Below are 43,751 nucleotides of genomic sequence, written 5' to 3' on the forward strand. Positions count from 1 at the left end.
GCCCGGGACTGTGTCCCGGGCCACCCTCGTGCCGTTCCCCTCCTGCGTACAGCGCGGTCGCTGTACCGTGGAGGACATGTCGAGACACGTCACCATCCGCCTGGACGAAGAGTTCCACGAGCGCCTCAAGGCGCGCGCGGCGGCACTGGGTACGACGGTCACCGCGCTGATCACCGAGGTCACCGAACGCGAACTGGACGAGGACCGCAAGTCGTTCCTGTCCGGCATAGACGAGTTCGCCGACCACTGGGGCTACTTCCAGGAGCGGTTCGGCCATTGAAGATCACCATGGAGTGGGCCTGGACCGCCCTGGCCCACCATCTGCCCTCGGATCCCGCCGTATGGGACCCCTCCGGGGTGGCCGCCGCGGTCGCCCGGCACCAGAACGACCTCGTCCTGGTACCCGAACAGCCCGCCCCGGACACCGCGTGGCGGGCCGCCGCGTTTCTGCACACCCTCGCGGTGTGCCCGGCGCTGGAATCCCCGATGAACGAGTTCTACGCCGCCGCCGCGACCCGCTCGTACCTGCGCGTCGCGGGGGCGAAGCAGCTGCCCTCGCCGGAGGAGCTCGGCGATCTGGTGGAGGCGGCCAAGGGCGGCCGCGCGGACGTCGCGACGGTCGCCGAGGAGCTGCGCGCCCTGATCAGGGAGCCGCTCCCGGCCTCGCTGCGGGCCCGTGGCGAGGACGCGTAGCGGAGCCGGTGCGGCCCTGTGCCGTTCCCCCGCGCCGGGTCAGAAGGTGATCCGCCAGCTGTTGATGTAGCCGGTGTCCTGCGCGGCCACGTCCTTGACCTGGAGCTTCCACACGCCGTTGGCGACCTCGCTCGACGCGTTCACCGTGTACGAGGCGACGACGTTGTCGGCCGAGTCCGAGTCGGAGTTCTTGAGCCGGTACGCCGTACCGTCCGGGGCGATCAGGTCGATCACCAGGTCACCGCGGTAGGTGTGGACGATGTTCACGTCGACCTTGGTGGTCGCGGGTGCGTTGCCCACGACGCCCGAGACCGTGATCGGCGAGGTCACCGCCGGGGCGGGGGAGTCCGGGACGGCCACGTCCGCGGTGTTCTCGAACGACGGGCCCGGCGGCACCGTGGCGGCCGCGCCGAGGGTCCACACCGCGTAGGCGATGGCGTCGGAATTGCGGTCCAGCGCGGTGTCGTTGATGTTCGCGGAGGTGTCGCAGGAGGCGTGGTAGCAGCGGTCGAAGGCCTGACCGGAGGTGCCGCCCCACTTCTGCGCCTGGGCGGCCGTCTTCGTGTAGTCGGCGCCGGAGAACAGGCCGCCGACCGGTATGCCCGCGTTCTTGAACGGCGCGTGGTCGGAGCGGCCGTCGCCCTCGGTCTCTATCTCCGTGGGGATGTTCTGGCCCGCGAAGTAGGTCTTGAAGGTCTGCTCGATCGTCGGGTCGTCGTCGTAGACGAAGTAACCCGGGTTCGGCGAGCCGATCATGTCGAAGTTCAGGTAGCCGGAGATCTTCGACCGCTCGGCGGCCGGCAGGCTGTTGACGTAGTACTGCGAGCCGACCATGCCGAGCTCCTCGGCACCCCACCAGCCGAACCGCAGGTGCTTGGTGGGCTGCAGCTGGGCCCGCGAGACGGCGAGGGCGGTCTCCAGGATGGCGGCGCTGCCCGAGCCGTTGTCGTTGATGCCGGGACCGGCGTTCACCGAGTCCAGGTGGGAGCCGGCCATCAGGACCGAGTTGGGGTCGCCGCCCGGCCAGTCGGCGATCAGGTTGTAGCCGGTGGCGCCGCTTGAGGTGAAGCTCTGCAAGGTCGTGGTGAACCCGGCCGCGTCCAGCTTGGCCTTCACGTAGTCGATCGACGCCTTGTAGCCGGACTTGCCGTGGGCGCGGTTGCCGCCGTTGTTGGTGGCGATGGTCTGGAGCTGGGCCAGGTGCGCCTTCACGTTGGCCACCGGGATGTCGGGCGGGGTCGGCGCCGCTGTGACCGCCGTGACCGCCGTGGGGGACGCGGCCGGTGTGGCGAGGGCGGCGGGGGTCGTGGCCGCGTACAGTCCCGCGGCCGTGACCGCGAGGGCGGTCGCGGCGGCAAGGCGCCGGGAGACGGACAAGCTCATGTGGGGGCTCCGGATTCCGTTGGGGATGAGACGGAACGTGTGGGGATCGAGCAGGTGAGCGTGCGTGCGTCAGTGCGAGCCCGATGTTCAGCGAGTACATGACATTCCGTCAAGAGCGCAATCCGGTCAGCGGCGTTCGGTAAACGGACGATCCCCGGCACGGTGGTCCGTGCCGGGGATCGGTGGTGAGGTGCGGGAGCCGGGGGTTACGCGGGCTCGCGGGTCGGCGCCACGGCCGCGGGCGGCGAGCCAGCGGCGGCCGTGGCGGCGGCGGCCGCGGCGGGGGCTTCCGTGGTTGCGCCGGCGGCCGTCGGCGCGGGGATGTCCGTGATCGCAGCGGCCTCCGGCACCGCGGCCGCGTCCAGCCGGGCCCGGTTCCGCCGCGCGGTCCGCAGTGCCTCCCAGGTCAGGATCACCAGCGCGACCCAGACCAGGGAGAAGCCGGCCCAGCGCTCGGGCGGCATCGCCTCGTGGAAGTACACGACCCCGAGCCCGAACTGGAACACCGGCGCCAGGTACTGGAGCAACCCCAGGGTGGAGAGCGGCACGCGGATCGCGGCGGCCCCGAAGCAGATCAGCGGCAGCGCCGTCACCAGGCCCGTCGAAGCGAGCAGCGCGGAGTGTCCGAGGTCCTGCGGGCTGAAGGTCGACTCGCCCCGCACCGCCAGCCACACCAGATACGCCAGCGCGGGCGGGAACAGCAGCGCGGTCTCGGCGGTCAGCGACTCCAGGCCGCCCATGTTGAGCTTCTTCTTGATCAGCCCGTACGTGGCGAAGGAGAAGGCCAGCACCAGCGAGATCCACGGCGGCCGCCCGTACCCCACGGCGAGGACCACCACGGCGGCGAAGCCGATGCCGACCGCCGCCCACTGCGTCCGGCGCAGCCGCTCGCCCAGGACCAGGACGCCGAGAGCGATGGTGACGAGCGGATTGATGAAGTAGCCGAGGCTGGCCTCGACCACCTGGCCGTGGTTGACCGCCCAGATGTACAGGCCCCAGTTCACGCTGATCACGGACGCGGCCAGGCCCGTGAGCGCGAGCTTGCGCGGCCGGCGCACCAGCTCGGCGATCCAGCCCCAGCGGCGCAGCGCGATGAGCGCGACTCCGACCACGGCCAGGGACCACACCATGCGGTGGGCGAGGATCTCGATCGCCCCGGAGGGCTTGAGGAGCGGCCAGAAGAGGGGGACCAGCCCCCACATTCCGTATGCGCCGAATCCGTAGAGCAAACCCGTGCGCTGCTCGTTCTCCGCCTTCACGGGCCCTCCAGTGCGACTTCCGGCCAATCTCACAACCTCACGACCGTAGCGCCGCAACGCTCCGATGTCATGCCCGTTAGCCGGAGATACTCATGACACGGTCGAGTGCTTGTGCGGCCGGAGCCGAACGGACTCAGGCCAGGGCCGAGGCGATCGCCTGTGCCACGGGGGTCGTCGGCCGCCCGATCAGCCGGGCCAGGTCGCCGTTCGCCCCGGCCAGCCGGCCGCGCGAGATCGCCGCGTCCACGTCGACCAGGAGCGCCGCGAACCCCTCGGGGACCCCGGCGCCGGTGAGCACGTCCAGGTGCGCGTCGGCCGCGAGCGCCGCGTACGAGACCTCCCGGCCGGACTGCTTCGCCACCTCGGCCGCGTACTCGTCCAGGCTCCAGGCGGTGTCGCCCGAGAGTTCGTAGACCCGGTTCAGGTGTCCTTCGCCGGTCAGCACCGCCGCGGCGGCGGCCGCGTAGTCGGCGCGCGCGGCGGAGGCGATCCGGCCCTCGCCGGCGCTGCCCACGACCGCACCGTGCTCCAGGACCACGGGGAGCTGGGCGGTGTAGTTCTCGTGGTACCAGCCGTTGCGGAGGAAGGTGTAGGGCAGCCCGGAGTCCAGGATCGCCTGCTCGGTGGCCTTGTGCTCGGCCGCCAGGTCGAAGTCCGCCTCGGGGCCGCCGAGGATACCGGTGTAGGCGAGCTGTGCGACGCCAGCCGCCTTCGTCGCCTCGATCACGGCGGTGTGCTGCGAAACGCGGCGCCCGACCTCGCTGCCGGAGATCAGCAGGACCCGGTCGCCCGCGGTGAACGCGCCCGTGAGGCTCGCCGGGTCGTCGTAGTCGGCGACGCGTACGGCGATGCCCCGCGCGGCGAGGTCGGCGGCCTTCTCCTCGCTCCGGACGACGACGGTGATCCGGTCGGCGGGGACCTGCGTCAGCAGTTCCGCCACGACCAGGCGGCCGAGGGCTCCGGTGGCTCCGGTGACGACGATGCGGTTCATGGTGGCTCTCCTTCGTGCGGCGTTGGCTCTTGCCACTACCGTAAGGAAAGCGCTAACCGTTGGGAAGTGCCCACTTCAAAGTAAGGTACTGGTATGGAAGTAAGCTCACAGCTCGCACGCCCTGACGGCGACGAGAAGGCCGGGGCCGTGCGGCCCGTCAGCGTGAAGGCCCCGATGTGCCCCTCGCGAGGGGTACTGGAACACGTCACCAGCAGGTGGGGCGTCCTCGTCCTGGCGGCCCTCGTGGAGCGGCCCTACCGCTTCGCCGAACTGCGCCGGGAGGTGGGCGGCGTCAGCGAGAAGATGCTCGCCCAGACCTTGCGGACCCTGGAGCGCGACGGCTTCCTGCTGCGCCACGCCCATCCGGTGATCCCGCCGCGCGTCGACTACTCGCTCACCGGCCTCGGCCGCGAGGCGGCCGAGCAGGTGTGGGCGCTCGCGCGCTGGACCGAGCGGCGGACCGCGGCCGTCCAGGCGGCCCGTGCCCGCTACGACGAAGCCCGGACTCCCTGACGGGATCCGGGCCTCTCGCAGGGGGCGGGGGTTCAGCCCACGACGGTCCAGGTGTCGTTGCCGGTGAGCAGGGCGCCGAGATCGCCCTTGCCGCGCTGGTCGACGGCGGTGTCGAGCTGGTCGGCCATGAGCGTGTCGTAGACCGGCCGGTCGATGTCGCGGAAGACGCCGACGGGCGTCCGGTGGAGCGTGTCGGGATCGGCGAGGCGGGACAGCGCGAAGGCCGTCGTGGGGCTCGCCGCGTGCGCGTCGTGGACCACGATCCGCGCCTCGTTCTCCGGCGTGACGGTGACGACCTCCAGGTCACCGGTGGTCTGGTTGCGGACCACTCCCTTGTGGCCGTCGGCGCCGAACCGGATCGGCTGCCCGTGTTCGAGGCGGATGACGGCCTCCTGCGCCTGCTGTTGGTCCTTGAGGACCTCGAAGGCGCCGTCGTTGAAGATGTTGCAGTTCTGGTAGATCTCGATGAGGGCGGTCCCCTGGTGGCCGGCCGCCTGGCGCAGCACCTCGGTGAGGTGCTTGCGGTCGGAGTCGACGGTGCGGGCGACGAAGGAGGCCTCGGCTCCGAGGGCGAGGGAGACCGGGTTGAAGGGGGCGTCGAGGGAGCCCATCGGGGTGGACTTGGTGATCTTGCCGACCTCTGAGGTGGGCGAGTACTGCCCCTTGGTCAGGCCGTAGATCCGGTTGTTGAAGAGCAGGATCTTCAGATTGACGTTCCGGCGCAGGGCGTGGATCAGGTGGTTGCCGCCGATGGACAGGGCGTCCCCGTCGCCGGTGACGACCCACACCGACAGGTCGCGGCGGGAGGTGGCCAGGCCGGTGGCGATGGCGGGCGCACGGCCGTGGATGGAGTGCATCCCGTACGTGTTCATGTAATAGGGGAAGCGGGAGGAGCAGCCGATGCCGGAGACGAAGACGATGTTCTCCTTCGCCAGCCCCAGCTCGGGCATGAAGCCCTGCACGGCGGCGAGGACGGCGTAGTCACCGCAGCCCGGACACCAGCGGACCTCCTGGTCCGACTTGAAGTCCTTCATCGACTGCTTGGCCTGGGCTTTCGGCACCAGCGACAGCAGCGACGGGCTCGGCGCGCCGGTCAGGTCAGTCATTGATGGCCTCCTTGAGGACCTTCGCGAGCTGTTCCGCCTTGAACGGCATTCCGTTGACCTGGTTGTACGACTGGGCGTCCACCAGGTACTTCGCCCGGATCAAGGTGGCCAGCTGCCCGAGGTTCATCTCCGGCACCACGACCTTCTCGTAGCGCTTGACGACCTCGCCGAGATTGGCCGGGAAGGGGTTGAGGTGGCGCAGATGGGTCTGGGCGACGGGCAGCCCCTCGGCGCGCAGCCGGCGGACGGCGGCGGTGATGGGGCCGTACGTGGAGCCCCAGCCCAGGACGAGCGTGCGGGCCCCGTCCGGGTCGTCGACCTCCAGGTCGGGGACGCTGATCCCGTCGATCTTCGCTTGGCGGGTGCGGACCATGAAGTCGTGGTTGGCCGGGTCGTAGGAGATGTTGCCCGAGCCGTCCTGCTTCTCGATGCCGCCGATCCGGTGTTCGAGGCCGGGGGTGCCGGGCAGGGCCCAGGGCCGGGCGAGGGTTTCCGGGTCACGCTTGTAGGGCCAGAACACCTCGGTGCCGTCGGCGAGGGTGTGGTTGGGTCCGGTGGCGAACCGGGTGCTCAGGTCGGGCAGGTCCTCGACCTCCGGGATCCGCCAGGGCTCCGAGCCGTTGGCGAGGTAGCCGTCCGAGAGCAGGAAAACCGGCGTGCGGTAGGTCAGCGCGATGCGTGCCGCGTCCAGCGCCGCGTCGAAACAGTCGGCCGGGGTCCGGGGCGCGACGATCGGCACCGGGGCCTCGCCGTTGCGCCCGTACATCGCCTGGAGCAGGTCGGCCTGCTCCGTCTTGGTCGGCAGCCCGGTGGACGGGCCGCCGCGCTGGATGTCCACGATCAGCAGCGGCAGCTCCAGGGAGACCGCGAGGCCGATCGTCTCGGACTTCAGCGCGACACCGGGGCCGGAGGTGGTGGTCACCGCCAGGGCGCCGCCGAACGCGGCGCCGAGGGCCGCGCCGATCCCGGCGATCTCGTCCTCCGCCTGGAAGGTCCGCACTCCGAAGTTCTTGTGCTTGCTCAGCTCGTGCAGGATGTCCGAGGCCGGCGTGATCGGGTAGGAGCCCAGGTAGAGCGGCAGATCGGCCTGCCGGCCTGCGGCGATCAGGCCGTAGGCGAGGGCCAGGTTCCCGGAGATGTTGCGGTAGGTGCCGGCCGGGAACGCCCGGGTGGCCGGGGCCACCTCGTAGGAGACGGCGAAGTCCTCGGTCGTCTCGCCGAAGTTCCAGCCCGCCCGGAACGCCGTCACGTTCGCCTCGGCGATGTCCGGGTTCTTCGCGAACTTCTGCCGCAGGAAGTTCTCCGTACCCTCCGTCGGCCGGTGGTACATCCACGACAGCAGGCCCAGCGCGAACATGTTCTTGCTGCGCTCGGCCTCCTTCCGCGAGAGCCCGAAGTCCTTGAGCGCCTCCACCGTCAGGGTCGTGAGCGGCACCGGGTGGATGCTGTAGCCCGAGAGGGAACCGTCCTCCAGCGGGGAGGTCTCGTAGCCCACCTTCGCCATCGGACGCTTGGTGAACTCATCCGTATTGATGATGATCTCCGCGCCGCGCGGCACATCCGCGATGTTCGCCTTCAGCGCCGCCGGATTCATCGCCACCAGCACGTTCGGCGCGTCCCCGGGCGTCAGGATGTCGTGGTCCGCGAAATGCAGCTGGAACGACGAGACGCCCGGGAGAGTGCCGGCAGGCGCCCTGATCTCGGCCGGGAAGTTCGGCAGCGTGGAGAGGTCGTTCCCGAACGACGCCGTCTCCGAGGTGAAGCGGTCACCGGTGAGCTGCATACCGTCACCCGAGTCACCCGCGAACCGGATGATCACCCGGTCGAGACGGCGGACCTCCTTGCCGCCGGCACCTGGTCGGGGCAGCGTGCGCTGCTCGCCGACCACGGTCTCTCCGGCCCCGTCGGCCTGCTCGGCTGGGCTACTGACCTGGCTGGTCACTGAACTGGACCTCCTTCGAGGCGGGCGTTCGCTCCCAGGGTCAACCCTACGTCCGTCAGGTCTTCCGTCCCTGGGTCGCCCGTATTCTGGACCGTCGTTTCGCAGACGGTCTGTCCGACAGACGCCGTGCTCTACGCGAATATGCCAAAACGTCGGCAGTGCTGCCCTGGAGACCGGCTGGTGCGTCAGTGGCGGCGCGCCGGCCCGCCCTGACTGACAGGGTGTCAGTCGATCAGGACTTCAGGTAGGTGAGAACCGCCAGTACGCGCCGGTGATCCCCGTCACTGGGGGACAGGCCGAGCTTCATGAAGATGTTGCCGACGTGCTTCTCCACCGCCCCGTCGCTCACCACGAGCTGCCTGGCCACCGCCGAATTGGTGCGCCCCTCGGCCATCAGCCCCAGCACCTCGCGCTCGCGCGGCGTCAGGCCCGCGAGCACGTCCTGCTTCCGGCTGCGGCCGAGCAGCTGGGCGACCACCTCGGGGTCCAGGGCCGTGCCGCCCCGGGCCACCCGCACCACGGCGTCCAGGAACTCCCGCACCTCGGCCACCCGGTCCTTCAGCAGGTACCCGACCCCGGTACTGGAACCGGCCAGCAGTTCGGTGGCGTACTGCTCCTCCACGTACTGCGACAGCACCAGCACGCCTATCCCCGGGTGGTCGCGGCGCAGCCGTACGGCGGCCCGGATCCCCTCGTCGGTGTGCGTCGGAGGCATCCGTACGTCGGCCACCACCACATCGGGCAACGCGCCCTCGGCGTCCAGCTCCGCAACCGTCTTGATCAGGGCTTCCGCGTCCCCGACGCCCGCAACGACGTCATGCCCCCGGTCGGTCAGCAGCCGGGTCAGGCCCTCACGCAGCAGCACTGAATCCTCGGCGATGACCACCCGCACCCTGTCTTCCACGACTCAGCAGCTCCCGCGTCACTCGTAAGCCGGAACCCCGCTGATCCACGGCTGAGCCAAGCATCCCAGCCCGATGGCCCGGAACAGGGCAGTCCGGGCCAAGTGGGTGCAGCGAGGAGCGCGGCGTCGCGGCCGGTCTTCCGGGGCGGACGGCCTACCCGCGCCAGGGCAGCTCGGCGGTCACGGTGGTGCCGCCGCCGACGGGGGAGTCCACGACCAGCACCCCGTCCACCGCGTCCAGCCGCCCGGCGAGCCCCGCGAGCCCCGACCCGGACCGCGCGTCCGCGCCGCCATGGCCGTCGTCGCACACCTGGAGCAGCAGCCGGTCCCCCGACCGCCACACGTCGACGCTCGCGGTACGGGCCCGCGCGTGCTTGCTCACGTTCTGCAGCAGCTCGGAGACCGTGAAGTACGCGATCCCCTCGACCGAGGCCGAAGGCCGCTCCGGCAGCTCCACGGCCACCTGCACCGGTACCGCGCACCGCGCGGCCACCGAGGACAGCGCCGCGTCCAGCCCCCGGTCGGTGAGGACGGCCGGATGGATCCCGCGCGCGAGGTCCCGCAGCTCCTGGAGGGCGACCTTCACCTCGCCGTGCGCCTCGTCCACCATCCGGGCCGCGCTGCGCGGGTCCTCGGCCAGCTTCTCCTTGGCCAGCCCCAGGTCCATGGCCAGCGCCACCAGCCGGGCCTGCGCCCCGTCGTGCAGGTCGCGCTCGATGCGGCGCAGGTCGGCGGCGGCCGTGTCGACGACCGCGCCGCGGTCGGACTCCAGCTCGCTGACGCGGCTGTCCAGCCGGGACGGGCCGAGGAGGGCGGCCACGAGGACCCGGTCGACGGTGGTCAGGGCGCGGATCACCCACGGCGTGGCGAGGGTGAGGGCGAGGCCGCACACGGCGGCGGCGGCGATGGCCGCGGGCGTGTCCAGGGTGAAGGCGTAGCTGTCGTTCTGGAAGACGACCAGTCCGGACCGGTCGGTGAAGGCCGGGAAGACCCAGAACCACAGCGGGTAGAGCAGCATGGACCACCCGCACACCCAGAACACCAGTGCCAGGGTGAACCCGAACACCGCCCAGGGGAAGTGGAGCACCGGGTACAGGACGTGCCGCCAGGCGCTCCCGCTCTTGAGCACGGCCCCCATCGCGGGGAACACCCCGGGCTTGCGGGCCCGGACCGGCGCCGGCTCCCCGACCTCCGCGCCCAGCAGCCCGCGCACCCGGGCCCGCTCCACCCGGCCGAACCCCCGGCCCATCGCGAGCACCCCGGCCAGCACGGGCACTCCGAGGAAGGTGACCAGCAGCCCCGCGCCGACGCTGAGCCCGGTGACGGTGAGCCCGAAGTACAGCAGGCTCAGCGGGAACCCGGTGATCAGGTACCCGAACTCCCGCCAGGTCCGCCCCGCCACGGGCCCCCGCACCACTCGCCAGACCCCACTGCCCTGCCCCATGTCCCCGCCCTCCGTGTCTCCCGAATACCCCTCCACCCTGCCGCGGCCCCCACCCCGCAACCATCCGGCCCGTAGGCCTCCCGCCCGGGGGGCTAACCCCACCCCCCCACCAAGCCCCGCCGGCGTTTGAGGCGCGGGGTCAGGGGCGGAGCCCCGGAAAGCCCGGCGCAGCCGGGGCCGCTCCGCGCAACGGCGCCGCACCCACCGCCCCCGGCCCCGCCGAAGAGACGGCCCCTACACCGTGCGGTCGCGCCACGGCAGCTCCGCCGTCACCACCGTCCCCCCGCCCTCCGGCGAGTCCACCAAGAACACCCCGTCCACCGCCCCCACCCGCTCCGCGAGCCCCGCCATCCCCGACCCGCCGCCGGCCATGAGACCGGCTCCGCCCCGCCCGTCGTCCGACACCCGGATCAGCAGCCGTCCCGGCCCCCGTCCCGGCCCCCGTCCCGCACCCCGGCCCCGCGTCCGGCCCCCCGTCCGCCACACCTCCACGCTCGCGCCGCGCGCCCGCGCGTGCTTGCTCACGTTCTGCAGCAGCTCCGACACCACGAAGTACGCGATCCCCTCGATCGCCGCCGCCGGCCGCCCCGGCAGGTCCACCGCCACCTTCACCGGCACCAGGCACCGCGACGCCAACGACGACAGCGCCGCGTCCAGCCCCCGGTCCGTCAGCACCGCCGGATGGATCCCCCGCGCGAGGTCCCGCAGCTCCTGGAGGGCGATCTTCACCTCCCCGTGCGCCTCGTCCACCATCGCCGCCGCCGCGTCCGGGTCCTCCGGCAGCTTCTCCTTCGCCAGGCCCAGCCCCATGGCCAGCGCCACCAGCCGCGCCTGCGCCCCGTCGTGCAGGTCCCGTTCGATGCGCCGCAGGTCCGCGGCCGCCGTGTCCACGACCACCCCCCGGCCCGACTCCAGCTCGGCGATGCGCCGCTCCAGCCCGTCGGACGGCGACAGCAGGCCCCGTACCATCGCCCGGTCCACATTGGCCAGGCCGCGCACCAGCCACGGCAGCACCGGCCACAGCACGAACAGCCCGGCCAGCGCGATAATGGAGGTCAGCAGTCCCCACGGCAGCCGGATCGTCGCGTACAGCACGGTCCGCCAGGCCACCGGATCCTTGATGCCAGTCCACAACCAGGGGAAGAACCCGCCGGAGCGCTCCGGCCCGGGCAGCGGCGTCGGTTCGTCCACGCGTACCCCCAGCAGCGCCCGGGCCCGCGCGCGTTCCGGCTTCCCGAGCTGCCGCGCTCCCCACAGGCCGCACGCGAGCAACGGCAGTCCGACGGCGGTCACGGACAGCGCACCCGTCGCCACAACCATGACAACCATGTAAACAAAACCGATCAACGCCACCGCCATATTGCTCAGCAGGTAAGCGATCTCCTTCCACGTCGAGACGTCGAAGACGCCCCGGACGCGGGGAGGGCGGTCGTCATCGGGGGTGCGGCTGCTCGCGGTCATGCGCCACAGCCTGCCAAGCGCGCACCCCGGAAGCCATGGGGTGGGCCGCCCGCAGTGAACGGGGGATAACCCCACCCGCTGTGGCCCAGGCTCTAGACTCCCGTGCGTACCAGATCATCCAGATCGTCGACAGTGGCCGAGGAGCGAGGAACGGACGTGCCCGACCCAACGGTAGCGACCGTAAACGTACTCGCGGCGGACTACTTCCGAAGCTATTCGGTCGTCGGACTGCTCGCCGTACTCGGCGTGCTCTTCGTCGCCGTGGCCTTCGGCGCCGGCCGCCTGCTGCGGCCCGTGGTCCCCACCCCCGAGAAGCTGCTGACGTACGAGTGCGGCGTGGACCCGGTGGGCGAGGGCTGGGCCCACACCCAGGTCCGCTACTACGTCTACGCCTTCCTCTACGTCATCTTCGCCGTCGACTCGATCTTCCTCTTCCCGTGGGCGACGGTCTTCGCCGCCGCCGGTTACGGCGCCACGACGCTCGTGGAGATGTTCGTCTTCCTGGGCTTCCTGGCCGTCGGCCTGCTCTACGCGTACAAGAAGGGCGTCCTCGAATGGACGTGACACCGGACGTGACACCGGACCTGAGCCCGGCCGCGACCACACCGGAGTTCCTCCCGGAGCCGAAGAGGCTGGGAGTGCTCTCCCGGCTGGCCCCCGAACCCATGAAGGTGGTCCTCAACTGGGGCCGCCGGTACAGCCTGTGGGTCTTCAACTTCGGCCTCGCCTGCTGCGCGATCGAGTTCATCGCCGCGTCGATGGCCCGGCACGACTTCATCCGGCTCGGCGTCATCCCGTTCGCGCCCGGCCCGCGTCAGGCCGACCTGATGATCGTCTCCGGGACCGTCACGGACAAGATGGCCCCGGCGGTCAAGCGGCTCTACGAGCAGATGCCGGAGCCGAAGTACGTCATCTCCTTCGGCGCCTGCTCCAACTGCGGGGGTCCGTACTGGGACTCGTACGCGGTCACGAAGGGCGTCGACCAGATCATCCCCGTCGACGTATACGTCCCCGGCTGCCCGCCGCGTCCCGAGGCGCTGCTGCAGGGCATCCTCAAGCTCCAGGAGAAGATCGCCCGGGAATCGCTCGCCGACCGCTACGCCACCGCCGGCTCGTCGGTCGCGCAGCTCACCAGCGGCCTGGTCGCGCCGCCCGCCGCCGGGGGGGTGGGCGAGTGAACCTCTACGACACCCTGCCCGACGCCGCCCCGACGGTCTTCGGGGCCGAGGCCGCGGGGTCGTTCGCGTACGACGTCCTCACGGTCGACGTGCCCGTCGGCTCCTGGATCCCCGCGCTGGAGATCGCCCGCGACAAGCTGGGCTGCACCTACTTCGACTGGCTGAGCGCGGTGGACGAGCCGGGCACCGGCTTCCGGATCTGCGCGCACGTCGTCGCGCTGGAGGGCCACCGCGTACGTCGCCTGCTGCTGCGTACGACGGTTCCGCACGCGGCGCCGTCCCTGCCCTCGGCGGTCGCGGTGTACGCGGGCGCGGAATGGCACGAGCGGGAGACGTTCGAGATGTTCGGGGTGACCTTCACCGATCACCCGCACCTCGTGCCGCTGCTGCTGCCCGAGAACTTCGAGGGACACCCGCTGCGCAAGGACTTCGTCCTGGCCGCGCGCGTGGCCAAGGCGTGGCCGGGTGCGAAGGAGCCGGGCGAGGCCCACGACCCGGACGCGCCGAAGCGGCGGCAGATGCTGCCGCCCGGCGTGCCCGACCCCAACGACTGGGGCCCGCTCAAGGGCCAGCTCCCGCCGGCCCCGGCCCGCCCGGCGCGCACCCCCCGCGCCGCCGCCGCCCGCGAGGGAGCGCCGGCCCGCCGCACCCGCTCGGTGGCCGAGGGCTCGGCGAGCCAGGCGCCCCCGCCCGCGGAGGCCGCGCCCCCGGAGGCCACGGCCCCGCGCCCGGCCCGCCGCACCCGCTCGGTGGCCGAGGGCTCGGCGAGCCAGACGCCCCCACCCGCGGAGGCCGCGCCCGAGGCCCCGGCTTTGACGACCCCGCCTGCCGAGGCCACCCCGGAGGCCCCGGCCCCGCGCCCGGCCCGCCGCACCCGCTCGGCGGCCGAGGGCTCGGCGAGCCAGACGCCCCCACCCGCGGAGGCCGCGCCCCCGGAGGCCCCGCCGGCGGAGGCCAAGCCCGAGGCCCCGGCTGCCAACGGCGCGCCGGGAGCGGCAACTCCCACCGCCAAACCGCCGGCCAGGCGAGACGCTCCGTGGCACGACCCGAAGCCCGCCTTCGACGACCCGGCCCCGCCGGAGCCCGCCGCAGGCGACCAGGCCGACGGCGGGACCGACGGCACCACCCCCGACCACCACGATGGAGGCGACGCGTGAACGACGTACTCGACGTCGCCCTGCGCCTGGTCCTCGTCTTCGCCGTCTTCCTCGTGCTCCCGCTCGTCGTCGGGCAGACCGAGCACAAGGTCATGGCCCACATGCAGGGCCGCCTCGGCCCCATGTACGCCGGCGGCTTCCACGGCTGGGCCCAGCTCGTCGCCGACGGCGTGAAGTTCGCGCAGAAGGAAGACATCGTCCCGGCCAACGCCGACCGGCGGATCTTCCAGCTCGCCCCCGCCGTCGCACTGCTCCCGTACCTCCTCGTCCTCGTCGTGATCCCGCTCGGCCCCGGCGAGGGCGCCGTCGGCCAGATCATCGACGCCGGACTCTTCTTCGCACTCGCCGTCATGGGCGTCGGCGTACTCGGCAGCCTGATGGCCGGCTGGGCGTCCGCCAACAAGTTCTCCCTGCTCGGCGGCCTGCGCACCGCCGCCCAGCTGCTCGCCTACGAGCTGCCCATGCTGCTCGCGGCCGCTTCGGTCGCCATGGCCGCCGGGACCGTGTCCCTGCCCGGCATCCTCGAAGCGTTCCAGTGGTGGTGGCTGCCCTGGCAGATCGTCGGCGCCGTCGTCTTCTTCACCGCCGGCCTCGCCGAACTCCAGCGGCCGCCCTTCGACATGCCCGTCGCCGACTCCGAGATCATCTTCGGCGCGTACACCGAGTACACCGGCCTGCGCTTCGCGCTGTTCCTGCTCGCCGAGTACGCCGGCATCGTCGTCCTCTGCGCCCTCACCACGGTCCTCTTCCTCGGCGGCTGGCACGGCCCCTTCGGGGCCGACGGCCTCGGCTGGGTCTGGACCCTCCTCAAGGTCGCGGTCCTCGCCTTCGCGGTGATCTGGCTCCGCGTGAGCTACCCGCGGCTGCGCGAGGACCAGCTCCAGAAGCTCGCCTGGACCGTACTCATCCCCCTCGCGCTCGCCCAGATCGCGCTCACCGGCATCGTGAAGGTGGCGATCCAGTAATGCCCCCCATCCCCGGTTCCGGCCTCGCCAAGGGGCTGGCCGTCACCCTGCGCACGATGACGAAGCGCTCGCACACCGCCCAGTACCCCGAAGTGCAGCCCGAGCTCCCGCCCCGCTCCCGCGGGGTCATCGGCCTGTTCGAGGAAAACTGCACGGTCTGCATGCTGTGCGCCCGCGAGTGCCCCGACTGGTGCATCTACATCGACTCCCACAAGGAGACGGTGCCGGCCGCGGCCCCCGGCGGCCGCGAGCGCAGCCGCAACGTCCTCGACCGCTTCGCCATCGACTTCTCCCTCTGCATGTACTGCGGCATCTGCATCGAGGTGTGTCCCTTCGACGCCCTGTTCTGGTCGCCGGAGTTCGAGTACGCGGAGACGGACATCCTGGAACTCACCCACGAGCGCGACAAGCTCCGCGAGTGGATGTGGACCGTGCCCGCCCCGCCCGCCCTCGACCCGGCCGCCGAGGAGCCGAAGGAGGCCGCCGCCGCCCGCAAGGCGGTGGAGAAGGCCGAGGCGGCCGCCGCGGCGGCAGCCGCCGCGCCGAGCACCACCGAGCCCGACACCGGGCCGGCCACCGACAGCACGCCGGAGGCAGACGCGTGAGCCCCGCCGCCCACACCCTGGCCGCGACGGCGGGACCGGGCTTCCTGTCCCCGGCCGGCGTCGAGATCGCCTTCGTCCTGGTCGGCCTCGCCACCCTCGGCGCGGCCGTCATCACCGTCACGACCAAGCAGCTCGTGCACGCCGCCCTGTGGCTGGTCGTCGCGCTCGGCGGGATCGCCGTCGAGTACCTGCTGCTGACCGCCGAGTTCATCGCCTGGGTGCAGGTGCTGATCTACCTCGGTTCCGTGGTCGTCCTCCTCCTCTTCGGGTTGATGCTCACCAAGGCCCCCATCGGCCCCTCTCCGGACGCCGATTCCCGCAACCGGCCGGTCGCCCTGGGCGTCGCCGCGGTCGCCGCCGCCGCACTCGTCTGGGTCGTCGTCGACGCCTTCCGCACCACCTGGATCGACCTCGACGGCCCCGTCCAGGGCTCCACCCAGGTCTCCGGCGAGGTCCTCTTCCGGCACTGGGTGCTGCCCTTCGAGGCGCTGTCCGTCCTCCTCCTCGCCGCCCTGATCGGTGCCATCGTGCTCTCCCGCAGGACCGACCCGGCCGACCCCGACCCCCTCGCCGCCCGCGCCACAGACCCCCGCCGTACGGACAAGGGGCAGCGCTGATGCACCTCGCCTATCCCGCCGTGCTCGCGGCGCTGCTGTTCTGCACGGGCCTGTACGGAGTGCTGGCCCGCCGCAACGCCATCCTGGTCCTGATGTCCGTCGAGCTGATGCTCAACGCCGTCAACCTCAACCTGGTCGCCTTCGACGTCTGGCTGCGCGACACCCTGCACGCCGGCCAGGCCCTCACCCTCTTCACCATCGCCATCGCCGCCGCCGAGATCGGCATCGGCCTCGCGATCGTGCTGATGGTGTACCGCAACCGGGGTACCTCCGACATCGACCGGCTGCGCGACACCGCCGAAGGCCACGAGCCGCCCCCGGCCGCCCCCGACTCCTCCACCGCCGCGAACCAGCAGAGCGAGGTCACCGCGTGAGCACCACGACCCTCGCGGTCCTCGTCCCCCTCCTTCCCTTCCTGGGCGCGGTCGCCGGACTCCTCTTCGGCCGCACTGCCCCCGGTTTCGTTCGGCCGCTGGCTGTCCTGCCGGCGCTCGCCGCCGCCGTACTGGCCGTGCTCGTCGCCGTCCGGCAGGGCGGCGGCAACGCCATCGTCACCGCGACCGAGCTGACCCCGACCGGCTCCGTGCCGATCGAGCTCTCCCTCGACATCGACGGCTTCGCCGCGCTGGTCGCCGTCCTCGTCGGAGTCGTCGCCACCTGCGTGCAGCTCTACTCGACGGCGTACCTGCGCGATGACCCGCGCTACCCGTCGTACGCCGCTCTGGTCTCCCTGTTCACCTCCGCCATGCTGCTCGTCGTCTACTCCGGCGACCTGATGGTGCTGCTGGTCGGCTGGGAGGTCATGGGCATCTGCTCGTACTTCCTGGTCGGCCACTACTGGGAGACCGAGGCGGCCCGTTCCGCCTCCCTCAAGGCCTTCCTCGTCACCAAGCTCGGTGACGTGCCCTTCCTCATCGGCCTGTTCGCGCTCGCCGCTGACGCCGGCTCCTTCCAGATCACCAAGATCCTGGGCACCGTCGCCTCGGGCGGCCTGAGCCACCCGACGCTGATCGCGCTGCTCCTGCTGGCCGGAGTCGCGGGCAAGTCCGCTCAGTTCCCGCTGCACTCCTGGCTCCCCGACGCCATGGCGGGCCCCACCCCGGTCTCTGCCCTGATCCACGCGGCCACGATGGTCGCCGCCGGCATCTACTTCGTCGCCCGCCTCCTCCCGGTCTTCGCGGCCTCCCGGGCCGCGCTGGTGGTGATGGCCGTCATGGCGGCCGTCACCATGGTCGGCTCGGGCCTCGCCGCCCTGGCGCAGGACGACATCAAGCGCGTCCTCGCCTACTCCACCATCGGCCAGCTCGGCTACATGACCGGCGCCCTGGCCGTCGGCGACCGTGGCGCCGCCGTCTTCCACCTCCTGTCCCACGGCGCCTTCAAGGCGCTCCTCTTCCTCGGTGCGGGCGTCATCATCCACGCCGCCGGCACGAACTCCCTGGCCGCCATGTCCCGGATGGCCGGCCTGGCCAAGCGCATCCCCGACGCCTTCTGGACCATGACGATCGCGCTCCTCGCGCTCGCCGCGATCCCGCCCTTCGCCGGCTTCTTCTCCAAGGAAGCCGTCCTCGTCGCCGCCGAACACACCGCCGGCGGCCACTCGGAGGTCGCGCCCAGCGCCGCCGGCTGGGTCGTACTGGTCGCCGGCGTGCTGACCGCCCTGCTCACCGCCGCCTACGCCACCCGCCTGTGGCTGATGGCCTTCCACGGCCGGGGAGCCGCCGCCCCCGACCACGGCAGGGAACCCTTCGCCATGACCGGCGTGCTGTGGCTGCTGGCCATCCCGTCGATCGGCTTCGGCCTCGCCGCCGGACCGATCGCCGACTGGTTCGACGGCCGCCGGCTCACCCCGACGCTGACGACCTCCGTACTCGGCACCGGCGCCGCGCTCATCGGAGCCCTGCTCACCTACGGCCTGTGGCAGCGCGCCACCGCCAAGGCCGCCGCCGGAGCGGGCCTGGCCGCGACCGGAGTGCCCGCCGCTGCCGCCGCCGCGGAGTCCGCCGCCGAGACCCCCGAGGTCGCCGAGGTCACCCACGACCACCCCGTCGTGCCCGCCGGTCCCGCCCCCGATCCCGGCAAGGGCCTCCTCGGCCCGCTGCACCGGCACGCCGCCGACGGCTTCCACCTCGACGCCGTGTACGACCGGCTCTTCGTCCGCCCCGTCCGCGGCGCCGCGAGCCTGGTCCGCTTCCTCGACCGCGAGGTGGTGGACACGTACGTCCGCGGCGCGGGCACCGGCCCCCGGCTGCTCGGCAGCCTCGTACGCCGGGCCCAGACCGGCAACGTGCAGAGCTACCTGAGCGCCCTGCTCGCCGGCGCCGTGGTCCTGGCCATCGCCACCGCCGTCATCGCCAACGTCAACGCCGGATCGTGAGCCGTGAGCCAGCCGTGATTGATATCAGCCCGTCCGTGATGCAGTTCCTTCTGGCGTTCATCGTGGCCGCACCGCTCCTCGGCGCCGTCGCGGCCCTGCTGCCCGCCCCGCCCGGGCTCCGGGGAAGGAGCCCCGAACAGGCCGTGCTGCGCCACGGCGTGACCGTCACCGGCGTGATCCTCGCCGCGGCGATCGCCCTCGCCGTGGGCTTCGACCAGGACACCCCGTCCCGCTTCCAGGCGACGACGGACATCAGCTGGATCCAGGCGCTGAACATCCGGATCCACCTCGGCGTCGACGGCATCTCGCTCCCCCTCCTCCTGATGACCGCGCTGCTGTTCTTCCTGTGCGCGCTCTACAGCTACTTCAAGCTGCCCGACGGCCCCTCCCCGAAGGCGTTCGTCGCACTGCTGCTGGTCCTCGAGTCCGGCACCCTCGCGACCTTCGCCGTCCTCGACCTGCTGCTGTTCTTCCTCGCCTTCGAGATGGTCCTCATCCCGATGTACTTCCTCATCGCCCGCTGGGGCGGTGCTCAGCGGCAGGCCGCCGCCTGGAAGTTCATCCTCTACACCCTCCTCGGGTCCGTGGTCATGCTGCTCGGTCTGCTGCTGATCGGACTGAACAGCGGCACTTTCGACATGGTGGCACTCGCCTCTGACAACGGCCGTGGACTGACCCACACCACCCAGTTGCTGGCCGTCCTCGCCATCGGCATCGGCCTCGCCGTGAAAACCCCGATGTGGCCGCTGCACAGCTGGCTGCCGGACGCCCACACCGCCGCGCCCACCGTCGGCTCCGTCCTCCTGGCGGGCGTGCTGCTGAAGATGGGCACGTACGGGTTCGTGCGGATCCTGCTGCCGGTCACCCCGGAGGGCATGCAGACCTTCGCCCCCTACCTCGGGGCGTTCGCCGCCGTCGGCATCGTCTACGGATCCCTCGCCTGCCTCGCGCTGACCCGCAAGGGCAACAAGGGCGACCTCAAGCGCCTCATCGCGTACTCCTCCGTCGGGCACATGGGCTTCGTGCTCCTCGGCATCGCGTCCATGACCCCCACCGGCGTCAACGGCGCGCTCTTCGCCAACATCGCCCACGGCCTGATCACCGGCCTGCTCTTCTTCCTGGTCGGCGCGCTCAAGGACCGCTACGGCACCGCCGATCTCGACACCCTCGCCGGAGCCACCGGCGCCGCCCTCTACGGCCGCGCCCCCCGCCTCGGCGCGCTGCTCGCCTTCGCCGCCGTCGCCTCCCTCGGGCTGCCCGGCCTGGCCGGCTTCTGGGGCGAGATGCTGGCCCTGTTCGGCGCGTTCGACCCGGCCGCTGGCCTGTCCCGGCCGGCCTTCCTCACCTACATGGCGGTCGGCGCCTTCGGCACCCTGCTCACCGCCGCATATCTTCTGATCGTCGTACGCCGGGTGTGCATGGGCGACCCGAAGGAGGGCCCCGAACTCTCCCTCGCCGACGTCCAGCGCTACGAATTCGCCGCCTGGACGCCGCTCGTCGCCCTCACCGTCCTCGCCGGCCTGTGGCCCGCCGTCCTCCTCGGCCTCACCGACCCGGCCGTCCAGCAGCTCCTCGCAGGAGGCAACTCATGACGGTCCTGTCCGTCGCGGCCGCCCCGGCCGGCCCCAGCCTCGTCCAGTCCGTCGACTGGCTCGCGATCACACCCGTCCTGATCCCCGCCGCCGTCGCGCTCGTCGTACTGGTCGCCGACCTCTTCGTGGCGCAGAAGCACAAGCCGCTCCTCGGCTGGCTCTCCGTGGCCGGGCTCGCCGCCGCGACCGCCTCCCTGCTGCCGCTGCGCGCCGGCGACCGCGCCACCTTCTGCCTCACCGGCGATCCCGGCGCGTGCAGCTACACGGCCGACCACTTCGCGCTCGTCGTCCAGTTCCTCGTCCTGGCCGGCGCCCTCGTCACGGCCCTGCTGTCGGTCACCGCCGTCCACGAGACGCGCATGCCCGCGGGCGAGTACTGGTTCCTGCTGCTGTCCTCCGCCGCCGGCGCCGCCCTGCTGCCCGCCGCCCGTGACCTCGCCACCCTGATCGTCGCCCTCGAAGTCGCCTCACTGCCCGCCTTCGCCCTCGTCGGCATGCGCCGTGGCGACCGGCTCTCCTCCGAGGCCGCCCTCAAGTTCTTCCTGTCCTCCGTCACCGCGACGGCCGTCTCGCTGCTGGGCGTCAGCTTCGTCTACGGCGCCACCGGCACCCTGCACCTCGCCCGGGTCGCCGACCGCCTCGAAGACGTCCCCGCGCAGCTCGACACCCTCGCGATGGCCGGCGTCGCCCTCACCCTCGTCGGCTTCGCCTTCAAGACGGCGGCCGTCCCCTTCCACTTCTGGGTCCCGGACACCTACGTCGGCGCGCCCCTGCCCATCGCGGGCTACCTCTCGGTGATCGGCAAGGCCGTCGGCTTCACCGGCCTGATCCTCGTCACGGTCATCGCCTTCCCCGCGTACTCCGACGTCTGGGGCCCCGCGCTGGCGGTCCTCGCCGCCCTCACCATGACCGTCGGCAACGTCGCCGCCCTGCGCCAGAGCGCCGAGCGGCCGAACAGCGCCGTACGGCTGCTCGCCTGGTCCTCCGTCGGACAGGCCGGCTACCTGCTGGTACCGATCGCCGCGGCCGCGTACGCCGATCGCGACCAGGTCGGCTCCACCGTCGCGTACGCGCTCATGTACGGCGCCGTGAACCTGGGCGCCTTCGCCGTGGCCGCGCTGGTGGCCCGTACGAAGCCGCTGCACCGGATCAGCGACTACCGCGGCCTGTACGCCGAGCGCCCCCTGGCCGCCCTGACGCTGGCGTTCTTCCTGCTCTGCCTCGCCGGCCTGCCGCCGGGCATCATCGGCCTGTTCGCCAAGGTCACCGTCTTCCGGTCGGCGGTGGACGCCGGCCTGGGATGGCTGGCCGTGGTCATGGCGGTCAACGTGGTCATCGCCCTCTACTACTACCTGCGGTGGACGGCCCTGCTCTTCCGCCCCCCGGCCACCGGGGAAGCCCCCGCCGCGGCTCCCGCGCCCTGGCCGGTGACCGTGGCGATCGTCCTCACCGGGGTCACCGCCCTGGTCCTCTCGGGAGCGCCGCAGCTGGTGCTGCGCTTCGCGTCGGGCAGCCTGTTCCCGCAGTAGCCCCCGCGGCTGGCCCCGCCGCGTCGCCCGGACGGCGCAACGCCCCGGGCCGCCCCCCCACCCGGGCGGGCCGCGGGGAGGCGACCCGGGAACCTGGCGCGCTCACCTCGCGTTGACCAGGAAGGGAGGGTCCACTGGACCGGAAGACCCTCCGTTCCACCGATCCTGGACGGGTTCCCCCTGCCGCACCATTTGGAGGGCGTACCGTGCACCGCCGGCACAACGGGCTGAAGACCGCCGTACTCCTCGGCGGGCTGTCGGCACTCATCATCGTCATCGGAAGCTTCTTCGGGCGGGGCGGCCTCATCGTCGCCGTCCTCATCGCGCTCGGGACGAACGCGTACGCGTACTGGAACAGCGACAAGCTGGCTCTACGCGCGATGCGCGCCCGCCCGGTCAGCGAGTTCGAGGCCCCCTCCCTCTACCGCATGGTGCGCGAACTCTCCACCTCCGCGCGCCAGCCGATGCCCCGGCTCTACATCTCGCCCACCGAAGCCCCCAACGCCTTCGCCACCGGCCGCAATCCACGCAACGCCGCCGTGTGCTGCACCGAGGGCATCCTGCGCATCCTCGACGAGCGCGAGCTGCGCGGCGTCATCGGGCACGAGCTGAGCCACGTCTACAACCGGGACATCCTCATCTCCTCGGTCGCCGGAGCCCTCGCCTCCGTGATCATGTTCCTGGTGAACTTCGCCTGGCTGATCCCGGTCGGCCGCTCCAGCGACGACGAGGGGCCCGGCATCCTCGGCATGCTGCTGATCATGATCCTGGGCCCGCTGGCCGCCTCCGTGATCCAGCTCGCCATCAGCCGCTCGCGCGAGTACGAGGCCGACGCCTCCGGCGCCCAGCTGACCGGGGACCCGCTGGCCCTGGCCAGCGCCCTGCGCAAGCTCGACGCGGGCACCAAGCAGCTCCCGCTGCCGCCCGAGCCCCGACTGGAGACGGCCAGCCACATGATGATCGCCAACCCCTTCCGCCCGGGCGAGGGACTGTCCAAGATGTTCTCGACGCACCCCCCGATGGCCGAGCGCATCGCCCGGCTCGAACAGATGGCAGGCCGGACCCAGTGAAGACCATCCTGAACGTCATTTGGCTCGTCCTCAGCGGCATCTGGCTGTTCCTGGGCTACTGCCTCGCGGGCCTGATCCTCTGCATCACCATCATCGGCATCCCCTTCGGGATCGCCGCCTTCCGCATCGCGCTGTACGCGCTCTGGCCCTTCGGCTACACCACGGTCGAACGTCACGACGCGGGCGCCGCGTCCTGCGTCGGCAACGTGCTCTGGCTCGTCCTGGCCGGCTGGTGGCTGGCCATCGGCCACATCGTCACGGGCCTCGCCCTGTGCGTCACGATCATCGGCATCCCCTTCGGCATCGCCAACTTCAAGATGGTCCCGCTCTCCCTGCTCCCGCTGGGCCGCGAGATCGTCCCGACGGACGCCCACTTCGCCTCCCGCTGACCGGTCCGCGCAGGTCAGGGGCGATTGTCAGTGGGGTGGTCCACCATGAACACATGACCGAGACCAAGCAGTTGCCGCAGCAAGTCCGCCGTCGACGGCCCAACTCCCCGCAGGCGTCCGGAAGGCCCTCAGCCGCCCCGCCGCGGACCGGGACGCGGTCCCATGGTGACCGCACGGGCGGCCGCTCCCGGCCGCGCCCGCCGCCCCCGCGCACCAGGAACCTGACCCGTCCTCAAACGGCCTTCCTGCGCAGCCTGCGCCCGGCATAGACCGCCGCGCCCAACGCCAGTACCGCCGCCCCGGTGACTGCCGACGCGGCGGGCAGCGCGCACGCGAGAACCACACAGCCGGCCAGCCCGACCACTGCCACGGCCCGGTCCTTGACACCTGAATCCAGAGTCCACGCCGAAGCGTTCGCGATCGCGTAGTAGACCAGCACTCCGAAGGAGGAGAAACCGATCGCACCCCGCAGATCCGTGGTGGCCGCGAGCAGCGCCACCACCGTGCCCACCGCGAGCTCCGCGTGGTGCGGCACCTGACGCCGGGGATGTACGGCGGCCAGCACCCGGGGCAGATGGCCGTCCCGGGCCATCGCCAAGCCGGTGCGCGACACCCCCAGCACGAGGGCCAGCAGCGAGCCCAACGCGGCCAGAGCCGCACCCGCCCGGACGACGGGGGCCAGTCCGGGCCACCCGGCCGCCCGCACCGCGTCGGCCAGCGGGGCCGTGGACCCCGCCAGCGCCGCGCCGCCGAGCACCGCCAGGACCGCCACGGCCACGGCGGCGTACACCAGGAGGGCGATGCCCAGCGCGATCGGCACGGCGCGCGGGATCGTCCGCTCCGGGTCACGCACCTCCTCGCCCAAGGTGGTGATCCGGGCGTAGCCGGCGAAGGCGAAGAACAGCAGCCCGGCACCCTGCAACAGCCCGGCCGCCCCTCCCCACTGCCCGCCCGCCGGGCCACCACCCAGCCGGCCCGGGTCCGCCGCGCCCGAGGTCAGACAGACGGCCACCACCACGGCCAGCACCACCAGCACCGCGGCCACGATCCCCCGGGCGATCCTGGCCGACTTCTGCACACCGCCGTAGCTCGCGGCGGTCAGCGCCACCACCGCCGCCACGGCCACCGCATGCTGCTGCCCCGGCCACAGGTACGCCCCGACGGTCAGCGCCATCGCCGCGCAGGAGGCCGTCTTGCCGACGACGAAACCCCAGCCGGCCAGGTATCCCCAGAACGGGCCGAGCCGCTCGCGCCCGTACACGTACGTGCCGCCGGAGGACGGGTAGCGGGCGGCGAGCCGTGCGGAGGACCGCGCGTTGCAGTACGCCACGACGGCGGCCAGCCCGAGGGCGGTGAGCAGCGCGCCGCCCGCCGGGCCGGCCGCGCGGGCCGCCGGGGCGAGCGCCGCGAAGATCCCGGCGCCGACCATCGCGCCCAGCCCCACCACCACGGCGTCGAAGACGCCGAGGGTGCGCCTCAGCCCCGTGCCCACCGGCACACCGTCCACCGGCAAGTTGTCCATGGGCGGAGGCTAACCGCCTCACATGACGCCCCGGGGTCGGGGGAGCGGCGAGCGCTGCTTCTCCCATCCGTCGAGGGCGGTCAGACAGGCATGGTCCAGGTGCCGCAGCCCGCTGAGGTCGAGCCGCACCGACTGGCCCGGCGGCACGCCGTCCAGGGAGTCCAGCATCTTGGGCAGCCGCAGGAAGCTGGCATTGCCCACCATCCGCACGCACAGCACGTCCCCTCCCGCCTCCCAGACCTCCTCGATGTGCACCTGGGAGGTCTCCCAGGCCGCCTTGGCGACGGCCAGTCCCAGGCCGACCAGCACGCCCTCGAAAAGGTTGGTGGCCACGATCGCGCCGGCCGTCGCCACCAGGACCAGCGCCTCGCCCCGGTGGGTGCGCCACAGAGCGGCGACCGCCTTGGCCGGGAGCAGCTTCCAGCCCGCGTGCAACAGCACCCCGGCCAGCGCGGCCAGCGGCACCGCTTCCAGCGCCCGCGGGAAGACCACGGCGAACAGCAGGAGCCAGCCGCCGTGCAGCACCCTGGCCGCCCGGGTCCGCGCCCCGGCTTCCACGTTCGCGGCGCTGCGTACGATCACGGCCGTCATCGGCAGCGCGCCGAGCAGCCCGCAGGCCAGGTTCCCCACGCCCTGGGCCACCAGTTCCCGGTCGTAGTCGGTGCGGGGCCCGTCGTGCATGCGGTCCACCGCGGCCGCACTGAACAGGGTCTCGGCGGAGGCGATCAGCGCGATCGCCGCGACCGTCCCGAACGCCCCCACGGAGGCCAGCGCCCCGAGGTCTTCCCACCGGGGCAGGGACACCGCGCCCAGGACGCCCGTCACCCGCACCCGCTCGACCGGCAGCCGCAGCAGCGCGGCCACCGCGGTGGCCGCGGTGACCCCGACGAGGGCGCCGGGGACGAGCCGCAGCCGGGCCGGCATCCGGCGCCACGCCACGAGGACGGCGATGGTCCCGGCCCCGAGCGCCACGGCCTCCCAGTCGGCCTGGCCGCCCAGCGCGGCGGCCCCGGCCAGCTTCTCCAGGGTCTTCGCCGGCGGCGTCACGCCGCTCAGGGCGTAGAGCTGCCCGGCGATCAGTACGAGCCCGATCCCGGCCAGCATCCCGTGCACCACGGCGAGCGAGATCGCCCGGAACCACCGACCTAGCCGCAGCATCCCCATGCCCAGTTGCGCCACCCCGGCAGCGGCCACCAGCATTCCGAGCGCGGCCGGGCCGTACGTCTGCACCGCCTCGTAGACGAGCACCGTCAGCCCCGCCGCCGGTCCGCTGACCTGGAGCGAGCTCCCACGGAACCAGCCGGTCACCAGTCCGCCGACGACCCCGGTCACTATGCCCAGCTCGGCCGGCACGCCGGAGGCGACGGCCACGCCCACGCAGAGCGGTAGCGCGACCAGCGCGACGACGACGGACGCCCCGAAGTCTTCGCGGAATGTCTCGGCCCCGGGCATGCGAGAACCCCCTGTCACACGGTGACGAACGGCACTCAGCGTGACGGGAGCACGGCCCGGTGCCTAGTGACCACTGGGAGCCCTGGCGGAGCATGCGCCGCTCACGCCCGGCGCACCCCACCCGCGCGCCCACGCCCCGCCGCGCAGGGCGGGCGGACGCGGCACGGCCAACGGGCCGGAAGGGCCGGGCGGCCCCGAGGTGCGCGTTCGGCAGGGCGAGGGCACAACGCGGGCTGCCGCCGAGGCGGTCCTCGGCGGCAGCCCGCGTTGCGCCCTGCCATGCCCGGCTAGACGCGCTCGCGGCAGGCCGCGGACTCCGATCAGCGGTAGTTCACGAACTGGATCGCGAAGTCCAGGTCCTTGCCCTTGAGGAGTGCCTGGATGGTCTGGAGGTCGTCGCGGCTCTTGGAGCTGACGCGCAGCTCCTCGCCCTGGACCTGCGCCTTGACGCCCTTGGGACCCTCGTCGCGGATGATCTTCGCGACCTTCTTGGCGTTCTCCTGGGAGATGCCCTCCTCGATCGTCGCGAAGATCTTGTACTCCTTGCCGGACAGCTGCGGCTCGCCGGCGTCCAGCGCCTTGAGCGAGATGCCGCGCTTGACCAGCTTGGTCTCGAAGACGTCGAGGACGGCCTTCACGCGCTCCTCGGAGTTCGCCTCCATGAGGATCTTCTCGCCGGACCAGGCGATCGACGCGCCGGTGCCCTTGAAGTCGTAGCGCTGCGAGAGTTCCTTGGCGGCCTGGTTGAGGGCGTTGTCGACCTCCTGCCGCTCGACCTTCGAGACGATGTCGAAACTGGAGTCGGCCATGTGCTGTGGCTCCTTGAAGTCGGCTGGCTGAGCCCCGTGGGGCCGCGGCCGGACATCCCCGGACCGCTCCGCAAAGCCTAGCCACCGCGCCCCGGTGCGGTGCTGATCAATCCGGTGGCGGAGCACCCCCGGGCATCGGGTATTGTTTACGTCGTTGCCACGGAGCGCCGCCGCAAGGCGGAAAAACGGCAACGTCCCTTGGCGGTGTGCCCGAGTGGCCAAAGGGAGCAGACTGTAAATCTGCCGGCTCAGCCTACCCAGGTTCGAACCCTGGCGCCGCCACGCGAGTGAGACCCTCGCCCACTACGGAAACGTAGGGGCGGGGGTTTCTTCGTATGTCCGCGGTCGGCAGCCGCCCTGCCGAGTGCCCCGCCGAGCGTGCCGCCCAGGGCCTGCCGAGCGCGCCGGGCGGACGGCTACTTCACCGGCTCCGTCACCGTCAGGTGGTAGGTCGTGTCGACCCGGAAGCCGTTCGTCGTGGCGCCGTCGATCTCCAGCACGAACTGGCCCGGCGGCAGCGGGGTGAGACCGCACCACAGACCCCAGGCCACCCGCGGGCTCCCCATGGCCAGGAAGGTCTTCGAGCTGAACTCGCGCACCGTCAGCGGCGTACTGTTCAGCGCCGCCGACGCCCGTGCCACGCCGAGCGCCCACGGCCCGGTCACGAACGGCACCGCCCTGCGCTGCGTGTTCAGCACCGGGAAGAACACCGGCCGGCCCGCCGGGATGCCGCACCGGCGCACCACCCGGCCGCCGTACGTGCCCGCGAGGAACCACAGGTCGTCCGGCTGGCGCCACCCGGCGTTGCGCCCCGTCGTATCGGCGACGGGACTCTGCTCCTCCGGCGCCGACAGGGCCCACTTCCACCACCGGGCGGCGAGCCGGCCGCCCTCCGCGCCGCCCATGCGCCACTCGCCGTCGCCCATGCCCACCCCGGTACCTCACGCGACCGCCCCCTGCGGCCGGACCGCAGTGACCCTATCGGGGGCCCCGGACGCAACGATCAACGCGTCCCGTCGTTCATGTGGCGTGAATTGGACATCGAATACACGTGGCAAGGTCGGCGGCGGGGTACTCATCGCCCTGCTCGGCGCGGGGATCCCGGCCCTGCTCGGAGCAGCCCTGCACCCCCATGTCGGGGAGCCGTACCAGGAGACCCGGCTCTACTTCGGCACCGCGCGCCCCGTCGGTCAGGGGCCGGTCGACGAAGCGGAGTTCAACCGCTTCATCGACCGCGAGGTGACCCCCGCGTTCCCCGAGGGGCTCACCGTCCAGGACGCGCACGGCCAGTGGCGCGGCAAGGACGGGACGATCGTCCACGAGACGTCCTACGAAGTGGTGCTGCTCTACCCGCAGAAGGAGGCCGACGACCGCAGCGTGCGCATCGAGCGGATCCGCCAGGCCTACGAGCGGCAGTACGAGCAGGACTCCGTCGGCCGATCCGACGACGAGGTCACGGCGGAGTTCTAGCCCCCGCCCCGGCGCCCGCCCCGGTCAGTTGCCCGCCACGTCCTTGACGGCGACCGCGACCGGGGTCGACCCGGAGACGAGTTCCAGCGTCAGGCCCGCCGTCGCCGGAGTCTCCACCAGCTCCGCCAGCACCGCCGCCACGTCGTCGCGCGGGACCGACCCCCGCCCGGTGCGCGCCTCCAGGCGGACCAGCCCGGTACCGGCGCTGTCGGTCAGCGCGCCGGGGCGCAGCACCGTCCACTCCAGGCCGAGGCGGGTACGGAGGTGGTCGTCGGCCTCCCCCTTGGCGCGCAGGTAGTAGTCGAACACCTCCTCGCCCTCGTGGCGGGCGTCCGCGCCCATCGAGGAGACCATCAGGAAGCGCCGTACGCGCGCGCGTTCGGCCGCGTCCGCGAAAAGTACCGCTGCCGCACGGTCCACCGTGTCCTTGCGTTCGATGCCGCTGCCCGGACCGGCACCGGCCGCGAACACCGCCGCGTACGCGCCCTGGAGGATCCCCGCCACGTGCTCGACCGTGGCCGACTCCAGGTCGCACAGCACCGGTTCGGCGCCCGCCTCCCGCAGGTCGTCGCCCTGCTCCGGGTCGCGGATGATGCCCGCGACCTCGTACCCGCGCGCGGAGAGCAGCCGCTCCAGCCGCAGCGCGATCTGACCGTGTCCACCCGCGATGACGATGCGCATGTCCCGACCGTACGACGAGCCGGGCCCGCCCGCCCGCCCGCGAACGGGCGGCGAACGGCCGGTGCCGGTTCGGCGCCGCTCAGGGCCCCGGCTCCGTGCGCCCCTGCCGGGGCAGGTCCAGGGCCACCGCCACCGCCGAGTCGCAGTACTCCCGTACGGCACTCGTACGGGCTACCACCCGCCCCCGGTGGATCACGATGCGGCTGTACGCCAGGGACAGCACCCCCGCAATGCGGTCACCGCGTACGGCGAGCAGCTCCGCCGGGAAGCCGGCCGCCACCCGGACCTCCGGGAGGCCCATCGCCTCCCGGGCGGCGGTGCTGACCGCCTCGTAGGCCTCCGGCGGCCGCAGACCGCCCTGGGAGGCCAGCAGGTACGCGGCTTCGAGCGGGTCGCCGCGGCCGACGGGGTTCCCCGCGTCCCGCAGCGCCCCGCTCCCCGCCGCGACCCGGACGCCGGCTGTGCGCAGGAGGCGTACGGGCGCGGTGCGCAGCCCCCGGCGCTCCAGGGCGGCGCAGTCGCCCTGCGGGAGGCAGACCACCCCGATCCCGGCCGCGGCCAGCTCGTCGGCGACGCGGCTCGCCACGTCCAGCGGGAGCCGCGAAAGGCCGCCGCAGGGGCCGATGGTCACGCCGGGACGCAGGCCGGCGGCCATCGCCGCGAGCCGGGCGAGGCGGCCGGGATCGTCACCGTCCGTGTGCAGGTCGACGGGGCAGCCCTGCTCGCCGGCCAGTTCCAGGACGGCTTCGAGGTAGCCGGCCGGGTCGGGGTCCAGGTCCGGGCAGCCGCCGATCACCGAGGCCCCCATCTTGACCGCGTCGCGCAGCAGGGCACGGCCGTCCGCCCCGGCGGCACCGGTCAGCAGGCGGGGGACGGCGACCGCCGTCAGGTCGGCGAGGCCGCGCAGCGAGCGGCGGGCCTGGAGCACGGCCTCCAGGGGGCCGAGCCCGCGGGCGTCGCCGATCCGTACGTGGGACCGCACGGCGGTGGCGCCGTGGCCGAGCTGGAGCAGGGCGGCCTCGGTGGCCCGGCGCTGGACCTCGTCGGTGGCGTACGACACGGGCCCCTCGCCGTCCGCCGTCAGGGCGGTGTCCCCGTGGGCGTGCGGTTCGGCCGGGGCGGGGAGCAGCAGGTAGCCGCTCAGGTCGACCCGGGAGAGGGCGGGCATGGGCAGGCTGCCGGGGGTGCCCACCGCCTGGATGCGGTCGCCGCGCAGCCGGACGTCGACCGTGCGGCCGTCGGTGAGGCGGGCCCCGGCGAGCAGCAGCGTGGTGGTCTCGGCGCCCCCCGCGGCCGGCCCTCCGGCGGCGCCGCGGGCGGCCCCGTAACCGCCGCCGTCACCCCGGCCACCGCGCGGGGGAGGGGAGGGCTGCTGCGGCTGGCTGTCGGACATCGCGCTCCTGTGGTGGCTCGGGCGGTTCCTGGGCCACGGCCCGCGGCCCGCGGCCCAAGATCACGCAGCGTGCTCAGAGCCTAGGGCGCGGGGGTGTCCGGTTCGCGGAGGAGCGCAATAGTCGTACCGGTGAGCCGCGTGCGCCGCCGCGGGCGGCTGCTGTCCGACGTCACGTGACGTCGGACACAATCTCCGCGAATGACTGGGGAAAACGGGTCGGCCGTGGCTCGTGAGCCGACCGGGAATCCGGGCCGGAGCGCCTCCGAGCCCGGGCGCCCCAAAGGATTTGGGCGATCGGCGGGCAACCGTGTAATGTCTTCATCGCTCGCCCCAATAGCTCAGTCGGTAGAGCGTCTCCATGGTAAGGAGAAGGTCTGCGGTTCGATTCCGCATTGGGGCTCTGGTGAGAGAGGTTCCCCACCCTCGGGTGGGGAGTCGATCACATCAAAGCGGCGTAGCTCAGTCGGTAGAGCAAGCGGCTCATAATCGCTGTGTCACCGGTTCAAGTCCGGTCGCCGCTACACACAGTAGCCGATTGCGGGGTCGGTCTCCCGGTCGGCTACTCTTGTATGCGTTCATCCGTCCCAATTGTCCGTCAAGGAGCACTCACGTGGCTGCCACCGACGTCCGCCCGAAGATCACGCTGGCCTGCGTGGAGTGCAAGGAGCGGAACTACATCACCAAGAAGAACCGGCGTAACAACCCGGACCGTCTTGAGATGAAGAAGCACTGCCCGCGCTGCAACTCGCACACCGCGCACCGCGAGACCCGCTAAGCCTTAGCGAGTCTCGAATACAGGCACCGTCATGAGGTCGTCCCCTTCATTGGGGGGCGGCCTTGTGTCGTTTCCGCACGGGCTGGTGAGGTGCCGGGCCGGTACCGCGGATGCCAGTGACAGATGATGGACTGATCGACGCGGGACGCCCGCCGTCCGACCGCGCCCGATGGCGGTCGACGGCGCCCGGGACTTCCGCGTCCCCCAACAGGAGGTAGTGAGCCATGGCCCTCGACCAGACCTTCGTGGGGCGGAGCTACCCGCCCACCGATCCGTACGAGGTCGGCCGGGAGAAGATCCGCGAGTTCGCGGTAGCGGTGGGTGACGAAAATCCCGTCTACACCGACCCGGAGGCCGCGAAGGCGTTCGGTCACCCGGATGTGATCGCGCCGCCGACTTTTGTGTTCGCCATCACGTTCAAGGCGGCGGGCCGGGTCATCGAGGACCCGCAGCTCGGGCTGGACTACAGCCGCGTCGTGCACGGCGATCAGAAGTTCGCGTACGTCCGCCCGGTGCGAGCGGGGGACCGGCTGTCGGTGACCTCCACGATCGAGGCCGTGAAGTCGATGGCGGGCAACGACATCATCGACATCCGCGGTGAAGTGCACGACGAATCCGGCGAGCACGTGGTGACGGCGTGGACCAAGCTCGTGTCCCGCGCCCCTGAGGAGGTCTGAGATGACCGCGCAGATCCAGTACGCCGACGTCGAGGTCGGCACCGAGCTGCCGGCGGGCTCCTTTCCCGTGACGCGCGCCACGCTCGTGCGGTACGCGGGTGCTTCGGGTGACTTCAACCCGATCCACTGGAACGAGAAGTTCGCCAAGGAGGTCGGGCTGCCGGACGTGATCGCGCACGGCATGTTCACCATGGCCGAGGCGATCAGGGTGGTCACCGACTGGGTGGGCGACCCGGGTGCGGTCGTCGAGTACGGGGTCCGGTTCACCAAGCCGGTGGTCGTCCCGAACGACGAGCGGGGCGCGCGGATCGAGGTCACGGCGAAGGTCGCCGCCAAACTGGACGACAACCGGGTCCGCGTGGACCTGACGGCGACGAGCGCGGACCAGAAGGTCCTGGGCATGTCCCGCGCGGTGGTCCGGCTGGGGTAGGGCGGGGCGGGGGCTTCGGGGGCGGGGTCCCGCTGGGCGGTATCGGTGAGGTGCTGGGGGTTTCCCGTCAGTCCACTGTCCTTTCGTGTCGGTCCGGCCCGTCAAGGGCGCTCGCTGCGCTCGCGTCGCTTCGCGATGGCCTTCGGCCACCCTTGACTGTCCGTCCCGCCCCGAAAAGCCAAAGACTGCCGGGAAACCCCCGAAGAACGGCCGGGCCGTTCGGGTTCACGACCCAGCCCCGCCGGCGATGGAAGCGGGGACTCTGGGGCGGAGCTCCAGGAAGCCCCGAGCGCAGCGAGGGGGCCCGCCCACCACGCCGCAGATCGCTACGCGCTCCCCCGAGACAGCGACTGCGGCCCGCCATGGGCTGGACATAAGCCGCCACCGATCGCTACACAGCTGACCTCATCTGGCGTCGACCAGCCCGTCATCGGCTGGCGAAAGCTTCCTCTCCTGCGCGAGGGCATCAGCGCCCGGCCCGTAGACAGCGCCGGTTGACGGCACCGTAAGCCTCCATCTCGCGCTCCGTACCCGAGGTGATCTCGCGTCGATCAGGACGCGACAACTCCTGATCGCTCGCACATTCTTGAACGACAGGTGTGAGCTGGGATGTCGTGGGTCTTCACGAGTCTCGTGTTGATCTGATCGCCACCAGGTCTCCTCACTGCTCAAGTCGCGGCTACGAAAGCTGCTGTGGCCGCCGCGGGCGGCTGGGCACGCGGCCGATGTCGATCTGCTCGACACCAGATCATGTGAGCTGGGTGCGATGTCTTCAGACGGATTGCGGACGCCCCTCCGTGGGGGATGGCTTGCGGCTGAGCCTCAGCTGCCGCCGCTCTGGTCGACGTCAGGCCCCTTCAGCCGGCCTCAGCCGATAGTTCTGGCCCCTCCCTGAGCCTTTGGACGCCTTCGGTAGGTGTCGAGTGACGGTTTGTGTGGTCTGTGTCCAGCCGACGACGGTCTGTTCGACACCAGAGCACGCCAGGTTGCCTTGGATGGGCGCATTTCGCCTCCTGCCGACCTGCACCCGCCCACAGAGAGGTGTTGGTGACGGTCTGGTCGGTCTATGTCCAGCCGACGACGGGCTGGTCGACGCCGGATGAGGTCAGCTGTGTAGCGATCGTTGGCGGCTTATGTCCAGCCCATGGCGGGCCGCAGTCGCTGTCCTGGAGGAGCGCGTAGCGATCTGCCGCGTGGTGGGTGGGCCCCTCGCTGCGCTCGGGGCTTCCTGGGGCTCCGCCCCAGACCCCGCGCCTCGATCTCCCCCAGCTACCTCCCCCAGACTCCGTCCGGGGGGACCCCCAGAGGTGCCCCCACGAGGCTGGATGTGCCGGGCGGCACCCAGGCCATCAGGAGGCTCCGGCGAGGCTCATGGTGCCGGGCGGTATCGAGGGGCTTGGCGGGGGCAGCCGCTGGATATGGCGGGCCCCATGGGGGATGGCTGTTCAGGGGCTTCGGATCGAGGTCGCTGAGGAACCTGCACCTGGGATCCGAACGGCCCGGCCGTTCTTCGGGGGTTTCCCGGCAGTCTTTGGCTTTTCGGGGCGGGACGGTCAGTCAAGGGTGGCCGAAGGCCATCGCGAAGCGACGCGAGCGCAGCGAGCGCCCTTGACGGGCCGGCACGACACGAAAGGACAGTGGACTGACGGGAAACCCCCAGCACCTCACCGATACCGCCCAAGGGGACACCGCCCCCCGACCCCGTGCCCCCCACCACCCCCCCCGCCCAGCGGGACCCCCCCCGCCCAGCGGGACCCCACCCCACCCGCCCCCGCTCCCCGCCTTGCCAAGTTAGTGATTGAGTACTAACTTTCTCTCATGGCAAGGATGAGCGCAGAAGAGCGACGCGAGAGCGTCATCCGTGCGGCGATGCAGGAGTTCGCCCGGGGCGGGTACTACGGCACCTCCACCGAGGTGATCGCCAAGCGCGTCGGTGTTTCGCAGCCCTACCTCTTCCGGCTCTTCCCCAACAAGCAGGCGATCTTCGTCGCCGCCGTCGCCCGCTGTACCGAGGACATCCGGCTCGTCTTCGAAGAGGCCGCGAAGGGGCGTTCCAGCGAGGAGGCCCTCCATTCCATGGGGGACGCCTACCTCAAGCTGATCGCCGAGCACCCCGACAAGCTGCAGATGCAGCTCCAGGCGAGCCTCACCGTCGCCGCCGCCGAGGCCGCCGGGGAGGTGGAGTTCGGGGAGATGGTGCGGGCCGGCTGGATGAGGCTGTGGGACACCGTCCACCTCGCGCTCGGGGCCGACATCGAGGAGACCACCGACTTCATGGCGCACGGGATGCTCATCAACACCCTCACCGCCCTCGGCTTCCAGCCCGGCCACCGGGTGTGGGCGGGGTGCTACCCCGCCGGCAAGGGGGCGATGGCGGCCGAGGAAGCGCCCGGTGATGGCCGGGGCGGCGAGGCGGACTCGTAGGCCGGTGCGAGGTGGCTGCCGGGCGGCGTCCCCGTCGCGCCCTCCCGCAGCTCTGTCTGATCAATGAAGTTAGTCAGCAATAACTAACATCGTCTCTCAGGGGGACCCGTGAACGACCAGATATCCGCACCATCCGTACCACCCACACCCGCCCTCAGCCGCTCCGCCGTCTGGGCCCTCGTCATCACCGGCGCCGCCAGCTTCATGGCCGCTCTCGACAACCTCGTCGTCACCACCGCCCTCCCCGCCATCCGCGCGGACCTCGGCGGCAAGCTCGAAGACCTGGAGTGGACGGTGAACGCCTACACGCTCACCTTCGCCGTCCTCCTCATGTTCGGCTCCGCCCTCGGCGACCGGTTCGGCCGGCGACGCCTCTTCATCGGCGGGCTCTCCGTCTTCACCGTCGCGTCCGCCGCGGCCGCCCTCTCGCCCGGCATCGACCAGCTCATCGCCGCCCGGGCCGTCCAGGGCGTCGGCGCCGCCGTCATGATGCCGCTCACGCTCACCCTGCTCACCGCCGCCGTCCCCGCCGCCCGACGGGGCATGGCCCTCGGCATCTACGGAGCCGTCACCGGTCTCGCCGTCGCCAGCGGCCCCCTCATCGGAGGCAGCCTCACCGAGCACGTCTCCTGGCAGTGGATCTTCTGGATCAACGTCCCGATAGGCCTGGCCCTGATCCCGCTCGCCCGCCTTCGCCTCGCCGAGTCCACCGCCCCCGACGCCCGGCTCGACGTCCCCGGCACCCTCCTCATCAGCGGTGGCCTGTTCGGGATCGTCTACGCCCTGGTCAACGCCAACGCCAAGGGCTGGACCAGCACCCCCGTGCTGACCGGCCTGATCCTCGGCGTCGCGCTCGTCGGCGGCTTCATCCGGCACGGCTCCGGCAACGCGCACGCCATGCTCCCCATGCGCCTCTTCCGCGACCGCGGGTTCCTCGGCATCAACCTCGCAGGCCTCCTCATGTTCCTCGGCATGTTCGGGTCGATCTTCCTGCTGAGCCAGTTCCTCCAGGGCGTCGCCGGCTACTCGCCCACCGAGGCCGGACTGCGCATGCTGCCCTGGACCGGAATGCCGATGATCGTCGCGCCGATCGCCGGGATCCTGTCCGACCGGATCGGCAGCCGTCCGGTCGTCACCGCCGGGCTCGCCTTCCAGGCGGTCGGGCTCGGCTGGTTCGCGGTGATCCTGAGCGCGGACGTCTCCTACGCCGCCCAGCTGCCCGCCCTCGTACTCAGCGGCATCGGCATGGCGCTGTACTTCGCCCCCGCCTCCAACGCGCTGATGTCCACCGTCTCGCCCGCCGACCAGGGCAAGGCCTCGGGCACCAACAACGCCCTCCGCGAGGTCGGCGGCGCCCTCGGGGTCGCCGTCCTGGCCTCCGTGTTCTCCGCCCAGGGCGGCTACGAGACCCCGCAGGCCTTCACGGACGGCACGGTCCCCGCGCTGTGGATCGGCGCCGGGGCCGTGGCCCTCGCCGCCGCGCTCGCCCTGCTGCTGCCCCGCAAGGCGAAGACCCCGCCAATCGCGACCGCAACCGCGACCGTCCCCGCCACCGGCGCGCAGAAGGTGCCCGCCGCGGGCTGAACCGCACGCCCGCCGAGTCACGGTCCGTGCCCCGCAAGGATGCGAGGGGTGCGGACCGTACTCTTGTCCCCGTGCAGGAACTCCACGACGCCCCCCTCGCCCCGCTGACCACCTTCCGGCTCGGCGGCCCCGCCGCCCGGCTGGTCACCGCGACCACCGACGCCGAGGTCGTCGACGCCGTCCGCGCCGCGGACGCCGCCGGCACCCCGCTGCTCGTCATCGGCGGCGGCAGCAACCTCGTCATCGGCGACCAGGGCTTCGCCGGCACCGCCCTGCGCATCGCCACCACCGGCTTCCACCTCGACGGCACCCGGCTGGAGCTCGCCGCGGGCGAGAACTGGAGCGACGCGGTCGCCCGCACCGTCGACGCCGGACTCGCCGGGATCGAGTGCCTCGCCGGGATCCCCGGCTCCGCCGGTGCCACGCCGATCCAGAACGTCGGGGCGTACGGCCAGGAAGTCTGCGACACCATCACCGAGGTCGTCGCGTACGACCGCGCCAGCGGCGAAACGGTCACCCTCAGCGCCGCCGAATGCGACTTCCGGTACCGCAACAGCACCTTCAAGGACCAGCCCGACCGCTACGTCGTCCTGCGCGTCCGCTTCGCCCTGGAAGACGCCGGCGGGCTCTCCGCCCCCGTCAAGTACCCCGAGACCGCCCGCGCCCTCGGCGTCGAGGCCGGCGACCGCGTCCCGGCCGCCGTCGCCCGGGAGACCGTACTGCGCCTGCGCGCGGGCAAGGGCATGGTCCTCGACCCGGCCGACCACGACACCTGGTCCGCCGGCTCCTTCTTCCACAACCCGATCCTGACCGAGGAGGCGTACGCCGCCTTCCTCGCCCGCGTCCAGGACCGCCTCGGCGCCGGCACCGCCCCGCCCGCGTACCCCGCCGGCGAGGGCCGTACCAAGACCAGCGCGGCCTGGCTGATCGACAAGGCCGGCTTCACCAAGGGCTACGGATCCGGCCCCGCGCGCATCTCCACCAAGCACACCCTCGCCCTCACCAACCGGGGCGAGGCCACCACCGAGGACCTCCTCGCCCTGGCCCGCGAGGTCGTCGCGGGCGTCCACGAGGCCTTCGGCGTCACCCTGGTCAACGAACCGGTGACGGTCGGCGTCAGCATCTGAGGGGTACCGGCCGCCATGCGATGTCCCCTGCACGGGGCCGGTACGGACCCCACCCGGCTGGTGGGCCGCGCGATCAAGGCGGTCGTCGCTTCCTGGCACGTCTACGAGGGCGAACGCTCGGAGGCGCCGCTCGACGTCTGGCTCCTCGACAGCGAGGGCGAGTCCACCCGCATCACCACCGGCTCCGACCAGTGCCTCATCGTCGAGTCCGAGATCCCGCACCAGCCGTACGACATGGGCGAGTGGGGCCGGATCGAGGTCGGTGAGGACCTCGGCGACCACCCCTTCCTGCGCCACCTCGGCGAAACGGTGGCCACCGTCGCCGAGTATGCCGCGCCCGAGACCGGCCGCACCCACCTGGAGATCGGCTTCGCCGACGGCGACCGGGTGCGCGCCGACTGCTACGAGGGGGACCTGCGGCTCACCCGGTGAGCCAGTGGTCGATCCCGTCCAGCAACTTGCCCTGTACCTCCTTGGGCGCCGCGGAACCGCGCACCGACTGGCGCGCCAGCTCGGCCAGTTCCTCGTCCGTGAAGGCGTGGTGGCGGCGCGCGATCTCGTACTGGGCCGCGAGCCGGGACCCGAACAGCAGCGGGTCGTCCGCGCCCAGCGCCATCGGCACCCCCGCCTCGAAGAGCGTGCGCAGCGGCACGTCCTCGGGCCGCTCGTACACGCCGAGGGCCACGTTGGAGGCGGGGCAGACCTCGCAGGTGATCTGCCGATCCGCGAGCCGCTTGAGCAGCCTGGGGTCCTCGGCGGCCCGGACGCCGTGCCCGACGCGGACGGCGTGCAGGTCGTCGAGGCAGTCCCGTACGGAGGCGGGGCCCGTCAGCTCGCCGCCGTGCGGGGCGGCGAGGAGACCGCCCTCGCGGGCGATGGCGAAGGCCCGGTCGAAGTCGCGGGCCATGCCGCGGCGCTCGTCGTTGGACAGCCCGAAGCCGACGACGCCGCGGTCGGCGTAGCGGACGGCGAGGCGGGCGAGGGTGCGGGCGTCGAGGGGGTGCTTCATGCGGTTGGCGGCGATGATGACGCGCATCCCGAGGCCGGTGTCGCGGGAGGCGGCGTCGACGGCGTCGAGGATGATCTCGACGGCCGGGATCATGCCACCCAGCAGGGGCGCGTATGAGGTGGGGTCGACCTGGATCTCCAGCCAGCCCGCGCCGTCCCGGACGTCCTCCTCCGCGGCCTCGCGGACCAGGCGGTGGATGTCGTCGGGCTCGCGGAGGCAGGAGCGGGCGGCGTCGTAGAGCCGCTGGAAGCGGAACCAGCCGCGCTCGTCGGTGGCGCGCAGCTTGGGCGGCTCGCCCGTGGTCAGGGCGTCGGGCAGGCGCACGCCGTACTTGTCGGCTAGCTCCAGCAGGGTGGACGGCCGCATCGACCCCGTGAAGTGCAGGTGCAGGTGGGCTTTCGGCAGAAGCGTGAGATCGCGTACGTGCTCCATCCGGTGATCCTGCCGTACCGCTGCGCTCGGCGGGAGGGGGTTTTGCCGATCGGGGGCTTGCTCGAACGCGCGGGCGGGCCGGTTTCCGCTGCGCGGGGCCTACCCGGGCTCCGCCCGGACCCGCGCCTCAATCGCCGGCGGGGCTTGGTTTCGCTCCGCCCGGACCCGCGCCTCAATCGCCGGCGGGGCTTGGTTTCGCTCCGCCCGGACCCGCGCCTCGGTCGCCGGCGGGGCTTGGTTCGGCCGTGCCGGACGGGGGAGGGGGCGGCGGGTGCCCGGGCGGGGGCTGGTTCTCCCGGACACGACTGAGCGGTGGCGCCCGGGAAGGGCGTCACCGCTCAGGGTGGATCAGAGGGGGCCGCCGGAGGCTCAGGCCTTGGCCTCCGCCAGGAGGTTCTGGATCCGGGTCACGCCCTCCACCAGGTCCTCGTCGCCCAGGGCGTACGAGAGGCGCAGGTAGCCCGGGGTGCCGAAGGCCTCGCCGGGAACGACCGCGACCTCGGCCTCGTCCAGGATCAGGGCCGCCAGCTCGACCGAGGTCTGCGGGCGCTTGCCGCGGATCTCCTTGCCGAGCAGCTCCTTGACCGACGGGTACGCGTAGAACGCGCCCTCGGGGGTCGGGCAGAGGACGCCGTCGATCTCGTTCAGCATCTTCACCATGGTCTGGCGGCGGCGGTCGAAGGCCTTGCGCATCTCAGCGACCGCGTCCAGGTTGCCCGAGACGGCGGCCAGCGCGGCGACCTGCGCCACGTTGGAGACGTTGGAGGTGGCGTGCGACTGCAGGTTGGTCGCGGCCTTGATGACGTCCTTCGGGGCGATGACCCAGCCCACCCGCCAGCCGGTCATCGCGTACGTCTTGGCGACGCCGTTCACGATGATGCACTTGTCGCGCAGGGCCGGGACCAGCACCGGGAGCGAGGTGAACTTCGCGTCGCCGTAGACCAGGTGCTCGTAGATCTCGTCCGTCAGCACCCACAGGCCGTGCTCCGCCGCCCACTCGCCGATGGCGCGGGCGTCGTCCTCGCTGTACACGGCGCCGGTCGGGTTCGAGGGGGAGACGAACAGGACGACCTTGGTGCGCTCGGTGCGCGCGGCCTCCAGCTGCTCGACGGAGACCCGGTAGCCGGTGGTCTCGTCGGCGACGACCTCCACCGGGACACCGCCCGCGAGGCGGATCGACTCCGGGTACGTGGTCCAGTACGGGGCCGGGACGATGACCTCGTCGCCCGGGTCGAGGATCGCGGCGAACGCCTCGTAGATGGCCTGCTTGCCGCCGTTGGTCACCAGGACCTGGGAGGCGTCGACCTCGTAGCCGGAGTCGCGCAGCGTCTTGGCCGCGATCGCGGTCTTGAGCTCGGGCAGGCCGCCGGCCGGCGTGTAGCGGTGGTACTTCGGGTTGCGGCAGGCCTCGACCGCCGCCTCGACGATGTAGTCCGGGGTCGGGAAGTCGGGCTCGCCCGCGCCGAAGCCGATCACCGGGCGCCCGGCGGCCTTGAGGGCCTTGGCCTTGGCGTCGACGGCGAGGGTGGCGGACTCGGAGATGGCGCCGATACGGGCGGACACCCGGCGCTCGGAGGAAGGCGTTGCAGAGGTCATACGGCAATCGTCCCAGACGGCAAACAGCGGTCGCACACCGTTTCACTGAGCGGACGGAGTGGATCCGGATGTCGCCCCGGCGGCTTCTGTTCGACGTCAGGGCCCGGACCACGTACACTCACCTGTCGTTGGTCCTCACCGGCCGCCCAGAGCGTGAGCACTCCGTGCACTCGCTCGGATGCGGTAGGTTGGGAACGCAAAGGGTCGTAGCTCAATTGGTAGAGCACTGGTCTCCAAAACCAGCGGTTGGGGGTTCGAGTCCCTCCGGCCCTGCTCCACACTCCTTCTCGGACGTGTGCGCAGGTACGTACTTCGATGCAACGCCGTGCGGCGCAACCGGGCGCGGCTACGGCCACGACCCGGATTCAGGTGAGAGACGTGACGGACGCCCTGGGCTCCATCGACATGCCTGACGCCGAGGACGACACCCGCGAGAAGAAGGCCCGCAAGGGCGGCAAGCGCGGCAAGAAGGGCCCCCTGGGCCGGCTCGCGCTGTTCTACCGCCAGATCGTCGCGGAACTCCGCAAGGTTGTCTGGCCGACTCGCAACCAGCTCACGACGTACACCACTGTGGTGATTGTCTTCGTCGTCATCATGATCGGTCTGGTGACCGTGATTGACTATGGGTTCCAGCAGGCCATCAAGTTCGTCTTCGGCTGATCCCCGCGGAGGGCGGCGCCTTGATGGGTGCCGCCCGTTTTCGCATGTTCGACCACCTTTTGTATCCAGGAAGAAGCAGCCACCGTGTCTGACCCGAACCTGAACGCGAGCCACGACTCCGTCGAGTCCGTCGAGGACGAGCTCGACATCGTCGAGGCGGCGGACGCGGACGTCGATGAGGCCGAGGCCGCCGACGCCGAAGCGGGTGCCGCTGCCGAGGAAGCCGCGATGCACGTCGAGTCCGACGACGAGGTCTCCGCCGAGGCCGACGCCGCCGACGACGCGGCCGACGCCGACGCCGACGCCGACGTCGAGGCTGCCGACGCCACCGAGGTCGAGTCCGAGGACGACGAGTCCGACGACGCTGCTGGCGACGATGACGACGCCGTGGAGGACGCCGCCGAGGCCGGGGCCGAAGAGCCCGCCGAGCCGGTCGACCCCATCGAGGCGCTGCGCGACGAGCTCCGCCGGCTGCCCGGCGAGTGGTACGTGATCCACACCTACGCGGGCTACGAGAAGCGCGTGAAGGCCAACCTGGAGCAGCGCGCCGTCTCGCTGAACGTCGAGGAGTTCATCTACCAGGCCGAGGTGCCCGAGGAAGAGATCGTCCAGATCAAGAACGGCGAGCGCAAGAACGTCCGGCAGAACAAGCTGCCCGGTTACGTTCTCGTCCGCATGGATCTGACGAACGAGTCCTGGGGCGTCGTCCGCAACACCCCGGGCGTCACCGGCTTCGTCGGCAACGCCTACGACCCGTACCCGCTGACCCTGGACGAGATCGTCAAGATGCTCGCCCCGGAGGCGCAGGAGAAGGCCGCCAAGGCCGCCGCGGAAGAGGCCGGTCTGCCCGCGCCCGCCGTCAAGCGCCAGATCGAGGTCCTCGACTTCGAGGTCGGCGACTCGGTCACCGTCACCGACGGCCCGTTCGCCACGCTCCAGGCGACGATCAACGAGATCAACCCGGACTCGAAGAAGGTCAAGGGCCTCGTCGAGATCTTCGGTCGCGAGACCCCGGTCGAGCTGAGCTTCGACCAGATCCAGAAGAACTGATCTTCTGGTCCCACGCTTCCGAACAGGTCAGAACGCCCCGTAAAGGGCGGTCTGACCTGCTCGGTTTTCAGCCCCGCACCGATACCCGTTATCGTGGTGCGGTATGCCTCCATCCGGATGACCGGATTGGCGGCGAAAAACTCTCACTAGGACCCGGAGAGAGCAATGCCTCCCAAGAAGAAGAAGGTCACGGGGCTTATCAAGCTCCAGATCAAGGCCGGTGCGGCCAACCCGGCTCCGCCGGTCGGCCCCGCGCTCGGTCAGCACGGCGTCAACATCATGGAGTTCTGCAAGGCCTACAACGCCGCGACCGAGTCGCAGCGTGGCATGGTCGTGCCGGTGGAGATCACGGTCTACGACGACCGCTCCTTCACCTTCATCACCAAGACGCCGCCGGCCGCGCGCCTCATCCTGAAGAGCGCGGGCATCGAGAAGGGCTCGGGCGAGCCGCACAAGACCAAGGTCGCGAAGCTCACGCGTGACCAGGTCCGCGAGATCGCCACGATCAAGCTTCCCGACCTGAACGCCAACGACCTCGACGCCGCCGAGAAGATCATCGCCGGCACCGCCCGTTCCATGGGCATCACGGTCGAAGGCTGATTCAGCCACCCCAGTTCCACCAGTGGTAGGGCCAAGCGCTGGCCCGCACCACGACTCCATGCCTGAAGCCGAAAAACAGGAGCAGAAGTGAAGCGCAGCAAGACTCTCCGCGCTGCGGACGCCAAGATCGACCGGGAGAAGCTGTACGCCCCGCTCGAGGCCGTCCGTCTCGCCAAGGAGACCTCCACGACCAAGTTCGACTCCACCGTCGAGGTCGCCTTCCGCCTGGGCGTTGACCCGCGCAAGGCCGACCAGATGGTCCGCGGCACCGTGAACCTCCCGCACGGCACCGGTAAGACCGCCCGGGTCCTGGTCTTCGCGACCGGTGACCGTGCTGCGGCCGCGGAAGCCGCCGGAGCCGACATCGTCGGCGACGACGAGCTGATCAACGAGATCGCCAAGGGCAACCGCCTGAACGAGTTCGACGCCGTTGTCGCCACGCCGGACCTCATGGGCAAGGTCGGCCGCCTCGGCCGCGTGCTCGGTCCCCGTGGCCTCATGCCGAACCCGAAGACCGGCACCGTCACCATGGACGTCGCCAAGGCCGTCACCGAGATCAAGGGTGGCAAGATCGAGTTCCGCGTCGACAAGCACTCGAACCTGCACTTCATCATCGGCAAGGTCTCCTTCACCGATGAGCAGCTGGTCGAGAACTACGGCGCCGCGCTGGACGAGATCCTTCGTCTGAAGCCGTCCGCCGCCAAGGGCCGCTACGTCAAGAAGGCCGCCCTCAGCACCACGATGGGCCCCGGCATCCAGCTGGACTCCAACCGCACCCGGAACCTCCTCGTCGAGGAAGACCCGGCTGCTGTCTGACCGGTCCGCGCCTGACTCCGGTCAAGGCCGGCCGAGTGGCTGAACGGGCCCCCCGCTCCCTCCCGGGAG

At 71.7% G+C, this 43,751-nt stretch carries 43 protein-coding genes and 4 tRNA genes; 31 read left to right on the top strand and 16 right to left on the bottom strand.

The genetic code is table 11. From position 1 onward, the window contains the following. Positions 1-76 precede the first annotated feature (76 nt). A complete protein-coding gene (locus ACWGH1_RS31595; RefSeq protein ID WP_229873387.1) occupies positions 77-280 on the top strand; it encodes a hypothetical protein in 204 nt (67 codons plus the stop codon). After that, positions 277-693 (top strand): hypothetical protein, encoded by a 417-nt coding sequence (locus ACWGH1_RS31600; protein WP_453357383.1) that lies wholly within the window; start codon positions 277-279, stop codon positions 691-693. The genes ACWGH1_RS31595 and ACWGH1_RS31600 overlap by 4 nt, the downstream gene beginning before the upstream one ends. Positions 694-732: 39 nt before the next feature. Here ACWGH1_RS31600 and ACWGH1_RS31605 read toward each other — a convergent pair whose 3' ends face one another. From ACWGH1_RS31605 to ACWGH1_RS31615, 3 genes are all read right to left on the bottom strand, one after another. Further along, the gene (locus ACWGH1_RS31605) at positions 733-2,076 is read right to left on the bottom strand and encodes a M28 family metallopeptidase (RefSeq protein ID WP_453357382.1); all 1,344 of its coding nucleotides are present in this window, start codon (positions 2,074-2,076) and stop codon (positions 733-735) included. A gap of 206 nt (positions 2,077-2,282) precedes the next feature. After that, the gene (rarD, locus tag ACWGH1_RS31610) at positions 2,283-3,335 is read right to left on the bottom strand and encodes an EamA family transporter RarD (RefSeq protein WP_453409221.1); all 1,053 of its coding nucleotides are present in this window, start codon (positions 3,333-3,335) and stop codon (positions 2,283-2,285) included. 133 nt (positions 3,336-3,468) lie between these two features. Continuing rightward, on the bottom strand, positions 3,469-4,326 hold the full coding sequence (locus ACWGH1_RS31615) for an SDR family oxidoreductase (protein WP_453354621.1): 858 nt from the start codon (positions 4,324-4,326) through the stop codon (positions 3,469-3,471). A gap of 174 nt (positions 4,327-4,500) precedes the next feature. Between ACWGH1_RS31615 and ACWGH1_RS31620 the strand changes: the two genes are divergently transcribed. Further along, entirely contained in the window at positions 4,501-4,839 is a 339-nt protein-coding gene (locus ACWGH1_RS31620; protein WP_453354624.1) for a winged helix-turn-helix transcriptional regulator, read from the top strand. Positions 4,840-4,871: 32 nt separating this feature from the next. Here ACWGH1_RS31620 and ACWGH1_RS31625 read toward each other — a convergent pair whose 3' ends face one another. The 5 genes from ACWGH1_RS31625 to ACWGH1_RS31645 form a co-directional block, all read right to left on the bottom strand. Continuing rightward, entirely contained in the window at positions 4,872-5,945 is a 1,074-nt protein-coding gene (locus tag ACWGH1_RS31625; protein WP_453354620.1) for a 2-oxoacid:ferredoxin oxidoreductase subunit beta, read from the bottom strand. Next, on the bottom strand, positions 5,938-7,887 hold the full coding sequence (locus tag ACWGH1_RS31630; protein WP_453354619.1) for a 2-oxoacid:acceptor oxidoreductase subunit alpha: 1,950 nt from the start codon (positions 7,885-7,887) through the stop codon (positions 5,938-5,940). Before ACWGH1_RS31630 ends, ACWGH1_RS31625 begins: the two co-directional genes overlap by 8 nt. Before the next feature lie 232 nt (positions 7,888-8,119). Then, entirely contained in the window at positions 8,120-8,779 is a 660-nt protein-coding gene (locus tag ACWGH1_RS31635) for a response regulator transcription factor (protein ID WP_453354623.1), read from the bottom strand. Between the two features lie 166 nt (positions 8,780-8,945). Then, a complete protein-coding gene (locus ACWGH1_RS31640; RefSeq protein ID WP_453354618.1) occupies positions 8,946-10,235 on the bottom strand; it encodes a sensor histidine kinase in 1,290 nt (429 codons plus the stop codon). Positions 10,236-10,469: 234 nt separating this feature from the next. Then, positions 10,470-11,696: a sensor histidine kinase gene (locus tag ACWGH1_RS31645; RefSeq protein ID WP_453356935.1), complete on the bottom strand. Its 1,227-nt coding sequence runs from the start codon at positions 11,694-11,696 to the stop codon at positions 10,470-10,472. Positions 11,697-11,852: 156 nt separating this feature from the next. Between ACWGH1_RS31645 and ACWGH1_RS31650 the strand changes: the two genes are divergently transcribed. From ACWGH1_RS31650 to ACWGH1_RS31705, 12 genes are all read left to right on the top strand, one after another. After that, positions 11,853-12,260: an NADH-quinone oxidoreductase subunit A gene (locus ACWGH1_RS31650; protein WP_453356936.1), complete on the top strand. Its 408-nt coding sequence runs from the start codon at positions 11,853-11,855 to the stop codon at positions 12,258-12,260. After that, positions 12,251-12,874, top strand: a complete 624-nt coding sequence (locus ACWGH1_RS31655) for an NADH-quinone oxidoreductase subunit B (protein WP_453356937.1) — start codon at positions 12,251-12,253, stop codon at positions 12,872-12,874. Before ACWGH1_RS31650 ends, ACWGH1_RS31655 begins: the two co-directional genes overlap by 10 nt. Further along, a complete protein-coding gene (locus tag ACWGH1_RS31660; RefSeq protein WP_453409222.1) occupies positions 12,871-14,031 on the top strand; it encodes an NADH-quinone oxidoreductase subunit C in 1,161 nt (386 codons plus the stop codon). The genes ACWGH1_RS31655 and ACWGH1_RS31660 overlap by 4 nt, the downstream gene beginning before the upstream one ends. After that, the gene (locus ACWGH1_RS31665; protein ID WP_453354583.1) at positions 14,028-14,996 is read left to right on the top strand and encodes a complex I subunit 1/NuoH family protein; all 969 of its coding nucleotides are present in this window, start codon (positions 14,028-14,030) and stop codon (positions 14,994-14,996) included. The genes ACWGH1_RS31660 and ACWGH1_RS31665 overlap by 4 nt, the downstream gene beginning before the upstream one ends. Beyond that, the gene (locus tag ACWGH1_RS31670; protein WP_453354582.1) at positions 14,996-15,601 is read left to right on the top strand and encodes a NuoI/complex I 23 kDa subunit family protein; all 606 of its coding nucleotides are present in this window, start codon (positions 14,996-14,998) and stop codon (positions 15,599-15,601) included. The genes ACWGH1_RS31665 and ACWGH1_RS31670 overlap by 1 nt, the downstream gene beginning before the upstream one ends. Continuing rightward, a complete protein-coding gene (locus ACWGH1_RS31675; RefSeq protein WP_453354581.1) occupies positions 15,598-16,218 on the top strand; it encodes an NADH-quinone oxidoreductase subunit J family protein in 621 nt (206 codons plus the stop codon). Before ACWGH1_RS31670 ends, ACWGH1_RS31675 begins: the two co-directional genes overlap by 4 nt. Beyond that, positions 16,218-16,592 (top strand): NADH-quinone oxidoreductase subunit NuoK, encoded by a 375-nt coding sequence (gene nuoK, locus ACWGH1_RS31680; protein WP_190182971.1) that lies wholly within the window; start codon positions 16,218-16,220, stop codon positions 16,590-16,592. The genes ACWGH1_RS31675 and nuoK overlap by 1 nt, the downstream gene beginning before the upstream one ends. Beyond that, positions 16,589-18,595, top strand: coding sequence for an NADH-quinone oxidoreductase subunit 5 family protein (locus ACWGH1_RS31685; RefSeq protein ID WP_453354580.1), 2,007 nt, complete (start codon positions 16,589-16,591; stop codon positions 18,593-18,595). Before nuoK ends, ACWGH1_RS31685 begins: the two co-directional genes overlap by 4 nt. Before the next feature lie 38 nt (positions 18,596-18,633). After that, positions 18,634-20,187, top strand: a complete 1,554-nt coding sequence (locus ACWGH1_RS31690) for a complex I subunit 4 family protein (protein WP_453354584.1) — start codon at positions 18,634-18,636, stop codon at positions 20,185-20,187. After that, entirely contained in the window at positions 20,184-21,716 is a 1,533-nt protein-coding gene (locus ACWGH1_RS31695; RefSeq protein ID WP_453354579.1) for an NADH-quinone oxidoreductase subunit N, read from the top strand. Before ACWGH1_RS31690 ends, ACWGH1_RS31695 begins: the two co-directional genes overlap by 4 nt. Before the next feature lie 206 nt (positions 21,717-21,922). After that, positions 21,923-22,786: a zinc metalloprotease HtpX gene (gene htpX / locus ACWGH1_RS31700; RefSeq protein ID WP_453356256.1), complete on the top strand. Its 864-nt coding sequence runs from the start codon at positions 21,923-21,925 to the stop codon at positions 22,784-22,786. Continuing rightward, positions 22,783-23,175, top strand: coding sequence for a YccF domain-containing protein (locus ACWGH1_RS31705; protein WP_453356257.1), 393 nt, complete (start codon positions 22,783-22,785; stop codon positions 23,173-23,175). The genes htpX and ACWGH1_RS31705 overlap by 4 nt, the downstream gene beginning before the upstream one ends. A 232-nt stretch (positions 23,176-23,407) precedes the next feature. Here ACWGH1_RS31705 and ACWGH1_RS31710 read toward each other — a convergent pair whose 3' ends face one another. The 3 genes from ACWGH1_RS31710 to ACWGH1_RS31720 form a co-directional block, all read right to left on the bottom strand. Then, positions 23,408-24,697 carry an APC family permease gene (locus tag ACWGH1_RS31710; protein ID WP_453356258.1) on the bottom strand — a complete coding sequence of 430 codons (1,290 nt, stop codon included), beginning with the start codon at positions 24,695-24,697 and terminating at the stop codon, positions 23,408-23,410. 18 nt (positions 24,698-24,715) lie between these two features. Then, positions 24,716-26,149: a SulP family inorganic anion transporter gene (locus ACWGH1_RS31715; RefSeq protein ID WP_453356259.1), complete on the bottom strand. Its 1,434-nt coding sequence runs from the start codon at positions 26,147-26,149 to the stop codon at positions 24,716-24,718. A 320-nt stretch (positions 26,150-26,469) separates the two neighbouring features. Continuing rightward, the gene (locus tag ACWGH1_RS31720) at positions 26,470-26,958 is read right to left on the bottom strand and encodes a YajQ family cyclic di-GMP-binding protein (RefSeq protein ID WP_453357020.1); all 489 of its coding nucleotides are present in this window, start codon (positions 26,956-26,958) and stop codon (positions 26,470-26,472) included. 200 nt (positions 26,959-27,158) lie between these two features. Here ACWGH1_RS31720 and ACWGH1_RS31725 point away from each other — a divergent pair. Beyond that, positions 27,159-27,240 (top strand) — tRNA-Tyr (locus ACWGH1_RS31725). A 134-nt stretch (positions 27,241-27,374) separates the two neighbouring features. On the opposite strand, the gene ACWGH1_RS31730 is transcribed toward ACWGH1_RS31725, so the two are convergent. Continuing rightward, positions 27,375-27,884 (bottom strand): hypothetical protein, encoded by a 510-nt coding sequence (locus ACWGH1_RS31730; protein ID WP_453357019.1) that lies wholly within the window; start codon positions 27,882-27,884, stop codon positions 27,375-27,377. A gap of 103 nt (positions 27,885-27,987) precedes the next feature. Between ACWGH1_RS31730 and ACWGH1_RS31735 the strand changes: the two genes are divergently transcribed. Then, a complete protein-coding gene (locus ACWGH1_RS31735; protein ID WP_453357018.1) occupies positions 27,988-28,428 on the top strand; it encodes a DUF3574 domain-containing protein in 441 nt (146 codons plus the stop codon). A gap of 24 nt (positions 28,429-28,452) precedes the next feature. Here ACWGH1_RS31735 and ACWGH1_RS31740 read toward each other — a convergent pair whose 3' ends face one another. After that, a complete protein-coding gene (locus tag ACWGH1_RS31740) occupies positions 28,453-29,109 on the bottom strand; it encodes an SDR family oxidoreductase (protein ID WP_453357017.1) in 657 nt (218 codons plus the stop codon). Between the two features lie 79 nt (positions 29,110-29,188). Beyond that, the gene (locus tag ACWGH1_RS31745; protein ID WP_453409223.1) at positions 29,189-30,502 is read right to left on the bottom strand and encodes an amidohydrolase family protein; all 1,314 of its coding nucleotides are present in this window, start codon (positions 30,500-30,502) and stop codon (positions 29,189-29,191) included. Positions 30,503-30,829: 327 nt separating this feature from the next. Between ACWGH1_RS31745 and ACWGH1_RS31750 the strand changes: the two genes are divergently transcribed. From ACWGH1_RS31750 to ACWGH1_RS31790, 9 genes are all read left to right on the top strand, one after another. After that, positions 30,830-30,902: transfer RNA gene (locus ACWGH1_RS31750), tRNA-Thr, on the top strand. Positions 30,903-30,950: 48 nt separating this feature from the next. Beyond that, positions 30,951-31,023: transfer RNA gene (locus ACWGH1_RS31755), tRNA-Met, on the top strand. Between the two features lie 89 nt (positions 31,024-31,112). Further along, the gene (gene rpmG / locus ACWGH1_RS31760; protein WP_003956487.1) at positions 31,113-31,277 is read left to right on the top strand and encodes a 50S ribosomal protein L33; all 165 of its coding nucleotides are present in this window, start codon (positions 31,113-31,115) and stop codon (positions 31,275-31,277) included. Between the two features lie 224 nt (positions 31,278-31,501). Further along, on the top strand, positions 31,502-31,954 hold the full coding sequence (locus tag ACWGH1_RS31765; protein ID WP_453356254.1) for an FAS1-like dehydratase domain-containing protein: 453 nt from the start codon (positions 31,502-31,504) through the stop codon (positions 31,952-31,954). A 1-nt stretch (position 31,955) separates the two neighbouring features. Beyond that, complete coding sequence (locus tag ACWGH1_RS31770; protein WP_453356255.1) at positions 31,956-32,384, top strand: MaoC family dehydratase; 429 nt, start codon at positions 31,956-31,958, stop codon at positions 32,382-32,384. Positions 32,385-34,202: 1,818 nt separating this feature from the next. Next, entirely contained in the window at positions 34,203-34,808 is a 606-nt protein-coding gene (locus ACWGH1_RS31775; RefSeq protein ID WP_453356322.1) for a TetR/AcrR family transcriptional regulator, read from the top strand. A gap of 108 nt (positions 34,809-34,916) precedes the next feature. Beyond that, positions 34,917-36,392, top strand: coding sequence for an MFS transporter (locus tag ACWGH1_RS31780; protein WP_453356323.1), 1,476 nt, complete (start codon positions 34,917-34,919; stop codon positions 36,390-36,392). Positions 36,393-36,418: 26 nt separating this feature from the next. Beyond that, entirely contained in the window at positions 36,419-37,519 is a 1,101-nt protein-coding gene (locus tag ACWGH1_RS31785) for a UDP-N-acetylmuramate dehydrogenase (RefSeq protein ID WP_453356324.1), read from the top strand. 15 nt (positions 37,520-37,534) lie between these two features. Beyond that, on the top strand, positions 37,535-37,951 hold the full coding sequence (locus ACWGH1_RS31790) for a hypothetical protein (protein WP_389662311.1): 417 nt from the start codon (positions 37,535-37,537) through the stop codon (positions 37,949-37,951). Here the strand turns inward: ACWGH1_RS31790 and ACWGH1_RS31795 are convergent. Both ACWGH1_RS31795 and ACWGH1_RS31800 read right to left on the bottom strand, forming a co-directional pair. Continuing rightward, complete coding sequence (locus ACWGH1_RS31795; protein ID WP_453409224.1) at positions 37,941-38,960, bottom strand: adenosine deaminase; 1,020 nt, start codon at positions 38,958-38,960, stop codon at positions 37,941-37,943. The genes ACWGH1_RS31790 and ACWGH1_RS31795 overlap by 11 nt on opposite strands. Before the next feature lie 369 nt (positions 38,961-39,329). Further along, entirely contained in the window at positions 39,330-40,556 is a 1,227-nt protein-coding gene (locus ACWGH1_RS31800; RefSeq protein WP_453357109.1) for a pyridoxal phosphate-dependent aminotransferase, read from the bottom strand. A gap of 200 nt (positions 40,557-40,756) precedes the next feature. On the opposite strand from ACWGH1_RS31800, the gene ACWGH1_RS31805 reads away from it, so the two are divergent. From ACWGH1_RS31805 to rplA, 5 genes are all read left to right on the top strand, one after another. Then, positions 40,757-40,829 (top strand) — tRNA-Trp (locus tag ACWGH1_RS31805). A gap of 105 nt (positions 40,830-40,934) precedes the next feature. Continuing rightward, the gene (gene secE / locus ACWGH1_RS31810; RefSeq protein ID WP_037792022.1) at positions 40,935-41,216 is read left to right on the top strand and encodes a preprotein translocase subunit SecE; all 282 of its coding nucleotides are present in this window, start codon (positions 40,935-40,937) and stop codon (positions 41,214-41,216) included. Between the two features lie 84 nt (positions 41,217-41,300). Continuing rightward, a complete protein-coding gene (gene nusG, locus ACWGH1_RS31815) occupies positions 41,301-42,266 on the top strand; it encodes a transcription termination/antitermination protein NusG (protein ID WP_453357341.1) in 966 nt (321 codons plus the stop codon). 165 nt (positions 42,267-42,431) lie between these two features. Then, the gene (gene rplK / locus ACWGH1_RS31820) at positions 42,432-42,866 is read left to right on the top strand and encodes a 50S ribosomal protein L11 (RefSeq protein ID WP_453357340.1); all 435 of its coding nucleotides are present in this window, start codon (positions 42,432-42,434) and stop codon (positions 42,864-42,866) included. An 87-nt stretch (positions 42,867-42,953) separates the two neighbouring features. Continuing rightward, positions 42,954-43,682 (top strand): 50S ribosomal protein L1, encoded by a 729-nt coding sequence (rplA, locus tag ACWGH1_RS31825; RefSeq protein ID WP_453357339.1) that lies wholly within the window; start codon positions 42,954-42,956, stop codon positions 43,680-43,682. Positions 43,683-43,751 lie beyond the last annotated feature (69 nt).

Source organism: Streptomyces sp. NPDC054883 (genome assembly GCF_053610645.1).

Coding starts and splice junctions, on each gene's coding strand:
- ACWGH1_RS31595 (WP_229873387.1), top strand. CDS start 77: ATGTCGAGACACGTCACCATCCGCCTGGACGAAGAGTTCCACGAGCGC.
- ACWGH1_RS31605 (WP_453357382.1), bottom strand. CDS start 2,076: ATGAGCTTGTCCGTCTCCCGGCGCCTTGCCGCCGCGACCGCCCTCGCG.
- ACWGH1_RS31615 (WP_453354621.1), bottom strand. CDS start 4,326: ATGAACCGCATCGTCGTCACCGGAGCCACCGGAGCCCTCGGCCGCCTG.
- ACWGH1_RS31620 (WP_453354624.1), top strand. CDS start 4,501: ATGTGCCCCTCGCGAGGGGTACTGGAACACGTCACCAGCAGGTGGGGC.
- ACWGH1_RS31625 (WP_453354620.1), bottom strand. CDS start 5,945: ATGACTGACCTGACCGGCGCGCCGAGCCCGTCGCTGCTGTCGCTGGTG.
- ACWGH1_RS31640 (WP_453354618.1), bottom strand. CDS start 10,235: ATGGGGCAGGGCAGTGGGGTCTGGCGAGTGGTGCGGGGGCCCGTGGCG.
- ACWGH1_RS31645 (WP_453356935.1), bottom strand. CDS start 11,696: ATGACCGCGAGCAGCCGCACCCCCGATGACGACCGCCCTCCCCGCGTC.
- ACWGH1_RS31655 (WP_453356937.1), top strand. CDS start 12,251: ATGGACGTGACACCGGACGTGACACCGGACCTGAGCCCGGCCGCGACC.
- ACWGH1_RS31670 (WP_453354582.1), top strand. CDS start 14,996: ATGCCCCCCATCCCCGGTTCCGGCCTCGCCAAGGGGCTGGCCGTCACC.
- nuoK (WP_190182971.1), top strand. CDS start 16,218: ATGCACCTCGCCTATCCCGCCGTGCTCGCGGCGCTGCTGTTCTGCACG.
- ACWGH1_RS31690 (WP_453354584.1), top strand. CDS start 18,634: ATGCAGTTCCTTCTGGCGTTCATCGTGGCCGCACCGCTCCTCGGCGCC.
- ACWGH1_RS31695 (WP_453354579.1), top strand. CDS start 20,184: ATGACGGTCCTGTCCGTCGCGGCCGCCCCGGCCGGCCCCAGCCTCGTC.
- ACWGH1_RS31710 (WP_453356258.1), bottom strand. CDS start 24,697: ATGGACAACTTGCCGGTGGACGGTGTGCCGGTGGGCACGGGGCTGAGG.
- ACWGH1_RS31715 (WP_453356259.1), bottom strand. CDS start 26,149: ATGCCCGGGGCCGAGACATTCCGCGAAGACTTCGGGGCGTCCGTCGTC.
- ACWGH1_RS31720 (WP_453357020.1), bottom strand. CDS start 26,958: ATGGCCGACTCCAGTTTCGACATCGTCTCGAAGGTCGAGCGGCAGGAG.
- ACWGH1_RS31730 (WP_453357019.1), bottom strand. CDS start 27,884: ATGGGCGACGGCGAGTGGCGCATGGGCGGCGCGGAGGGCGGCCGGCTC.
- ACWGH1_RS31740 (WP_453357017.1), bottom strand. CDS start 29,109: ATGCGCATCGTCATCGCGGGTGGACACGGTCAGATCGCGCTGCGGCTG.
- ACWGH1_RS31745 (WP_453409223.1), bottom strand. CDS start 30,502: ATGTCCGACAGCCAGCCGCAGCAGCCCTCCCCTCCCCCGCGCGGTGGC.
- ACWGH1_RS31765 (WP_453356254.1), top strand. CDS start 31,502: ATGGCCCTCGACCAGACCTTCGTGGGGCGGAGCTACCCGCCCACCGAT.
- ACWGH1_RS31770 (WP_453356255.1), top strand. CDS start 31,956: ATGACCGCGCAGATCCAGTACGCCGACGTCGAGGTCGGCACCGAGCTG.
- ACWGH1_RS31775 (WP_453356322.1), top strand. CDS start 34,203: ATGGCAAGGATGAGCGCAGAAGAGCGACGCGAGAGCGTCATCCGTGCG.
- ACWGH1_RS31790 (WP_389662311.1), top strand. CDS start 37,535: ATGCGATGTCCCCTGCACGGGGCCGGTACGGACCCCACCCGGCTGGTG.
- ACWGH1_RS31795 (WP_453409224.1), bottom strand. CDS start 38,960: ATGGAGCACGTACGCGATCTCACGCTTCTGCCGAAAGCCCACCTGCAC.
- ACWGH1_RS31800 (WP_453357109.1), bottom strand. CDS start 40,556: ATGACCTCTGCAACGCCTTCCTCCGAGCGCCGGGTGTCCGCCCGTATC.
- rplK (WP_453357340.1), top strand. CDS start 42,432: ATGCCTCCCAAGAAGAAGAAGGTCACGGGGCTTATCAAGCTCCAGATC.